This window comes from Pseudomonas entomophila, assembly GCF_023277925.1.
Lineage (GTDB): Bacteria > Pseudomonadota > Gammaproteobacteria > Pseudomonadales > Pseudomonadaceae > Aquipseudomonas > Aquipseudomonas entomophila_D.
Window position 1 is genome coordinate 4,742,348 of sequence record NZ_CP063832.1, and the last position, 56,803, is coordinate 4,799,150.

The window sequence follows — 56,803 nt, forward strand, 5'->3', positions numbered from 1 at the left end:
CCAGACGGCGTTGGCCAGCACCTTGGCCAGGCTCGGGGTCTGGGCCACGAAGTGCTTGAGGCAGGCGTCCAGGTCGGTTGGTGCCTCGGCGAAGCGCTCGGCGGCGGCGACCACGCCGAGGGAGGTACGGCCATTGCTGAACGGGATGGTCCAGAACCAGATGTCACGGTGTTCGGGGTGGGTGGTGATGAGGATTTTTTCGCGGTCGAAGCCGGGGTGGTCGATGCGGTCCTCGATGTGGGTGAACACTGCCTGGCGCACCGGGAAGTTCGACGGTGCTTCCAGTTCCAGCAGACGTGGCAGCACGCGGCCGTAGCCGCTGGCGTCGAGCACGAAGGCGCATTCCACTTCGTATTCGTCACCCTGGGGGCGGCGGGCCCGCACGCGCGGGCAGTCACCGGCCATGTCGACGCTGACGATCTCGTGCTCGTAGCGGATCTCCACACCTTGGGCTTGCGCCTGGTCGGCGAGCAACTGGTCGAACTGCGCACGCTGCACCTGGAAGGTGCTCGGTTTGCCCTGGGAGAAGGTCAGGCCGAAGTCGAACGCGCTGTATTCCTCGCCCCAGGCGAAGGCGGCGCCGTTCTTGTGCTGGAAGCCGGCGGCCTGCACCGCTTCGAGCATCCCGGCCTCTTCGATGAAGTCCAGGCAGTGGGACAGCAGGCTCTCGCCGATGGAGAAGCGCGGAAAGCGCTGGCGCTCCAACACCAGGACGTCGTGGCCCTTGCGCTTGAGCAGGGCGGCGGCGATGGCGCCGGAAGGCCCGGCGCCGATCACCAGTACCTGGCGTTGTTGCAGTTCACAGTTCGGCATGAGGGCTCCTTGCCGTCGGGGCGGTATTCAGGGGAATCCGGTGCAGGCCGGCCAATGCCGGCATCAGGGTGGCAACCAGGCTCATCAGCATCAGGGCGAAGTACAGCGCCGGGCCGATCAGCCCTTGTTGCAGCAGCAGGTTGAGGAAGACGATTTCGCTCAGGCCACGGATGTTCAGCAGCAGGCTTTCGCGCCACTTGCTCGCGCCGCTGAACGACGGGGTGGCCCAGCACAGGCCCAGCCAGTTGCCCAGCAGCTTGCTGGCGATCGGCAGGGCCAGCAGGGCGGCCAGTTGCAGCGCATCGAAGCCTTGCAGGGCGTGGTGCACGTCGATCTGCACCACGCCGTAGGTGAGGATCAACGGCACCGCCACGCCCTGTTGCAGGCGGCGGTTCCAGGCGGCCGACAGCGGCAGGCGCACGGAGACCTTGAGCCAGGCCAGGCAGGCCAGGTAGCCGATGCCGAAGACCAAGGCGTTGAGCCGGTAGTGTTCGGCGGCGAACAGCAATACCAGGAACAAGGCGCCGTACACTTTGGGCGCCCGCAGGCCGGCGAAGTGCAACGGCACGGGCAGGGCCGCGGCCAGCAGCGGCCAGGCCAGGCTGCCCGGTTGCAGGCTGCCCTGGCCAAGGCCCAGCAGCAGCCAGCAGGCCAGGTCGATGAGGATCGCAGCCTGCAGCAGGCGCCGGCTGGCTGCGGGAGGATAGGCTATGGCGCGCAGGTACAGGTACAGCACCGGGATCGCGGTGATGGCGAACACCAGGCCCAGGGCCAGCGCGGTGAGGCCGCCCTGGTCCAGCAGCCACAGCGCGCAGGCCAGGCCGCAGGCGAAGGGCACCAGGAAGCTGGGCAAGGCAAGTTTCAGCGCCTGGCGGTCGACGCGCAGCTCGGCGACGTCGGCGAGGATGTGCCCCAGCAGCAGGGCGAAGCTGCAACCGTAGAGCGTCTTCAACCAACTTGGCGCGACCAGCGCGGCACCCTCGAGCTGCCAGTGCGGCTCGACCCACAGCAGCATCAGCAGTGGCAGCCCCAGGGTCGCCAGCAGCAGCTGGCTGACGATCGGGATCAGCCCCACGCGCTTGCCAAGCGCGCAGGCCAGCGCGAACAGCAGCAGGGCCAGGGCCCAGAACAACACGGTCATGATCAGTTGTGCGCTCCTTCGCGCGACGCGGCCCAAGGGGCCAGGATGAAGCTCATTGCCAGGCCCAGGCTCACCGCCAGGCCGAAGTTGCTCACCGCCGGGGTGCTCGACAGGGCCAGCAGCCCGAACGACAACCAGGTGGTCAGTGCCGCCAGCAGGGTGCCCAGCAGGCTTACCGCCTCGCCGCCGACGCGCTCGTGCATGAGGATCGCGTAGTCGACGCCGATGGCGGTCACCAGCAGCAGGCCGAACAGGCTGAACAATGTCAGCGGTTGGCCGAGCCAACCCAGCAGGGCCAGGCTGCACAGCGCGGCAAGCAGGGGCAGGGCGACGATGCGCAAGGCACCGCGCAGGCCGAACGGCAGCACCAGCAGCACCAGGATCAGCGCGCACGACAGCAGTTTGAGCTCGGCGGCGCTGACCTGGGTGGCGGCGAACAGCTGGTTCAACTCACCCAGCCGGTCCACCAGTTGCACGCCGGGCAGGCCATCGGCCTGCAGGCGCAGCAAGGCGGTGTCGTTGAGCCCCTGAAGGCTGACGGCGGCGGCCACGCCCTGGTCCACCTGGCCCAGCCACAAGGGGCGCCAGGGTTCGCCCAAGGGGCCGGCGAGGACATCGTCGATGGACTGGATCGGCAGTTGGTGCAATTGCTTGAGCTCGGCCTGCAGCGCGGCTTCCGGCACGCCCTGGGCCAGCAGTGGTTGCCAGTGTTCGGGCAGCCGCTCCAGGGCCTGGAGCGTGCGCGCTTGCTCGGTTGGGCTGGCAACCAGGCGGTCGAGGGACAGGTAGCCCTTGAGCTTGCCCAGGTCGACCAGCTCGTCGAGCTTTTCCGACAGCGCCTGCAGGCGCTCCAGCAGTTGCTGCGGGTCGGCGCCGCGCACCAGGTAGAACTGGCTGGTGGGCTGGTAACCGGTGATGCGGGCCACGGCCTGGGCCTCTTCCAGCAGGTGGGGCGGGCTGCCGACCCACTGGCGCACGTCGTTGCGGCTGTCCAGGCGCCACAGCCCGGCGGCGCAGAACAGCACCAGCAGGGCCAGCAGCGCGGCGCTGGGGACACGGCGCAGCAGGCCGGCGCGCAGTTCGGTCAGCCATTGCGCGACCCGCAGCGGCCACTGGGCCGGGCGCAGCTCGACGCCACCCAGCAAGGCCGGCAGCAGGCACACGGCGCTGAGGTAGGCGCCGACCAGGCCTGCGGCCGAGAACGCGGCGATCTGGGTCAGCGCCGGGAACGGCGTGAAGGCCAGGGCCAGGTAGCCGATGCAACTGGTCGCCAGGCTCAGGCTCAACCCCGGCAGCGTGAGGCGCACGGCCGGCCAGCTGCGCCAGGGTTGCAGGCTCCAGCTCTTGGACAGGTAGTGCAGCGGGTAGTCCACGGCCACACCGATCAGGCTGGAGCCGAGCACCAGGGTCATCACGTGCATCTGCCCGAACAGCGCCACGCACACCACCGAGCCGAACAGCATGCCCACCAGCACCGGCACGAAGGCCAGCAGCACGCGCCAGCGGCGGAAGGCCAGCAGCAACAGCAGCAGGATGCCCACGGTGGCGCCGCCGCCGACCCAGGTGATCTCGCGGCTGGCCTGTTGCTGGCCGGCCGCGGCGTACAGCAGGCCGCTGGCCGCCAGCAGCTGGGCACCCTGCTGGCCGGCTTCGTTGCGGGCGCGGGCCAGCAGGTCGGCCACCTGCAAGGGCAGGTGCATGTCGAAGGCGTTGCCCAGGGTGCGGGCGCGCAGCAGCACCCACTGCTGGCCGTCGGCCTCGGCCACCAGCGCACCGCTGGCGGTGTCCAGTTGCACGTTGACCGGCTTGGGTTGGCTCTGCTGGATACGGCCGGTCAGGCCAAGCCAGTCATCCTGGCTTGCCACCAGGCTGAAGCCGGCAAAGGGGTCGAACAGGCTTTGCAGGCGTTGTTCGACAAAGGCGTCGGGTTGCTCGGCCAGCCATTGGCGGTCGTGGCCCGAGAGCATTGCCAGGCGACCTTGCAGCAGTTGGTTGCGCAGGGCTTGCAGGTCGGTCTGCACACTCCACTGCACTTTCTCGAACAGGCCGCTGGCCTGCCACTGCCCGGCCAGGCGCTCGGCCAGGGCGACGGCCTGTTCGCGCTGGGGATGGCCGACCAGCACCAGCAGCTCGCGGTTGAGCGGCTCCTGCATGCGCTGCTCGGCTTGCTTGACCAGCGGGTCCTGGGTGGCGCCGGGCACCAGGGTCATCAGGTCGGCCGACAGCGGCGCGCCCCGATGCCATTGCCAGCCAGCCACGGCGAGCATGATCAGCAGCAGGCCCGCGAACAGGCGCGGCAACAGGCGTTCAGTTGGCAAAATCGCTGCGCTCCGCGTCGCTGAGGGCGCTGGCGCCTTGGCTCTCGGGCATGCGCAGCACGGTGCTGTCGCCTTGGGTCTCGCTCAGTTCGATGCGCTCGACGTAACGCCCGCCGGCGATGTCGATGCGGGTGAACACTTGCTTGAGCAGCAGCGAACGCGGGGTCAGGCGCAGTTGCCAGTGCGTGGCGTCGCCCGACAGCGCCAGGTCGAAGTCGCGTTGCAGGCCGCTGCTGTCGCCTTGCAGCACGGCGAAGAACAGGCGGTTCTGCTCGGCGCCGGCACTGCGTGCGGGGAGCGTCTGCCAGCCGCTGGGGTCGCGGCGGGCGATGCCCTGGGCGTCGATGCGGTAGTCCTGGCGCAGCGGGGTTTGCAGCAACCAGAGCAGGCCGTGGTCGCGGGCCAGGACGAAACGGCCCTTGCTGGTCAGTGGCTGGGGCAAGGCGCGCAGGTGTTTTTCCTGGATGAACGGGCCGCTGACCACGGTAGGTTCGCTGAGCTGCTTTTGCAGATCGTCGAGGGTGAAGGCGAGGGCCAGGGGGCTGGCGAGCAGCAGGGCGATAGTTATCAGCGCCCTGAGGGACCGTGCGGCGCTCATGGCAGCACCTTGGCGACGGCGTCGAGCATCGCCTGGGGGGAGGCCAGCTGCATTTCTCCGCTTTCGATGTGCACGGCAACCTGCACGGTGCTGGCGCGGGTCATGCGCTCGCCGGTGGTGGCATCACTGATCAGGTAGTGGATCTTCAAGCGGTTCTCCCACTCCACCAGGCTGGCACGCACAGTCAGGCGCTGGCCGAAGGTGGCGCCGCGGATGTAGCGCAGCTGCAGGTCGATTACCGGCCAGGCATAGCCGCTGGCCTGCATCCGCAGGTAGTCGTGCTCCAGGCGGTCTAGCAGCGCGCAGCGGGCGACTTCCAGGTACTTCACATAGTGGCCGTGCCAGACGATGTGCATGCTGTCGACGTCGAAGAACGGCACGACGATCTCGCTGTCGACGTGGAACACCCCGGGGTTACGCATGTAGCCTCCAGTGGCGCTGGCCGATACGGGCCAGGCACAGGCGCAGGTCGTGCTCGAGGGCTCGATCCTCGGTGACCGGCGCGAAGTCCTCCAGCAGCGCCGCGTGCATCTGTGCCAGGGCTGGCGGCAGGGCGTGCGCGTCGGCCAGGCGCTGGCGCAGCCAGACGCCCTGGTTGGCGGCCAGCAGGGTGGCGGCGGCGACTTGCTCGGTCAGCTCCAGCACGCGCAGGGCGTCGCGGGCGGCGATGGTGCCCATGCTCACCTTGTCCTGGTTGTGGCACTCGGTGGAGCGGGAGAACACGCTGGCCGGCATGGTCTGCTTGAGCGCCTCGGCGGTCCAGGCGCTGGCGCCGATCTGCACGGCCTTGAAGCCGTGGTTGAGCATGGCGCGCTCAGCCTCGGCGCCCGAGAGATTGCTCGGCAGGCCATGGTTGTAGCGCACGTCCACCAGCAGCGCGAGCTGGCGGTCGAGCAAGTCGGCGACGTTGGCCACCAGGTTCTTCAGGCTGTCCATGGCGAAGGCGATGTGCCCGCCATAGAAGTGCCCGCCATGCAGCACGCGCTCGGCGTCGCCGTCGATGATCGGGTTGTCGTTGGCGCTGTTGAGTTCGGTTTCGATGAACCCGCGTAGCCAGCCCAGGCTGTCGGCCAGCACGCCCAGCACGTGGGGCGCGCAACGCAGTGAGTAGCGGTCCTGCAGGCGGTGCAGCGGTGGCAGTGGGGCGTCGATGGCCAGGTCCTGGCGCAGCCAGGCAGCGACTTGGGTCTGGCCGGGGTGCGGCTTGGCGGCGAACAGGCGCTCGTCGAAGTGCTCGGGGTTGCCCTGCAGGGCGATGACATTGAGCGCGGTGATGCGCGTGGCCAGCTTGAGCAGGTAGTCGGCGCGGGCGAAGGCCAGGCAGGCCAGGCCGGTCATCACCGCGGTGCCGTTCATCAGCGCCAGGGCTTCCTTGGGGCGCAGCACCAGGGGCTGCCAGCCCAGTTCGCGATGCACGTCGGCGCTGGTGCGCCGCTCGCCGTTGTACATGACCTCGCGCTCGCCCGACAACGCCGCCGCCACGTACGACAGCGGCGTCAGGTCGCCGCTGGCGCCGACCGAGCCCTCCTCGGGGATCAGCGGCAGGATGTCGTGCTCGATGAAGGCCTGCAGGCGTTCCAGCAGTTCCAGGCGCACGCCGGACACACCATGGCTCAGCGAGCGCAGGCGTGCCGCCAGCACGGCGCGGGTGGCCGGGGCGTCGAGCAACCTGCCCAGGCCGCAGCCGTGGAAGGTGTAGAGGTGGCGCGGCAGGGCCTCGACGTGCTCCAGCGGCACGGCCACCACGCAGGAGTCGCCGTAGCCGGTGGTCACGCCATAGATCACCCCTTCCTTGTCCAGCAAGGTGTCGAGGAAGCGCGCGCCACGGGCGATGCGCTCGCGGTAGGCGGCGTCGGCCTGCAGGCGCGACGGGGCGCGGCGCTCGGCCACGGCCAGGACGTCTTCGATCGCCAGCGGCGCTTCGCCGAAGGTTACAGGCTCATGCGGATGCATCGTCATCGGTCTTCCAGAAGGGGTAGAAATTGAACCATTGCAGCGGTGCCTGGGCGCAGTAGTGGCCCAGGCGTTCGGCGTAGCGGGCGGCCCACTCGGCGATCACCGCCTCACGCTGGCCACGGCGCCATTGCAGGCGTTCGACGAACGGCTCGAGGGTGACTTGGTAACGGCCCTGTTGCTTGAGGCAGAACAGCAGGTTGAGCGGGCAGCCCAGCAGCCCGGCCAGCAGCCACGGCCCCTGAGGGAATGCAGCCGGGTGGCCGAGAAAATCCACCTCTACGGTGCGCCCGCCGTGCAGCGGCACGCGGTCGCCGGCAATTGCCAGCCACTCGCCGCGCTCCAAGCGCTCGGACAGTTGCAGCATCACTGCCGGGTCCAGCTCGCTGACCTGGATCAGCCGCAGGTGGCTGGCCCCGGCTTCGCCCAGCAAGCGGTTGAAGTGTTCGGCATGGCGGGTATGCACCAGCACGTTCATGGTCACTTTTTCGCCGATCTCGGCCAGGGCCCGGCACACTTCCAGGTTGCCCAGGTGAGCGCCCACCAGCATCTGGCCGCGCTCGCCACGCAACTGCTGGCGCAGGTTGGCCGGGTCGACGATGTCGATCTGCGAAAGCGCCAGCCGGCCGTTCCACACGTCGAGCTTGTCCAGCAGGGCTTCGGCGAAGGCCATGAACTGGCGGAACACACGCCACTGGCCGGGGGCCTGGACCTGGCCGTTGCTCCAGCGGTGCAGGCGCTGCTGGTACTGCCAGGCGCTGCGCCGGGCGCAGCCACCGAAGATGAAGAAGTAGGCGACGATCAGGTGGATCAGCGGGCTGAGCACGCGTCGCCCGAGCAGTCGGGCGAGCGTGGCGGTGAGCTTCATCAGCCAGAAGCTGCCGCGCTCCTGGTGCTCGGCCCAGTGTGGCGGGCGCTCGTTCATCCGCGCCACCTGCGCCAGAGTATCAGCGGGGCGCGCAGGAGCATGCCGAAGAACAGCTTGGCGTGCATCTTCGAGATCAGCGCGTTGTCGTGGAACAGACGGAAATGCGACAGGCCGTCCTGGGGGTAGTGGACCTTGGTCGGCAGCCAGCGCATCGGCTGATTGCGCCACGACAGGCGCACCAGGATCTCCGGGTCGAAATCCATGCGCCGGCCGAGGTCGACGCTGTCGATCATCGCCAGGGTCGCAGGCAGCGGGTAGACGCGAAAGCCGCACATCGAATCCGGGATACGCAGCGACAGGCTGTTGATCCACACCCACACGTGGGTCAGGTAGCGGGCATACAGCCGGCCCTTGGGCACGCTGGCGTCGTACTGTGGATAACCACACACCAGGGCCTGCGGATAAGCCTGCGACTGCTCCAGGAAACGACTGACATCGGCCAGGTCGTGCTGGCCGTCGGCGTCCACCTGCAGGGCGTGGCTGAAGCCCAGCCGCGCGGCTTCGCGCAGGCCGGCCATCACCGCGCCGCCCTTGCCCTGGTTGACCGCCAGGGTGACCAGGTGAACGTCGTCGCGTTCGGCCAGTTGGCCTAGCACCTGGGCGCAAGGGGCATGGCTGGCGTCATCGACCAGCACACAGGGCAGGCCGGCGCGCAGCAGGTCGTCGACCACCTGGGGCACCGCCTGCTCGTGGTTGTACACCGGGATCACCGCGCAGGGCTTATGCATGGGCGGCCTCCAGCACGATGCGGCCGCTGGAGCAGGGCTGCCCGGCGCAGGTGTAGGCGAAGTAGAGCTTGCCGCGTGTTGCGTCGAAGCGCAGGGTCAGCAGCAGTTCGTCGCCGGGGCGCACCAGTTGCTGGAACTTGAGCACTTCCATGCCGGCGAAGCGTTGGGCCCGTTGCAGGTGCGAGGCCGCCAGGGCGATCGCCCAGTCGAGCTGGACCACGCCCGGCAGCACCGGTGTTTGCGGGAAGTGCCCGGAGAAGCAGGCCAGGTCCAGGGGGACGGCCAGACGCAGGTGCAGTTCCTCGCCCTCTTGCCGGTGCTCAAGCACGTCCGGCGCCATGCTGCGTGGGGCCAGCAGCAACCCCTGCAGCTCGGCTTGGGGCAGCTTGCCTTGGGTGTTGAGCGGCAACTGGCGCACCAGGCGCCAGCGCCGTGGCAGGGCCAGCGCCTCGCAGTGGCCGGCCAGGTGCTGGCGCAGCCCATCGATCACGGCGCGGCGGCCCTGGTTGCGCAGGGCGTGCAAGCCAGCCGGGGTCAGGGCTACCAGGGCGCCGAGGTAGGCGCGGCCTTCCTCGATCATCCCCAGGCGCGCTTCGGCGACCCAGGCATGGGCGCACAGGGCCTGTTCGAGCATGGGCAGCGAGATGCGTTTTTCTTCGAGCTTGACGATGCGGTCCAGCCGGCCAAGCAGGCGCAAGCGTCCGTCGGCGCTGAACTCGGCGGCATCGGCGCTCTGCTCGACGTGCCCGGCGGGCAGGTAGGGCGAAGCGATGCGCAGGGCGCCGTGTTCATCCTGGCTCAAGCGCACGTCGGCGAACGGTTGCCACAGGGGTTGGCCCTGGCGCCAGGCGATGCCACCGGTCTCCGAACTGCCGAGAATCTCGGTCGGCCATTGGCCCAGACGCTGATGCAGGCGTTCGGCGGCGATAGACGGCAGTTCGCCGCCTGAGGAAAACACCCGACGTACCGGGCGCAGGGCCGGCCAGTCGAGGTTGTCGCCCATGCGCTTGAGCAGCGCTGGGCTGGCCACCCAGGCGAACGCCGCGTGCTCGCGGCTGGCGCGCTGCAGGTCCTCGGGGAACGGCAGTTGGCGGCGCTCGAAGCCGCGCCCGGCGCACAGTGGCCAGAGCACGCGGAACAGCAGGCCGTAGATGTGCTGGGTGGCGACGCTACCGATGATCCAGGCGTTGCCCAGGTCCTGGCCCCAGAGCTGTTCCAGGGCATTCACTTCGTTAGCCAGCTGGCGCAGTTGCTTGTCGATGCGCTTGGGCTCGCCGCTGGAACCGGAGGTGCACAGGCTGATGCGGCAGGTGTCGAGGTCGAGGTCGGCGGGGGCGAGCGCTTCGCCCTGCAGGCCGTCGAGCTGCTCGTCAGTGGTCAGCCACAGGTCGACCTGGGTATGCCAACGCTCACGGGTGGCGGGCTGCAGGTCGGCGGGCAGCAGGGCTTCGACACCGGCGCGCCAGGCGCCCAGCAAGGCGATGGCCAGCGACGCGGCATCTTCGAGGTGCACGGCCAGGCGGCGTACCCCGCGCTGGCGCAGGCCGCCGGCCAGGCGCAAGGCCTGCCGGCACAGCTCGGCGTGGTCCAGGGCCGGCGCGTGGGTCACCTGGCGCGGCGCGTCCAGCGGGCGCAGCAGGTGTTCGAGGTTGATCCAGTTCATGAGCGTCCTCGCACACGTTGTCTAATCAGCCATTCGATGGCGAACAGCAGGCCCATCGCGGCATAGGCGATCAGGCCGTTGTACAGGGTCCACCAGGCCAGCGGCGCCCACAGGGTGAGGCTCGCGGCGATCACGCCGTTGCCCAGGAAGAACAGGCACCACACCTGGGTCACGCGGCGGGTGTAACGCACGGCGTGGGGCGGCAGCTCGGGGTCGCGCAGGCGCGCCAGGCGTTCGGCCACCGGCATGCCACGCAGCAGGCTGGCGCCGAACAGGGCCAGCATGAAGGTGCTGATCAGCACCGGGTACCAGCGCAGCAGCTGCGGGCTGTCGGACAGCCCCAGCAGGGCGCAGAACGCCAGGGCCGCCAGCGCCATCCACAGATTACCCGGGCGGCGCGGCGTGCTCAGGGCGCGGGCCAGCCACAGGCCACCGAGCAGCAGGCCGAATTGCCAGGGGGCGAAATGGGCCATGCCGAAATGCACCGCGAAGGGGTACAGCAGCCCGGCCAGCAACAGGCCGAGGCCGATCAGGCGCTTCATGCCGCCGGGTTGACCAGGCGGTGCACCGCCTCAACCACGTCATTGACGGTGCGTACCGACTTGAAGTCGTCGGCGGCGATCTTCTTGCCGGTCTGGCGCTTGATGTGGTCGATCAGGTCGACGGCGTCGATGCTGTCGATTTCCAGGTCCTGGTACAGGTTGGCGTCCAGGGTCACGCGCTCGGGTGCCAGTTCGAACAGCTCGACCAGGGCGTCGCGCAGGATGTTGAAGATGTCTTCACGGGTTTGCATGGTGCGGTCTCAGGCTGCCTGACGTGCGGTGACGAACGCCGCCAGGGTGGCGACGTTGGCGAAATGGTTGCGGGTGTCCTTGGCGTCGGCGTCGATCTTGATGCCGTAGCGCTTCTGGATCGCCAGGCCGAGCTCGAGGGCGTCTACCGAGTCCAGGCCCAGGCCTTCGCCGAACAGGGTCTGCTGGTCGTCGATGTCCTGCACGCTGATGTCTTCCAGACCCAGGGCGTCGATGATCAGTTGCTTGAGGTCATGGTGCAGGTGTTGCTGTGCATCGCTCATCGGCGGCGAGCTCCTTTATGTAGTGCTGGTGCAGAAAATCGTTGAGGCGGCGCGACGCGATCGGCGCCGGGCCCATGGCGGCGTAGGCCTGGGGGTCGATATCGGCACCGACGCGCAGGCTGAAGTGCACGCGGCGGCAGGGTATGCGGTACCAGGGCTCGTGCTTGGTCAGGGTGGTAGGGCTGACGCGGATGGTCACCGGTGTGATGATCTTCGCACCCCGCAGGGCGATGGCCGCGGCGCCGCGATGAAAGGCGGGGGCCTGGCCGGGCGCGGTGCGCGTGCCCTCGGGGAAGATGATCAGTGGCTGGCCTTGCTGCAGCGCGGCGACGGCGTTGTCGAGCATGTCCATGCTGCCGTCGTTGCCGATGTACTGGGCCTCGTTCACCGGGCCGCGGGTGAACGGGTTGGTGAACAGGCTGTGCTTGACCACACAGTTGGCCTGGCGCACCAGGCCGATGAGGAACACCACGTCGATCAGCGACGGATGGTTGGCGATGATCATCTGCCCAGGCCGGCCCAGGCGCTCGGCGCCTTCGACTTCGTAGGTGAGCACGCCGGCAGCGTGCATGAAGCGAATGAAGCGCCAGAACAGCCAACCGATGGTGCGCCGGGCGCGCTGGCGGTGGCGCGCGACGTCACCCGGCAGGCAGGCGAGCAGGGGGAACACCAGTAGACGCAGGCACAGGCCGCCCAGGCCGAACAGGCCGAAGCTCAGGGCGGTGGCCAGCAGGCGCCAGTGATAGGCGTCCCGGGGGCGCTCTATGGCTGTCGTTGCCAGTTCCATGTGCGACGGTTCCAGGTGTGGGTAAAGGAGGGGGTGTTGCCCAGCGAGGCTTTCAACCAGTTCAGGGCGTGAGGCAGCGGGGGGCGCGGCGCGTCCGGTGGGCAGTGGTGGCTTAGTGCTATCCCCCATTGTCGCCCAGCCGTGAGGCGTAAAGCCAGCGCATAGGCGAAGGGCACGTCGTCGATCCAGGGGCCGTACACCGGTGGCGGCAGTTCCTCGGCGATGATCAGCAGCACTGCCGGGGCGCCTTCGTGCAACAGGCCAGCGGCTTCGAGCAGGCCTTGCTCGAAACCGTCGCCGGCCGCGGCCAGGGCGGTCGCCTCGCAGGTTTCGCCGCGCAGGATCGACCACAGGCCGATCACGGCGTTATGCACCGACAGGCTGAACTGGGTGGGCGAAAGTGGCTGCTGGTCGGCCAGGTCGCTGAGGATCGAGAAGGTGCGGGGTGTTTCACCGTGGCGCGAGACGAACACCAGCGGCATCGGTGCGCAGCCCTCGGCCAGCGGCCAGCCCACGGCGAACGCCATGCGCGCCAGCTGGCTGAGGCGACGACGCTGCATGGCGGGCAGGAACGACACGTCCGGCACCTGCGCTTCGGCAGCGGGGCGTGCGCCGGTGGCGGCCCAGGATTGCCAGTCGGCGGGCGTCTGCAGGCCGGGGGCCCAGGCGCGCCATTGGCTGATATCAAAGGTGATCACGGTGCTTGTTACTTCCCGCTCTGTGGGACTTCCTTGCCTTGGGAATGACTCGGAACACAGACCTTGCAGGGTGGCGCTTTGCCGAGTGGCGCGCATTATCCCGGTGACGGAGGTGTGTAGCAATTAGTCGTTACATTCTTGCCAGTAAGACATTGCAATCTCGAAGAAGTATCGAGTTGGATGTTCCGGGTAGGCAAATTCCGACAGCTGGTCAGGCACAGGTTGTCGGTCGCACGTGCTGCAACTTGAGCGAAGAGTGCTGGCCATTACCGGTGCAGCGCCACATACTCGGGCATTCGTTGGTACACGGAGGTCTGTCATGCGGCGCGTGGTGTTCAATCAGAAAGGTGGCGTGGGCAAGTCGAGCATTGCCTGCAATCTGGCGGCGGTGAGTGCCAGCGAAGGCTACCGAACCCTACTGATCGACCTGGATGCCCAGGCCAACTCGACCCAGTACCTGACCGGCCTGACCGGCGACGACATTCCCATGGGCATCGCCGACTTCTTCAAACAGTCGCTGTCCAGCGGGCCGTTCGCCAAGAAGAACAAGGTCGATATCTATGAAACCCCCTTCGACAACCTGCATGTGGTCACCGCCACGGCGGAGCTGGCCGACCTGCAGCCCAAGCTCGAGGCCAAACACAAGATCAACAAGCTGCGCAAACTACTGGACGAACTGGACGAGGACTACGATCGTATCTACATCGACACGCCGCCGGCCCTGAATTTTTATGCAGTTTCCGCGTTGATCGCCGCTGATCGCGTGTTGATTCCCTTTGATTGCGACAGTTTCTCGCGCCAGGCGCTGTACGGCCTGCTGGCCGAGATCGACGAGCTGAAGGACGATCACAACGAAGAGCTGGTGGTCGAGGGCATCGTGGTCAACCAGTTCCAGTCACGCGCCAGCCTGCCGCAGCAGATGCTCGATGAGCTGCTGGCCGAAGGGTTGCCGGTGCTGCCGGTGTACCTCGGCAGCTCGGTGAAGATGCGCGAGTCCCACCACGCCAGCCTGCCGCTGATCCATCTTGAGCCACGGCACAAGCTGACCCAGCAGTTCGTCGAATTGCATGACCTGCTCGAGCGCAGCGCCTAGACGCCCTGGGCGCGCAACCATTCCAACAGCGACTGGAGCGGGAAGGCGCCGGCCTGGCGTGCCACTTCGCGGCCATTTCTGAACAGGATCAGGCTGGGGATCGAGCGGATGCCCAACTGCCCGGCGAGGTTGCGATTGGCCTCGCTGTCGAGCTTGGCCAGGCGGCAGCGGCCGGCCAGCTGGCGCGCAGCCTGTTCGAAGGTCGGGGCGAAGCTCTTGCAAGGGCCGCACCACTCGGCCCAGACATCCAGCAGCAACGGCAGGTCGCCCTTGATCTGGGCGGCGTAGGTGTTTTCGGTCAGTTCGAAGGGGCGGGCGAGCAGCACTGCCTGCTTGCAGCGGCCGCATTTCGGATCGTCGCCCAAGCGCTCGGCGGGCAGACGGTTGAGGCCGTTGCAGTGGGGGCAGGGGATTACCAGGGGTTCGGACATGAGGGCTCCAGTTGATTTGGGCGTGTGGCCCGTTCGCCGGCAAGCCGGCTCCTACGGGGAATTGTAGGAGCCGGCTTGCCGGCGAACCGGGGTTGCAAATTCATGAAGAGCAACTGATCTCCAGATGCTTGCCCCACTCCGGCGGTCGCTCGGCATAGGCCTGCATCCCAGGCTGTTCCTCGAACGGTTTGCTCAGCACCTGGTGCAGGCGCCGTACCTCACTGTAATCACCCGCTTCGGCCGCCTCGATGGCTTTCTGCGCTAGATAGTTGCGCAGCACATACAGCGGGTTGACCGCCTGCATTCGCTCGCGCCGGCCCTCGGCATTGCCGGGCTCGCGTTCGCAACGGGCCAGGTACTCGGCGCCCCAGGCGTCGAAACCGGCCAGGTCGATGAAATCATCGCGCACCACCTTCAGTGCCTCAGCCACCGGTCGCTCACCCAGCTTGCGGAAGAACAGCGTGTAGTCCACGCCGCCGCTCTGCATGCGCTGCAGCAGGCGCTCCACCAGCACCATGTCGTCGTCTTCGGCCGTGGTCAGGCCCAGGCGACGGCGCATCAGGTCCAGGTAGTGCGCCTGGTACAGCGGTAGGAACAAGCCCAGCGCTTCTTTCAGTGGCTCGACCTCGATCACCGTGGTCAGGGCCTGGGCCAGGGCGCTCAGGTTCCAGTGGGCGATCGGCACTTGGTTGGCGTAGCTGTAGCGGCCCCGGTCGTCGGAGTGGTTGCAGATGAAGTTGGCGTCGAAATCGTCGAGGAAGGCGTACGGGCCGAAGTCGAAGGTGATGCCGAGGATCGACATGTTGTCGGTGTTCATCACCCCATGGCAGAAGCCATAGGCCTGCCAGCGGGCGATCAGTTCGGCGTTGCGCTCGACGATGGTGCGGAACATCGCCAGGTAGGGCTGTTCGGCTTCTCGGCACTGGGGGAAGTGCTGTTCGAGCACATGGTCGATCAGCACGCGCTGCTGTTCCGGCTGCTGGGTGTAGTAGAAGTACTCGAAGTGGCCGAAGCGTACATGGCTGTGGGCCAGGCGCAGCAGCATGGCGGCGGTTTCGCGGGTTTCGCGCCACACCGTGGCGCTGGAGCCGATCACGCACAGCGCGCGGCTGCTGGGGATGCCCAGGGCGTGCAGGGCTTCGGAGGCGAGAAATTCGCGGATCGACGAACGCAGCACGGCGCGGCCGTCACCCATGCGCGAGTACGGGGTCTGGCCGGCGCCCTTGAGGTGCAGGTCCCAGTGCTCGCCGGCGTCGTTGCGCACCTCGCCCAGCAGCAGGCCGCGGCCGTCGCCCAGGCGCGGGTTGTAGGAGCCGAACTGGTGGCCGGAGTAGACCATGGCGCGCGGGTCGGCCTGCTCCCAGAGCTTGTGGCCGCTGAACAGCTCGGCGAACACCGGCAGGTCGGCCTGGGCCGGGTCGAGGTCGAGCAGGGCCATGGCCGCTTCGCTGGCCACGACCAGGCGCGGGTCGGCGATCGGGTCGGGCAGGACCTGGGTGGAGAAGGCGTCGCCGAGGCGGGCGAAGCGGTTGTCGAAGACGAGTTGGTCGAGGGACTTCACGGGGCCTGCTCCTGGGTGGCGTTGCCATGGGGGCCGCTGTGCGGCCCTTCGCCGGCAAGCCGGCTCCTACAGGTGGGCGGTGTAGGAGCCGGCTTGCCGGCGAACGAGGGCAAAGCCCTCGCAGCGAATGTGCACAGGATAAAGTATTCGGGCGTTCTCAGGCCGACGCCGTGCCATCTGGCTTGGGTTGTTCCATCGGGATCAGCTGTTGCTTGCCGCCCTTCTGGTCCATCAGGAACACCTCCACCTGGCGTACCGAGATCTTGATGTCGTGCACCTTGAACTCGCGGTTGATGTAGCGGTTCAACTCGTCCAGGGTCGGGTTGCGGTCGCCCAGGTCGCGCACGTGCATGCGCAACTCGTGGTCCAGCGAGCTCTCGCCGAAGTTGAGGAAGTACACGATCGGCTCGGGGTCCTTCAGCACCCGTGGGTTCTCGTGGGCACCCTTGAGCAGGATGTCGCGCACCAGGTCCAGGTCCGAGCCGTAGTCGATCCCCAGCTTGAGCGTCACCCGGGTGACCGTGTCGGTCAGCGACCAGTTGATCAGTTGGCCGGTGATGAAGGTCTTGTTGGGGACGATGATGTCCTTGCGGTCGAAGTCGGTGATGGTGGTGGCGCGAATGCGGATCTTGCTCACCGTGCCGGACAGGTTGCCGATGGTGATGGTGTCGCCGATGCGCACCGGGCGCTCGAACAGGATCATGATGCCGGAGATGAAGTTGGCGAAGATCTCCTGCATGCCGAAGCCCAGGCCCACCGACAGTGCCGCCACCAGCCACTGCAGCTTGTCCCAGCTCACCCCGAGGGTCGACAGGGTGCTGACGATACCAACGCCGACAATGGTGTACGACAGCAGCGTGGTGGTGGCGTAGGCGCTGCCCTGGGCCAGGTTCAGGCGCGACAGCACCAGCACCTCCAGCAGGCCCGGCAGGTTGCCGGCCAGGGCGAAGGTAATACCGACGATCACCAGCGCGCCAAGCAGGTCGCCGAGGCTGATCGGCACCATGCTGGCGGCGGCGCCGGTGCCACTGGTGTATTCGTAAAGGGTGAAGTTGTTGAGGTAGGAGAACACGCTGATCAGGTCCGCCCACACCCAGTACAGGCCGGCAATGAAGCCACCCAGCAGGGCCAGGCGGATCAGGCGCAGGGACTGTTGGTTGACCTGCTCGATGTCCAGGGTCGGTTCTTCGGTCACCACTTCGCCGTCCAGCCCTTCCTTGGCCGCCTGCCGCTTGCTCAGGGCGCGCTGGTAGGCCAGGCGCCGCGCCGCCACTGACAGGCCGCGCACGAACGCGGCCTCGATCACCAGCCAGAACAGCAGCAGGTAGAGGGTGTAGATCAGCCGGTCGGTGAGCTTGAGGGCGGTGTAGTAGTAGCCGAAGCACACCGCCACGAACAGGGCGATGGGCAGGGCGGTGAAGGCCACCCCGACCGCCTTGCGGAACAGCGAGGTGTTGCGGTGCGCGGGGCTGCTCAACAGCAGGCGGCTGAGCAGCCAGGCCATCAGCGCATAGCAGGTCAGCACCACGCCGATGCCCAGCACGTCGTCGGCCAGTGCCGATGGCTGGTGCTCGGCTACCGCCACCACGCCCACCAGGGCCAGCACCACGGTGCCCAGCCGGCGCACCCAGCCGCGCAGGAACTCGACCTGGGGCTTGTGCCAGCGGAAGTGGATCTCCGCCACGCCGCCGGGGGCGAGGATGCGGTAGGCGGTGTAGAACACCAGCCAGGCTTGGGCGATCTGCCACAGCGCGGCGCCCAGGTTGGCGTTCTGGCCGCGGGCGTCGATTTGCAGCGCATAGCTGCCCAGGGCCAGGGCCAGGGCCACCGGCATGGCCAGGAGGATGTTGATCAGGATTGCCTGGGGCGTGTGCCACTGGCTGTCGCGCTTGAAGTGGCCGATGTCCTGGTGAACCTTGCCCAGGCGCTGGTACAGGTACTTGCGCTTCCACAGCAGCGCGCCGATCACCAGCAGCAGCGGCAGGAACAGCAACGGGCGCTGGCTCAGGCCATCGCCCAGCTCCTTGACCCCCGAGCCCCAGGGCAGGCTGGCGACCTGCTCGGTCAGGCGCTCGGGCACGTAGCGCAGCCACTCCCAGTCCAGCGGCTTGTTGCTGGGGATCCAGAACATCTGCTCTTCGAGGGTGGTGCGCAGGTTCTGCGCGGTGCCCAGCAGCTGCTTCTGGTTCAGTTGCAGGGTGATCGATTCGTTGAGCAGCGCCGAGAGCTCGCGGTTCAGGCGTTCGAGCAGGTCCGCGCGGGTGATCGCCACTTCCAGCAAGGCCTTGCGCAGCTGCGGGGTGACGTCCTCCTGGGGCTGGCTGGCCAGCAGCCGGTCCACGTAACTGGAGGGGCTGCTCATCTGCTCGCGCTGCTGGTTGATCTCGAACTGGTACAGGCGGATGTCGGCGATCTGGTCGGCCAGGTCGCGGTCGACCTTCAGGTGCGGCAGGGCCTGCTTTTGCTTGTAGAGGATCTTCGACAGCAGCAGGCTGCCCTTGAGTACGTTGATTTGCTCGTCGAGGGCCTGGTCGGCCTGGGTGAGGCTGTCGAGTTGCTGCTTGGTGCGCAGGTTCTGTTGCGTGAGTTCGTTGAGACGGTCGGTGCTCTTGAGCAGGTAGTCGGACAGCTTGAGGTTGGCCGAGCTTTCGTTGGCCAGCAGTGTGCTGCCACCGGCTTTCTGCGCTTCGATCGACTGCTGGGTGACGGCCTGCTGGGACTGGGCCAGGCGCTTGTCGTTGATCAACGTCTGCAGGTCCTGGATTTCCTGCTCCAGGCGGGCGGCACGTTCGATCAGCAGGTCATGCTGGGCGTTGCCCAGGTCTTGCAGCAGGCTGTTGCCGGCCAGTTCCTGGCGGCGCAGCAGGGTGAGGGCGTTGAGCGAGGCGAGCTCGGCGTTGAGCTGGTTGCGCTGGTCGGTGTTGAGGGGCTTGCCGTTGTCCTTGCCGGCCTTGAGCGCATTGTTGATCTGCTGGGCGCGGGTCTGGTTGTTGCTGATTTCGGCCTGGGCCCGCTCGGGCCGCGTCTGCGAGTTGATGATCAGGCTGTTGGCTTCGGACAGCGCCTTCTGCAACTCGCCTTGTTGCGTGCTGCGCTCGCTGAGCATCTGCTCCAGTTGCGGCACACCAAGGTTGGCGTAGCGCTGGGCCACGGGCGGCGCCTTGCTATCCTTGAGCTTGGTCAGTTCGCGCTGGCTGTCGCGGGTCTGCTGCGGAGCATCGGCCAGTTGCTGCTTGAGAGCGGCCAGCTTCTTGTCGCTGTCGTCCTTGCTGGCGAGCAGGGCGAGGGTTTGCTCCAGCACCTGCTGCAAGGCCTTCTGCTCCGCTTCGGGCAGCTTGCGCTCGGCGATCTTGTCGAGGCTGTTCTGGATGCTGGCGGTGGTCGGGGTCTCGGCGGCCGTGGCGGCGAACGAGAGGGCGAAGCACAACCCGATCAGGGCTGTGCGCAAATACACGCGCAGGGACATAGGCAGACTACTTGCACACCAAGGCAGAGAACGGAGTTTAGAGGAACAACCCAGGGCCGGGTCGAGTACCTTCGGGGAATCTGACGCCGACTTTCTGGATCTTGTTCCCATCCATGACCGCGACGGTCCAGATCGTGCCGTGCCATTCGATCTGGTCGCCTACTACTGGCGCGCCTCCGACCTTCTGTCGGATGAACTGCGCCAGCGGCATTTTCGCGTCCAGGCCGTCGAGTTTCAGACCATAAAGTGCGGCCACTGCACCCAGCTCGGCGTCGCCTTCGAGGACGAAGTCGCCAAAGAAACGCAGGTCCAGGCCACGCTGTGGCGCCTGGCTGAACAGCTTGCCCAGGGCCGGCAGGTTGTGTTCGTGGCCAATCACGCAAAGCATGTCGCCGACTTCCAGCACGGTGCTGCCGGAGGGGTGCAGCAGTTGCTCTTTGCGGAACAGTGCGGCGATACGCGTGCCCTCGGGCATCTTCAGTTCGCGCAGGGCCGCGCCGATGCACCATTTCTCGGCGCCCAGGCGGTAGACGAACAGCTCCCACTCGCTGGTGACATGCACTTCGAGCGCGGAGCGGGATATCGGTGCCGGATCCGGTGGCACGGTGACCTTCAGCAGCTTGGCCATCCACGGCAGGCTGGTGCCTTGCACCAGCAGCGACACCAGCACGATGAAGAACGCCAGGTTGAAGAACAGCTGGGCATCCGGCAGGCCGGCCATCAGCGGGAACACCGCCAGGATGATCGGTACCGCGCCGCGCAGGCCGACCCAGCTGATGAAGCCCTTTTCGCGGCCATGGAAGGCCTTGAACGGCAGCAGGGCGGCGATCACCGACAGCGGTCGGGCGAACAGGATCATCCACAGCGCCAGGCCCAGCGCCGGCAGGGCGATGGGCAGCAGGTCGTGGGGCGTGACCAGCAGGCCCAGCACCAGGAACATGCCGATCTGCGCCAGCCAGGCCATGCCGTCGAGCATGTGCAGGATGCCGTGGCGGCTGCGGATCGGCTTGTTGCCCAGCACCAGGCCGCACAGGTAGACGGCCAGGAAGCCGCTGCCGTGCAGGGCGTTGGTCAGGGAGAACACCACCAGGCCGCCAGCCACCACCAGGATCGGATACAGGCCGCCGGCCAGGTTGATGCGGTTGACCAGTTGCAGCATCAGCCAGCCGCCGCCCAGGCCCAGCAAGCCGCCGATACCGAACTCGCGCAGCAGGTGGGTGAGCAGGCTCCAGTGCAGGCCGGTCTGGCCGCTGGCGATCATGTCGATCAGGGTGACGGTGAGGAACACCGCCATGGGGTCGTTGCTGCCCGACTCGATCTCCAGCGTGGCGGTGACCCGCTCGTTCAGGCCCTTGCCGCCGAGCAGCGAGAACACTGCCGCGGCGTCGGTGGAGCCGACGATGGCGCCAATCAGCAGGCCCTGGATAAGGCTCAGGTCGAACAGCCAGGCGGCGACCATACCGGTCAGCCCGGTGGTGATCAGCACGCCCACGGTGGCCAGCGACAACGCCGGCCACAGGGCCACGCGGAAACTCGCCACCCGCGTGCGCAAGCCACCGTCAAGCAGGATCACCGCCAGTGCCAGGTTGCCCACCAGGTAGGCGGTCGGGTAGTTGTTGAAGATGATGCCGCCACCGTCGACCCCGGCCAGCATGCCGACAGCGAGGATGATGACCAGAATGGGGATGCCCAGGCGCGATGACAGCGAGCTGACCAGAATACTTGCCCCCACCAGCAAGGCGCCGATCAGGAACAGGCTGTTGATGGTGCTCGCATCCAAATGGCAGTACTCCGGTACATCGCGGGAAAAGGACCTGAAGCGTGAACTAGCAGGTCGCGTGCCAATCGATTCTAACCTGATGAATTGGCAGGCTGTAAAGCGTTTCCGCATATGAAAAAAGGCACCTCGAGAGGTGCCTTTTCTTGTGCTGGTCAGTGCTGGCCCTTCGCGGATGAATCCGCTCCTACAAGGTGCTACTCGTCTGTAGGAGGGGATTTATCCGCGATTGAGCCGGCGCAGGTTCAACCCTGCTTCACTTCACGCAGCGCCTTGCCCTTCACCGGTGCATCGCCCGCCACATAGTACTTGGCGGTGCTGCGCGGCAGCGGCTTGCGGCCACGGATCTTGTCCGAGATTTTCTCGGCGATCATGATCGTGGTGGCGTTCAGGTTGCCGGTGATGATCAGCGGCATGATCGACGCGTCGACCACACGCAGGCCCTGCATGCCGTGCACGCGGCCTTCGCCGTCTACCACTGCCATGTCGTCGGTGCCCATCTTGCACGAGCAGGACGGGTGGAAGGCGGTTTCGGCGTGCTCGCGGATGAACTTGTCGAGCTCTTCATCGGTTTGCACGTGGGCGCCCGGGCTGATCTCACGACCACGGAACGCGTCCAGCGCAGGCTGGGCCATGATTTCACGGGTCAGGCGGATGCCATCGCGGAATTCCTGCCAGTCCTGCTCGGTGGACATGTAGTTGAACAGGATGCTTGGGTGCTGGCGCGGGTCTTTCGACTTGGCCTGGATGCGACCGCGAGCAGGCGAGCGCATGGAGCCCATGTGCGCCTGGAAGCCATGCTCTTTCACACCGTTCGAGCCGTTGTAGTTAATCGCCACCGGCAGGAAGTGGTACTGGATGTTCGGCCACTTGAATTCAGGGCGGGTGCGGATGAAGCCACCGGCCTCGAATTGGTTGCTGGCGCCGATGCCGGTGCCGTTGAACAGCCATTCGGCACCGATTTTCGGCTGGTTCCACCACAGCAGCGATGGGTACAGCGACACCGGCTGGGTGCAGGCGTACTGCAGGTACAGTTCCAGGTGGTCCTGCAGGTTCTCACCGACGCCCGGCAGGTCGTGGACCACCGGGATGTCGAGGCTTTCCAGCAGGGCGCGCGGGCCGACGCCGGAACGCTGCAGCAACTGCGGCGAGGCGATGGCGCCGGAGGAAACGATGACTTCCTTGCGCGCGCGGGCTTCGACGCGCTCTTCGCTGTCACCTACCAGGTAGCTCACGCCAATGGCGCGCTTGCCGTCGAACAGCACGCGGTCGCTCAGGGCGTGGGTGACGATGGTCAGGTTCGGGCGCTTCTTGGCCTGGTCCAGGTAGCCGCGGGCGGTACTGGAGCGGCGGCCGTTCTTGGTGACCGAACGGTCCATCGGGCCGAAGCCTTCCTGCTGGTAGCCGTTGAGGTCTTCGGTGCGCGGGTAGCCAGCCTGCACGCCGGCTTCGACCATGGCGTGGAACAGCGGGTTGTTGCCGGCTTTCGGCGTGGCCACGCTGACCGGGCCTTCGCCACCGTGGTAGTCGTTCGGGCCGATGTCGCGTGTTTCGGCTTTACGGAAATACGGCAGGCAGTCCAGGTAGGTCCAGTCTTCCAGGCCTGGCAGTTCCGCCCAGCCGTCGAAGTCCATGGCGTTACCACGGATGTAGCACATGCCATTGATCAGCGAGGAGCCACCCAGGCCCTTGCCGCGGCCGCATTCCATGCGGCGGCCGTCCATGAACGGCTCCGGGTCGGTCTCGTAGGCCCAGTTGTAGCGGCGGCCTTGCAGTGGGAAGGCCAGGGCGGCCGGCATCTGGGTGCGGAAGTCGAAGCGGTAGTCGGGGCCACCGGCTTCCAGCAGCAACACGGAGACGCTGGCGTCTTCGGTCAGGCGGGTGGCCAGGGTGTTACCGGCCGAGCCGGCACCGACGATGATGTAGTCGAATTCTTGGGACATGAAAAGTACCCTCGTTGGCGGTGGTCAGGGAGCGGAAACGCCCGTGCGCGAAGGCACGGGCGTGGCTAGACAGGGCTTAGAAAACCGAGTTGTAGCCGCCCAGCTCGACCTGGACCGACTTGATGCGAGTGTATTGAGCCAGCGAGCTGACGCCGTTCTCACGGCCGACGCCCGACTGCTTGTAGCCGCCAACCGGCATCTCTGCCGGCGACTCGCCCCAGGCGTTGATCCAGCAGATACCCGCCTCGAGCTTGTGGATGATGCGGTGGGCGCGGCTGATGTCGTTGGTGCACACGCCGGCGGCCAGGCCGTACTCGGTGTCGTTGGCGCGGCGGATGACTTCTTCTTCGGTCTCGTAGGTGAGGATGCTCATCACCGGGCCGAAGATCTCTTCCTTGACGATGGTCATGTCGTCGGTGCAGTCGGTGAACACGGTCGGGGCCACGAAGGCGCCCTTGGCGAAGTCACCGGCAGTCAGACGCTCACCGCCGCACAGTACGCGGGCGCCTTCTTCTTTACCCTTGGCGATGTAGCCCAGCACGCTTTCCATGTGCTGGAAGCTGACCAGCGGGCCGAAGTTGGTGTTCTCGTCTTCCGGGTTGCCGGCACGGATGCGGGCGACGCGCTCGGCGATCTTGGCTTCGAAGGCGGCCTTCATCGCGGCAGGCACGAACACGCGGGTGCCGTTGGTGCAGACCTGGCCGGAGCTGTAGAAGTTGGCCATCATGGCGATGTCGGCGGCCTTGTCCAGGTCGGCGTCGTCGCAGATGATCAGCGGCGACTTGCCGCCCAGTTCCATGGTCACTTCCTTCAGCGAGGAGCTGGAGGCGCTGGCCATGACTTTCTTGCCGGTGGTGGTGCCGCCGGTGAAGGAGACTTTCTCGATGCGCGGGTGCTCGGTCAGCCAGGTGCCGACTTCACGGCCGCTGCCGGTCAGGACGTTGAACACACCGTTCGGCAGGCCGGCTTCGGTGAAGATCTCGGCCAGTTTCAGGGTGGTCAGCGAGGTGACTTCCGACGGCTTGAAGATCATCGCGTTGCCGGCGGCCAGGGCCGGGGCGGATTTCCACAGGGCGATCTGGATCGGGTAGTTCCAGGCGCCGATACCGGCGGTCACGCCCAGCGGTTCGCGGCGGGTGTAGACGAAGGACGATTCGCGCAGCGGGATCTGCTCACCTTCGATGGCCGGTACCAGGCCAGCGTAGTACTCCAGCACGTCGGCGCCGGTGACGATGTCGACGTAGCGGGTTTCCGAATACGACTTGCCGGTGTCCAGGGTTTCCAGCATGGCCAGCTCGTCGTTGCGCTCGCGCAGGATGTCGACGGCGCGACGCAGGATGCGCGAACGCTGCATGGCGGTCATCGCGGCCCAGACTTTCTGGCCACGCTCGGCGCTTTCGACGGCTTTTTCGACGTCGGCTTGGGTCGCGCGCTGCACATGGGCGAGGACTTCGCCGGTGGCCGGGTTGATGGCTTCGAAGGTGGCGTCGCTGCCAGCGTCGACGTAAGCGCCATCAATGTAGAGTTTTTGCGTTCCGAAACGGGCCATAGTGTCCTCGCAAGTGCAGTGTGTGGTTGGCTGCCGCGTCACGCTCCTGCCGGTTGGCTGGTCGCTGCGCGCGGCTGTTCAGAGGCCTGGTCGGTTGTGCCCAGGGACTGCTGTTTAGCCAGTTGTAGATCCATGTATTCGTAAGCAATTCGTATCGCCTGGTCGGTGTCGAATGCATCCCCCGACAGGGCGCCACGCAGCCACAGGCCGTCGATCAGGGCCGCCAGCCCGCGGGCAGCCTTGCGCGCATGGTAGAGCGGCAGGACGCGGCGGAACTGGCAGCACAGGTTGGAATACAGGCGGTGATCGTTGATCCGCTGCAACCTGTGCAAAGACGGCTGGTGCATGCTGGAGGCCCAGAAGGCCAGCCAGGTTTTCATTGCCGGGCCATTCACCTGGCTCGCATCGAAGTTGCCTTCGATGATCACCTTCAGGTGGGCACGCGGGCTGTCGTCCGTGAGTGCCTGACGACGGGCGATCACACCCTCGTTGAGCATGTTCATTATGTAGCGCATCGTCGCTGCGATCAGGCCGTTCTTGTCCTGAAAGTAGTGACTGATGATGCCGTTCGACACCCCGGCCAAACGGGCAATCAGCGCAATGCTGGCATCGCCCAGTCCGACCTGATCGACCGCCTGTAGCGTGGCTTCGATCAACTGCTGGCGGCGGATGGGTTGCATACCGACCTTGGGCATCTTGCTATCTCCTCAGGCCTGCGGGCAGACGACAAGCGGCTACCTCGGCGAAGGCCAGTCTATTTTGTTTTGATTGAACGTTCAATCAATAAAGAATAAGCTCTGCGACAATTTGTGCCATTGACAGTTTTCAGGACGGTCAAGAGGACACGAATCGACACCCCAGGAAATCGTGTAACCCCCGGAATACAAGGCGTTGACGGGCATGAGCGATGCAAAGGACAGATTCTGCCGAGCGGTCATGGACTGCGCGGTCGGCCCTTGGAGCGGGCCAGGTGGTCTGTGGCGAATGCGCGCACCTTCTGCTGAGTGCGCGGCAAGGCGACAGGCGGCCGGTCTGTTTTTTTTGCAGCGTTTCGATTCGGGATCACGGTTTCCAGGGTGCTTTTATAACACCTTGCGCAGTAGGGCTATTGCACCAATTGCGTGGGAAATAACTGTTTAGCCTCCACTGCCGCACTGCCCGGAGCATTCGTGCAATGAGTTCTGCCTCCCTGACAAAGCCTCCCGCCGAGCGGGTACGGGTCAATCGCGTGGTGTTCTTCACCTCGGCGATGATGATCCTCGTTCTGACTGCCTTGCTGATCGCTGTACCCGAAACCGCCGGCCAGGTGCTGGGCGTCGCCCAGAAATGGCTGACCCGTACCTTCGGCTGGTACTACATGCTGGTGATCTGTGGTTACCTGCTGTTCGTCGTCTACCTGGCCTTCTCCGACTTCGGCAAGCTCAAGCTGGGCGGCAAGGACGACACCCCCGACTTCAGCTACGGCGCCTGGGCCGGCATGCTGTTCTCCTCCGGTATCGGTATTTCGCTGCTGTACTTCGGCGCCTCCGAGCCGCTGGACCACTACTTCAACCCACCGCAAGGCACCCCTGCCAGCCTCGAGGCCGCGCGCCAGGGCCTGCAACTGACCTTCCTGCACTGGGGCCTGCATGGCTGGGCGATCTACGCCCTGGTCGGCCTGGCCGTGGGTTACTTCGCCTACCGTCACAACCAGCCGCTGGCACTGCGCTCGGCGCTGTACCCGCTGGTCGGTGAGCGTTGGGTCAAGGGTGGCGCGGGCCATGCCGTGGACATCTTCGGCATGTTCGTCACCCTGCTGGGCCTGGTGACCAATCTGGGCATCGGCTCGATGCAGGTGGCCTCGGGGCTGGAATACCTGTTTGGCATGGACCACAGCAAGACCAACCTGCTGGTGGTGATCCTGGTCATGGCCGGCGTTGCCACCGTGGCCGCGGTGTCCGGCGTGGAGAACGGCATCCGCCGCCTGTCCAACCTGAACATCCTGCTGTTCAGCGGCCTGCTGATCTTCGTGCTGCTGGCCGGCAACACCCTGCACCTGCTCAACGGCTTCGTGCAGAACATCGGCGACTACCTCAACGGTGTCGTGCTGAAGACCTTTGACCTCTATGTCTACGAAGGCGACAACGACAAGTCCGAGCGCTGGCTGGGCCTGTGGACCGTGTTCTACTGGGCTTGGTGGATCTCCTGGGGCCCGTTCGTCGGCATGTTCATCGCCCGTATCTCCAAGGGCCGCACCGTGCGCCAACTGGTCAGCGGCGTGCTGCTGATCCCGCTGGGCTTCACCCTGGCCTGGCTGTCGATCTTCGGCAACACCGCGCTGGACCTGGTGATCAACCAGGGCGCGGTGGAGCTGGGCAAGACCGCGCTCGAACAGCCGTCGATGTCGATCTACCAGCTGCTGGAATTCTTCCCGGCCGCCAAGATCGTCATCGGTGTGGCGGTGTTCGTCGGCTTCGTGCTGTTCCTCACCCCTGCCGACTCCGGCGCGGTGATGATGGCCAACCTGTCGTGCAAAGGCGGCAAGGTCGACGAAGACGCCCCGCACTGGATGGTGGTGTTCTGGTCGGTGGTCATCACCCTGGTCACCATCGGCTTGCTGTTCGCCGGTAACTTCGAAGCCATGCAGACCATGGTGGTACTGGCCGGCCTGCCGTTCTCGGTGGTCCTGGTGCTGTTCATGTTTGGTCTGATGAAGGCCATGAAGCAGGACGTCGCGGTGGAGAGCGAGCGTGCCGAGCTGGCTGCCCGCGGCCGCCGTGGCTTCAGCGAGCGCCTCAGCCAGTTGGACCTGCAACCCACCCAGGCCGTGGTGCAGCGCTTCATGGACAAGCAGGTCAGCCCGGCGCTGAAAGAAGCCGCCGAGCAGCTGCGCACGCTGGGCTTCGAGGTCGAGACCCGTGTTGGCCAGTCGCGCAACATGATGGGCCTGCGGGTGATGATGGAAGAGGGCAACCCCTTCGTCTACGAAGCCAGCCTGGACGGTTACATGGCCGCGCCAAGCGAAGCGCCGGTCGAGGGCGAGCCGGAAGTGCGCCAGCGCTTCTACCGTGCCGAGGTGTACCTGCACGATGGCAGCCAGGAGTACGACCTGATGGGCTTCACCCGCGAGCAGATCGTGCGTGACGTGCTGGACCAGTTCGAAAGCCACCGCCAGCTGCTGGGGCGTGTGTACAGCTGATAACGGCTGATGTCAGGCAAAGGCCCGGTTCGCGAGAACCGGGCCTTTTCGTTTCAGTCGGCCGTGGCCTCGAGCAGGTCATCCCGAGGTGGGCTTGCGCAAGGCGGTGCTCAAGACGTTCCGTCGTCAGGGTGAGGACTGGGTCGAGGACGTTACCCCAAGCGATCCACAACCTGCGCCAGCTATCGACTCCGGCAGGTTGGTGGGGCAGGGGCGCAAACTGGTAGGGCAGATCGAGTCGGTGCTCAGGTTGGCCAGGCAATACGTCAAGACTGATACCGTTCGACTGACGATTCAGTGATTGCTGTAGACCCCATGCCTGCCATGGGCGGGCATGGCCTGGTTGCCACGTTCGGCGATCATCTGCCGCAGGTTGACCAGCTCGATCCCCTGGCCCTCGAGCCGGGGGATTTCGCGTTCCAGCACTTCCAGAGTCTGTGGGTAGGGGTGGCCGATCAGCACCGCCGAGCCTTGCTTGCGCGCCAGCTCGATGCCTTGGCGCAACTGGCCGGTGATGGCTTCGGTGGTACGTTCGTCATCCAGGAAGACATCCCGCGACACATGAGCCAGGCCGACGGCCTGTGCTTCGGCCGCCGCCACAGTGGCGGCGCTGGTGCGACTGTCGACGAAGAACAGGTGGCGGCGCTGCAATTCACCCATCAACCAGGTCATGGGCTCGCGTTGGGCAGTCATGCGGCTGCCCATGTGGTTGTTGATACCGGCAGCGTAGGGCACCTTGGCCAGGGCGGCATCCAGGCGCCTGGCCAGCTCGTCGAGGGCAATGCCGGGGTGCCAGGCGTAGGGCCCGGTGGCCGGGTCCATGGGCATGTGCAGGATCACCGTGCGCCCGGCCTTGTGCGCCTGGCGGGCGAAGCGGGTGGCATGCGGGGTGTCGGGCATGATCGCCATCGTGACAGGGCCGGGCAGGGCGAGGGTGCGGTTGTCGCGCTCGTCGCTCTGGCCCAGGTCGTCGATGATGATGCTCATGTAGGCCTTGCCCGGCGCCGACTGGGCGGCACCGAGCATGAGGCAGAACAGCGTGCACAGCAGATAACGCATGGGAAGCGGTCAGTTGCCCTTGGTGATGTTCAGGCCCTTGAGCAGGCTGAGGGCCTGGCTGAGCTGGAAGTCGTTGTCCTGCGGGCGATCCTTGCGCTTGCTGCTGCCGGTCGGGCGATCGGCGCCACCGTTACCGTTGCCCAGGTGACCCTGCAGGTCGGCTTCCTTGAAATTGTCGTTGTCGGCCTCTGTGGTGAGCTTGGCCGGGCGCACTTCGATGTCGGGCACGATGCCCTGGGCCTGGATCGAGCGGCCATTGGGGGTGAAGTACAGCGCGGTGGTGAGTTTGAGCGCACGGTCGTTGGCCAGCGGCAGCACGGTCTGCACCGAACCTTTGCCGAAGCTGTCGGTGCCCATCAGCACGGCGCGTTTCTGATCTTGCAGGGCACCAGCAACGATCTCCGAGGCCGAGGCGCTGCCGCCGTTGATCAGCACTACCAATGGCACGCCTTCGCTGGCGTCGGCCGGGTCGGCGGAGAAGCGCAGCTCGGAGTTGGCGATGCGCCCTTTGGTGTAGACGATCAGGCCCTTGGTGAGGAAGTGGTCGGCCACCTCCACCGCGGCCTGCAGCACGCCGCCGGGGTTGTTGCGCAGGTCGAGCACCACGCCGCGTAGCTTCTTGCCGTTATCCTTGCGCAGCTTGGCCAGGGCCTTGCCCACCTCGTCGCCCGTCTTGACCTGGAACTGGGTGATGCGGATGTAGCCGTAGTCGTTCTCCAGCAGCTGGCTCTTCACGCTCTTGACCTGGATCACCGCGCGGGCCAGGGTCACGTCGAAGGGCGTGCCGCCGTCGCGCACCAGCGTGAGGGTGATCTTCTCGCCGACCTTGCCGCGCATCTTGTCGACCGCTTCGGTCATGGTCTGACCGCGGGTCGGGGCGCCGTTGATCTTGACGATCAGGTCGCCAGCCTGCACGCCGGCGCGGGAGGCCGGGGTGTCGTCGATGGGCGAGACCACCTTGATGAAGCCGTCTTCCTGGCCGACTTCGATACCCAGCCCGCCGAACTCGCCGCTGGTGCTTTCCTGCAGTTCCTGGAAGTCCTCGGGGCCGAGGTAGGCAGAATGTGGGTCGAGGTTGCTGAGCATGCCCTTGATGGCGTTCTCCAGCAGCGTCTTGTCATCCACGGGTTCGACATAGGCGGCCTTGATGCGGTCCATGACCTCGGCGAAGGTACGCAGCTCCTCCAGGGGCAGGGGTGCCTTGGCGGTCACCTCGGTGGCCGGCACCGTGGCCGGCTTGGCCGCGGGCTTGACCGGCTCGGCGGCGGTGGCCAGGGGCGCGCCGACGACCAGGGCGATGGTCAGGGCCAGTTGAGAGAGGCGAGGCGAGTGCAGCATGTCGAACGAACTCCTGATCCTGTTGGCGCTCCCGTGGGAGCATCGGCGCAGCGCACGTGGCTGCGCCGTAAAAGTAGTTGGCATCTAGCCTCGGCACCATTGCGCGGGATCGCTGGGCCGGCCCTGCTGGCGAATCGCGAAATACAGCCCGGCGCTGTCTTGGCCGCCGCTGTCGCCGACGGTGGAGATCGCCTCGCCGGCCTTGACGATGTCACCGGCGCTCTTGAGCAGGCTCTGATTGTGGCCGTACAGGCTCAGGTAACCATTGCCATGGTCGAGGATGACCAGAAGTCCGGCGCCACGCAACCAGTCGGCGAACACCACGCGCCCGCCATGCACGGCGCGCACCTGGGTGCCCGCGCTGGCGCCGATCATCACGCCGTCCCACTTGGCCCGGGCGTCGCCACCACGGGTATCGCCGAAGCGTGCCAACAGTCGACCATTGACCGGCCACGGAAGTTTTCCCCGGGCCGCGGAAAATGCCCCGCCATAGCTGGCACCGTCACTGGAAACCACCGGCCCCAGCGTGGTGCGGGCCTTTTTCGGGGCCTCCTCGGGGGGGTTGTCGCGGGCGGCGGCCAGCGCTTGCTCCTTGCGCCGCTTTTCTTCTTCCTGCTTGGCCAGCAGGGCACGCTGGCGAGCTTCTTCAGCCTCGCGGGCCTGGCGGGCGAGGGTTTCCTCGATAGTTTTGAGCACCTTGCCCAGGTCTGCCTGGTCCTGCTCGCGGGCCTGGAGCTTCTGGTCGCGTTCCTTCATGTCGCTGTTGAGCTTGGCCAGCACCTGCTGGCGCTTGCCGCGCTCGCTTTCGAGGGCCTGGCGGCGGCTGTCGAGGTCGGCGCGCTGCGCCAGCAACTGCTCCTGCTGGCGGCCGATGTCCTGTTCGACGTTGGCCAGTTGGCGCAGGGTTTCGTTGAAGGTGCGCAACTGCTCGGTGCGCGCCTTGCTCAGGTAGTCGTAATAAGACAGTGTGCGGGCGAACTTTTCCGGGTTCTGCTGGTTGAGCAGCAGCTTGAGGTATTCCTCGCGGCCGTTGTTCTGGTAGGCGGAACGGGCCTGGATGGCAATCAGTCGCTGTTGTTCACTGCGCGCGCTCTGGAGTTTTTTTTTCTCGTGATCAAGGCGCTCCAGCTCGCCCTCGGTCTTTTTTAGTTCTTGTTGCAGTGCCTCCACCTGCTTTTCAAGGTTGCCGATGTCGGTTTCGGTGGCCTTGAGGTCTTTCTGCACGCCGGATTTCTCCTCCTGGAGCTTGCCCAACATTTTTTTCAGCTCGGCGATGTCCTGGCGGGTGGCGTCCAGCTGTTGCTGGGTCTGCGCGCGCTCGTCGGCAGCGAAGGCCGGGGCGAGCAGGCATGACAGGGCTAGTAAGAAGAGGGCGCGGAGCATGAGGTTTGGCGTACCAGGGATGGAGACTGGCCTAGTATGCCCGCGTGGGCCTGCAAAAAAAACGCCCCGCGGCGTGTGCGGCGGGGCGTTGGTCTGGAACTCGTATGTTTTACCGGTCCCGTTCGCCGGCAAGCCGGCGCCTACGAGTCATTTGTAGGGGCAGGCTTGCCGGCGAACGGGCTCCGATCAGGCATCGACCAGAATAGAGGTACCGGTCATTTCCGCAGGCTTTTCCAGCCCCAGCAGCTTGAGCATGGTCGGTGCGACATCGGCCAGCACGCCGCCTTCGCGGACTGTGACACTGCGCTTACCGACATAGATGAACGGCACAGGCTCGGTGGTGTGGGCGGTGTGCGCCTGGCCGGTGCACTCGTCTTCCATCTGCTCGACGTTGCCGTGGTCGGCGGTGATCAGCGCTTCGCCACCCACCTTGTCCAGGGCCTCGACGATTCGACCGACGCAGCCGTCCAGCGCTTCTACCGCCTTGACCGCCGCCTCGAACACGCCGGTGTGGCCAACCATGTCGCCGTTGGCGTAGTTGACCACGATCACGTCGTAGCGCTGCTGCTCGATGGCCTCGACGATGCGGTCGGTGACCTCGGGGGCGCTCATTTCTGGCTGCAGGTCGTAGGTGGCGACCTTCGGCGACGGGATCAGGATGCGTTCTTCGCCCTCGAACGGCTCTTCTCGGCCTCCGGAGAAGAAGAAGGTGACGTGGGCGTACTTCTCGGTCTCGGCGATGCGCAGTTGCGTCTTGCCGTGCTTGGCCAGGTACTCGCCGAGCACGTTGTTCAGGCTGGCCGGGGCGAACGCCGCCGGGGCCGGGATCTTCGCCGAGTACTGGGTGAGGCCGATGTAGGCGGCCAGTTTCGGTAGGCGCGCGCGGGGGAACTCGTTGAAGTCCGCCTCGACGAACACGCGCGACAGCTCGCGGGCGCGGTCGGCGCGGAAGTTCATGAAGATCACGGCGTCGCCGTCTTCGACCTTGACCGCTTCGCCAATGCGCGTGGCCTTGACGAACTCGTCGCTTTCATCGCGCGCATAGGCGGCTTCAAGCCCTGCCACGGCGCTGTCGGCGGTGTATTCAGCGGCGCTGTCGACGATCAGGTTGTAGGCGGCGCTGACGCGGTCCCAGCGGTTGTCGCGGTCCATGGCGTAGTAGCGGCCGATCAGGCTGGCGATGCGGCCCTTGCCCAACTTGGCGAAGGTGGCGTCGAGCAGTTCGATCGACGACTGGGCGCTGCGTGGCGGCGTGTCGCGGCCGTCGAGGAAGGCGTGCAGGTAGATCTTCTCGGCGCCACGCTGGGCGGCCAGCTCGGCCATGGCGACCAGGTGGTCCTGGTGGCTGTGCACGCCGCCGTCGGAGAGCAGGCCGAGGATGTGCACGGCCTTGCCAGCGGTGACCGCCTTGTCCACCGCGCCAGTGAGCACGGGGTTTTCGAAGAATTCGCCGTCACGGATGGCCTTGGTCACCCGGGTGAAGTCCTGATACACCACGCGGCCGGCGCCGAGGTTCATGTGACCGACTTCGGAGTTGCCCATCTGCCCGTCGGGCAGGCCCACGTCCATGCCGGAACCGGAGATCAAACCGTGCGGCTGGGTGGCGCGCAGGCGGTCGTAGACCGGTGTGTTGGCGGCGAAGATGGCGTTGTATTCGGGGCTTTCGCTGTGACCGAAGCCATCCAGGATGATCAGGACCAGGGGTTTAGGCGTACTCGTCATCAATCAAACTCACGGTTGTTCAAAGATGATAAAGACACGCATTTTAGGGCAAATCCGCCAGTGGCGGCGAATATTCCTCCCCTTGCCCGACCAGCGCGGTCGGATATGGAGCGTGAAGGTGGTTTTCCGGCCGGCCCGGTGGGCTTTGGTGGTCATGGGGGGCTGTGTATACTGGCCGCCATTTTCAATCGCCTGGAACACCCCTGATGGTTGCTCACCTGATTCAATTCGCGACAGATCACTTCATCCTGGTGGCGATCTTCGTCGTCCTGCTGATCCTGCTGTTGATCAACGAAGTCCGCCGCGGCGGCCAGAGCCTGAGCAACGGCCAGCTGACCGCCCTGGTCAATGCTGAAAAGGCCGTGGTGATCGATATCCGCCCATCGAAGGAGTACTCGGCCGGGCATATCGTCGGTGCGCTGAACATTCCGCAGGACAAAGTCGCCGGCCGCATGACCGAGCTGGAAAAACACAAAGACAAGACCCTGATCGTCGTCGACGCGATGGGCCAGCAGTCCGGCACCCTTTGCCGCGAGCTGCTCAAGGCTGGTTTCACCGCCGCCAAGCTCAGCGGTGGCGTTTCCAGCTGGAAAGCCGATAACCTGCCCCTGGTGAAGTGATATGAAGCCCGTCATCGTTTATTCCAGCGACTACTGCCCCTACTGCATGCGCGCCAAGTACCTGCTCGAGAGCAAGGGCGTGGCGTTCGAGGAGATCAAGGTCGACGGCAAACCCCAGGTTCGCGCCGAGATGAGCCAGAAGGCCGGCCGCACCTCGGTGCCACAGATCTGGATCGGCAGCACGCACGTCGGTGGATGCGATGACCTCTATGCCCTGGAGCGCGCGGGCAAGCTCGACGCGCTGCTGGCGGCCTGATTCGCACTGCATTCAAGAACATTAGGAAAAGGATCTGCCATGACCGAGCAACAGACCAATGGCGCCACTGACGCCAACGCCCCACAATTCTCCCTGCAACGCATCTACGTGCGCGATCTGTCGTTCGAGGCCCCGAAAAGCCCGCAGATCTTCCGCCAGCAGTGGGAACCCAGCGTCTCGCTGGACCTGAACACCCGCCAGAAAGCCCTGGAAGGCGACTTCCACGAAGTGGTGCTGACGCTTTCGGTGACCGTCAAGAACGGTGACGAAGTGGCCTTCATTGCCGAAGTGCAGCAGGCAGGCATCTTCCTGATCGCCAACCTCGACGCTGCTTCCATGAGTCACACCCTCGGTGCGTTCTGCCCGAACATCCTGTTCCCGTACGCCCGTGAAACCCTCGACAGCCTGGTGACCCGCGGTTCGTTCCCGGCCCTGATGCTGTCGCCGGTCAACTTCGACGCCCTGTACGCGCAAGAGATGCAGCGCATGCAGGAAGCGGGTGAAGTGCCGACTGTGCAGTAAGGCCGCAAGCCATGAAAAAGCGCCTCAAGGGGCGCTTTTTTCTTGCCTGTCGGGACTGTTCGCCGGCAAGCCGGCGATCCCGCTCAACTCCCGGCAAAGCCCTGCTGGCGCCACGCCTCGTAGACCGTCACCGCCACGGTATTGGACAGGTTCAGGCTGCGGCAGCCCGGCCGCATCGGCAGGCGCAGGCGCTGCTCCGCCGGCAGGCTGTCCAGCACCTCGGCTGGCAGGCCGCGGCTCTCGGGGCCGAACAGGAAGGCATCACCGGGTTGGTAGGCGACCTCGTGGAACGGGTGCGAGCCCTTGGTGGTAAAGGCAAACAGCCGCGGATTGCCCAGGCTTTCCAGGCATCCGGCCAGGCTCTCGTGGCGCTTCAGCGTGGCATACTCATGGTAATCCAGCCCCGCCCGGCGCAGGCGCTTGTCGTCCAGTTCGAAGCTGATGGGCTCGATCAGGTGCAGGGCGCAGCCGCTGTTGGCGCAGAGGCGGATGATGTTGCCGGTGTTCGGCGGAATTTCTGGTTGAAAAAGGATGACGTGAAACATGCACGGCTCCAGGCGTGAAGATGACGAGCATTCTACCCTCGAACCGGATCTGCGTTCGAAGGCGTTCCCACGGGTGATCCTGTCCCTGGCCATCGTCGGGCTGATGGTTGGGCTGATGATCGGCCGCCTGACCACGCCCGAGGAACGGGTGCTGGAGCAGGTGACGGTGGTGCAGGATGGCCTCGACCTGTGGTTCAACGAGGAGCCCAAGCTGCACGGCGAGAATGTCGAAGGCACCGTGGCGGTGGTGTTCGAGGCCCAGGGCAAGGCCCAGCGTGGCCAGTTGACGATGCAGGGCAAGCCGGTGGGCTGGCGCCTGCAGAAAAGCGAAGAAGGGCTGGTGCTGAGCGTGGTGGCCGCCCGTCCCCTGCACGGTGAGTGGACCGGTGCAGAGGACGATGGGCGTTGGCGGGTGCAGGTGAGGCTGCACGAATAAAAGAGGGGATGTCCCGGCCTGCCTGTACCAGGGTCCCCGAAACTTGCGGGATGGCGAAGTAAAGAGGGGGTATCCCGGCCTGCCTGTACCGAGGCCCCCGAAACTGGAGATACGGTATCCATTGCAGGGGGCGTGCCAGGTTTTCGTTGCCCGGAAATGCTGGCGTTGAGGGCTGTCTAGCCAGGTTTTGATGGGGTTTGTGCCTGCACACGGTGCAAGCGGCACAGGATCGGTGCATGGGCCTGGAAACGACTGGGGCCGCCTTGCGGCCCTTCGCCGACAAGGCTGGCTCCTACACGCGCGATCCCTGTAGGAGCCGGCTTGCCGGCGAAGGGCTGCGCAGCAGCCCCGGGATGGATGCTTCGGCTCGGCTTAGTGATCCTCGCCCTCGTCATCATCCCCGCCATCGACCTTCATCCCCAACTCCTTGATCTTGCGCGTCAGGGTGTTACGCCCCCAGCCCAGCAGCACCGCCGCGTCACGGCGGCGCCCAGCGGTATGCTTGAGCGCGGTCTCGATCATGATCCGCTCAAAGTTGGGCACGGCGCTGTCCAGCAGGCTCGACTGGCCGCGGGCCAGAGCCTGGTCGGCCCACTGACGCAAGGCCTGCTCCCAGTTGGTCACCGGCGCGGCGTCCTGAGGCAGGTTGAGCAGTTCCGGCGGCAGGTCGCCGACCAGGACTTCGCGGCTGGACGCCATCACGGTGATCCAGCGGCAGGTGTTCTCCAGCTGGCGCACGTTGCCCGGCCATGGCAGGTTGCGGATGAATTCCTCGGTTTCCGGCTTGAGCAGCTTAGGCTCGACCGCCAGCTCCTGGGCGGCGCGGCCGAGGAAGTGGCGGGCCAGGGCCGGGATGTCTTCGCGCCGGTCAGCCAGGCGCGGGATATGGATGCGGATCACGTTGAGGCGGTGGAACAGGTCTTCCCGGAATTTGCCGGCCTGCACCAGCGACTCAAGGTTCTGGTGGGTGGCGGCGATGATGCGCACGTCCACCTTCACCGGCACATGGCCGCCGACCCGGTAGAACTCGCCATCGGCCAGCACCCGCAGCAGGCGGGTCTGGGTGTCGGCGGGCATGTCGCCGATTTCGTCGAGGAACAACGTGCCGCCGTCGGCCTGCTCGAAACGGCCACGGCGCAGGTTGGCGGCGCCAGTGAAGGCGCCTTTCTCGTGGCCGAACAACTCGGACTCCATCAGGTCCTTGGGGATGGCCGCCATGTTCAGGGCGATGAACGGCGCTGCCGCGCGCGGGCTGTGGCGGTGCAGGGCGTGGGCCACCAGTTCTTTGCCGGTGCCGGACTCGCCATTGATCAGCACGGTGATGTTGGAGTGGCTGAGGCGGCCGATGGCGCGGAACACCTCCTGCATTGCCGGTGCCTCGCCGATGATCTCGGGGGTGCGGGCCAGCGCTTGCGGCACGTCCAGCGCCTGCTGTTCCTGGGCATGCTGGTTGGCGCGCTTGACCAGCGACACCGCCTCGTCGACGTCGAACGGCTTGGGCAGGTACTCGAAGGCGCCGCCCTGGTACGACGCCACGGCGCTGTCCAGGTCGGAGTGGGCGGTCATGATGATCACCGGCAGGCGCGGATGCTGCTCGCGGATCTGCGCCAGCAGGTCGAGGCCGCTGGCCCCCGGCATGCGGATGTCGGAAATGATCACATCCGGTTGCTGACGGGCCAGGCGGCCCATGACACCGTCGGCGCTGTCGAAGCTCTGGGTGGTCATCCCCTCCTGCTGCAGGGCCTTCTCCAGGACCCAGCGGATGGAGCGATCATCATCGACGATCCAGACGGTTTCACTTCGGCTCATGGGGCGGTGGCTCCTTGTTCCAGGGGCAGGTAGATCGAGAACGCGGTATGGCCGGGGTGGCTTTCACACTCGATCAGGCCCTGGTGCTGGCTGATGATGTTCTGGGTTATGGCCAGGCCCAGCCCGGTACCGTCCGGGCGGCCGCTGACCATGGGGTAGAAGAGGGTGTCCTGCAGCTCCGGGGGGATGCCCGGGCCGTTGTCGACGATCTCGACCCGGGCCACGAGGCGGTGGCGCACATGGCCGATGGTGAACTGGCGCACCGCGCGGCTGCGCAGGGCGATGCGCCCCAGGCGCAGCTCGTTCTGGCCGCCGATGGCCTGCATGGCGTTGCGCACGATGTTGAGCACGGCCTGGATCATTTGCTCGCGGTCGATCAACACGTCCGGCAGGCTCGGGTCGTAGTCGCGCACCAATGTGATGCAGCCCTGGCTTTCGGCCTCGACCAGGCTGCACACGCGCTCGAGCACTTCGTGGATGTTGGTCATGGCCAGCGACGGCAGTTTGTTGGAGCCGAGCATGCGGTCGACCAGGTTACGCAGACGGTCGGCTTCTTCGATGATCACGTTGGTGTAGTCGCGCAGGCCGTCCTCGGGAAGCTCCCGGGCCAGCAACTGCGCCGCGCCACGTATTCCGCCCAGCGGGTTCTTGATCTCGTGGGCCAGGCCGCGCACCAGCATCTTGGTGGTTTCCTGCTTGCTCAGCTGGGCTTCTTCCTTGGTGATGCGCAGCAGACGATCACGTGGGTGCACTTCGAGCAGCAGCAGGGTCTGGCCCTGGTGCAGGATCGGGGTGACGGCGTAGTCGACAGTGATGGTCTGGCCGGTCAGCGAAGTGAGCTGGGCTTCGCGCTTGGTGAACGGATGCGCCTGCTCGACCGCCTGGCGTAGCGAGTTGAGCGCCTCGGTCGACTCGGTGAACAGCTCGCTGATGAACTGCCCGTGGCTGCGCTGGCCGCTGACGGCCAGAAGCATTTCCGCGGCCGGGTTCATGTACTCAAGGCGCAGCTCGGCGTTGAGCAGGAGCGTGGCCGTGGTCAGATTGTCCAGGAGCAGACGGTGCTGTGCATCGCTGATGGTCATAAGGCGTCGTTGACCTCTTTTGGCACATTGGCGCCCCGAGGCAGGCCAGGGGCGCGCACGGATAACGTGCTGGATGCTGTGAAAATGCAAGAACCAAACCAAGGCTCCGAAAAGAAGCGGAATATCCGGATTAAGCCCTGGCTATGCGCAAATACAGGCCAGAAAACCCTGGTTTATCGATTCTTGTGACCCATATTGGGGTGCATGATGGGGCGTTCAATCTGGTTGTGCACCAATATGGAGCATAGGGCGGTCACGGCGTTTTGCACAGCTGGCCGCTGGCGCGGACCAAGGCAAGGTGACGAGCCGGGTTGTGCGTGCGCTGTTGCAGGGCGTCGGCCAGCTGAGTGGCGCAATCGCCTGGCATCGCCTGGTCGAAGCGGGCGAGGGCGGCGAGCAGTTGCTCTTGCAGTCGGTCCAGTTCGGGGCGCACCTCCTTGCCAAGGTCCCGTCGGGCGAGGCCGGGCGCTTGCCGTGCAAGGTGCCAGCTGTCGAGCAGCTGATACTGCAGCAGTTTATTGGCCTCCATCTGGTCGGCGAAGAACGCTGCCGCGCGCGCCGGATCAAGCTGATGGGCAGGTGCAGCCTGGCGTGCACTGGCCAGCACTTGTTCTTCGCGGGCGCTGGCCTGAACCGCCTGGCGTTGGTCCCACTTGTGCAGGGCGACTCCCTCGGCGAGGTCCAGGCGCTGATCGATGGTGTCGAGCAGGTGGCCGAGGGCAGGGGAGGAAGGCGGTGGAGAGGCGCAGCCGGACAAGGCAAGGCAGCAGGTCAGGGCGAGGGGGATACGCATGGCGGTCTCCTGAGAGGTATGGAGACTTGAGTCTCTATGTATGTTTGAAGGCGGCTATAGGTTTAGTCCGAACCTGCTGTCGCGCAAATAGAAACGGCCTCCCGAGGGAGGCCGTTTCAGCACTGCGGCGTTACATCAAACGCTGTAGTACAGGTCGTATTCCAACGGGTGAACGAAGGTACGGACCTTGATCTCTTCTTCCGACTTCAGCTCGATGTAGGCATCGATGAAGTCGTCGGAGAACACGCCGCCCTTGGTCAGGAACGCACGGCCCTTGTCCAGCTCTTCCAGGGCTTCTTTCAGGCTGCCGCAAACCTGCGGGATTTCTTTCGCCTCTTCAGGCGGCAGGTCGTACAGGTTCTTGTCGGCGGCATCGCCTGGGTGAATCTTGTTCTGGATACCGTCCAGGCCGGCCATCAGCAGGGCGGCGAAGCACAGGTAAGGGTTGGCCGCCGGGTCCGGGAAGCGCGCCTCGATGCGGCGGGCTTTCGGGCTGGAAACGTAAGGGATGCGGATCGAGGCCGAACGGTTGCGGGCCGAGTAGGCCAGCATCACAGGGGCTTCGAAGCCTGGCACCAGACGCTTGTAGGAGTTGGTGGCCGGGTTGGTGAAGCCGTTCAGGGCCTTGCCGTGCTTGATGATGCCGCCGATGAAGTACAGGGCGGTATCGGACAGGCCGGCATAGCCTTCGCCCGAGAAGGTGTTCTTGCCGTCTTTGGAAATCGACATGTGCACGTGCATGCCCGAGCCGTTGTCGCCGTACAGCGGCTTCGGCATGAAGGTGGCGGTCTTGCCGTAGGCGTCGGCCACGTTGTGCACGCAGTACTTCAGGGTCTGGACTTCGTCAGCCTTGGTGACCAGGGTGTTGAACTTCACACCGATCTCGTTCTGGCCGGCAGTCGCCACTTCGTGGTGGTGAACTTCGATGACCAGGCCCATCTCTTCCATGGCGTTGCACATGGCGGTACGGATTTCGTGGTCGTGGTCGCACGGCGGAACCGGGAAGTAGCCGCCTTTGACGGCAGGGCGGTGGCCCTTGTTGCCGCCTTCGACGTCCTGGTCGGTCATCCAGGAGCCTTGCTCGGAGTAGATCTTGAACATCGAGCCGGAGATGTCCGACTTGAACTTGACCTGGTCGAAGATGAAGAACTCAGGCTCCGGGCCGACGAAGACGGTGTCACCGATACCGGTGGTCTTCAGGTACTCTTCGGCGCGCTTGGCGATGGCGCGTGGGTCGCGGTCGTAGCCTTGCATGGTGGACGGCTCGATCACGTCGCAGACCAGGATCAGGGTCGGCTCTTCGGTGAACGGGTCCAGCACGGCGGAGGCGTCATCCGGCAGCAGGATCATGTCGGAGGCTTCGATGCCTTTCCAGCCTTCGATCGACGAGCCGTCGAACATCTTGCCGATTTCGAAGAAGTCGTCTTCCAGCGCATCGCGAGCCGGCATGGTGACGTGGTGCTGCTTGCCTTTGGTGTCCGTGAAACGCAGATCAATCCACTTGACGTCATGATCTTTGATGAGTTGAACCGACTTCGACATGTTGTCCTCCGGATGGTCTAGAGCGCGGTTGGCCGCTGCCCTGGAAAAAGGGTGTCGCCGGGCGCGGATAGTCGGCCAAGCTTACCTGCCTCACAAGGGAGCAAATTGCATGCCAGTGCCCAAAAATGGCGAGGCCGGGATAAAACCCGGCGTTGACGGGCATTTAGCGTAGCCGCAGAAGGGAAGCGTGCACGCATTGAGGGCGTAATCAAATTGACGTGCACTATATTGGTGCGCCCAGTGCCTGGCTAACGCCTCCCCACTGTAGGAGCCGGCTTTGCCGGCGAATGCGGCCACATGGGCAGCCCAGGACTTAACGCCCTGCATCGATCCTGGCGATCACCTTGCAGTGCCTGGGCTGGCCCATTCGCCGGCAAAGCCGGCTCCTACAGGTGCAGCGCATGGTTTGGGCTCGGCAAATCAAACCTTCTGTACAAAAGTTGCTCAAACCTTGAGCAATTTCCGCTATAATTCGCGCCCCTCATTTTCGGCAGGCCCTGCGCGCGCTGTTAAACCAATGAAACTTATCGTCAAAGTCTTCCCAGAGATCACCATCAAGAGCCGGCCGGTGCGCAAGCGCTTCATCCGCCAGCTCGCCAAGAACATCCGCAACGTGCTCAAGGACCTGGATCCCGAGCTCGCGGTTGATGGTGTCTGGGACAACCTCGAGGTGGTCACCCGCGTCGAGGACGAGAAAGTCCAGCGTGAAATGATCGAGCGCCTCACCTGCACCCCGGGTATCACCCACTTCCTGCAGGTCGAGGAGTACCCACTGGGCGACTTCGACGACATCGTCGCCAAATGCAAGCACCATTTCGGTCACCTGCTGGCCGGCAAGCACTTCGCCGTGCGCTGCAAGCGCGGCGGCCATCACGACTTCACCTCGATGGACGTCGACTGCTACGTCGGCAGCCAGCTGCGCCAGCAGTGCGGCGCCGCCGGTATCGAGCTGAAGAAGCCGGAAGTGCTGGTGCGCATCGAGATCCGCGACCAGCGCCTCTACGTGATCCATAACCAGCACAACGGCATCGGCGGCTACCCGCTGGGCGCCCTGGAGCAAACGCTGGTGCTGATGTCCGGTGGCTTCGACTCCACCGTGGCGGCCTACCAGATGATGCGTCGCGGCCTGATGACCCATTTCTGCTTCTTCAACCTCGGTGGCCGCGCCCACGAACTGGGCGTGATGGAAGTGGCCCACTTCCTGTGGAAGAAGTACGGCAGCAGCCAGCGCGTGCTGTTCATCAGCGTGCCGTTCGAGGAAGTGGTCGGCGAGATTCTCAACAAGGTCGACAACAGCTACATGGGCGTGACGCTCAAGCGCATGATGCTGCGCGCGGCCGCGCGCATGGCCGACCGCCTGGAAATCGACGCCCTGGTCACCGGCGAGGCGATCTCCCAGGTTTCCAGCCAGACCCTGCCCAACCTGTCGATCATCGACTCGGCCACCGACAAGCTGGTGCTGCGCCCACTGCTGGCCAGCCACAAGCAGGACATCATCGACCAGGCCACCGAAATCGGCACCGCCGACTTCGCCAAGCACATGCCTGAGTACTGCGGCGTGATCTCGGTGAACCCGACCACCCATGCCAAGCGTCACCGCATGGAGCATGAAGAAAAGCAATTCGACATGGCCGTGCTCGAGCGCGCCCTGGAGCGCGCCAAGTTCATCTCCATCGACCACGTGATCGACGAGCTGGGCAAGGATATCGAGATCGAGGAAGTGACCGAGGCCTTGCCCGGCCAGATCGTCATCGACATTCGTCACCCCGATGCCCAGGAAGACGAACCCCTGGTGCTCGAAGGCGTCGAAGTCCAGGCACTGCCGTTCTACGCGATCAACAGCAAGTTCAAGCATCTCGATGAGACGCGCCAGTACCTGCTGTATTGCGACAAGGGTGTGATGAGCCGTCTGCACGCACACCACCTGCTCAGTGAGGGACATGCCAATGTGCGTGTTTATCGTCCGACATAAGACGCCAGGGCTGTATGGCGGCAGTATCCGCCATCGCCCTCCCGACCACCGGGCCCGCTGAGCCTCAAACCGTACATATTGGCCACCTACACTGGGTGGCAACCGAATCCTCTGATCGAGATACAGTTGTGATCGAAAATCTGCGTAACATCGCCATCATCGCCCACGTTGACCATGGTAAAACCACCCTGGTCGACAAACTCCTGCGCCAGTCCGGCACCCTGGAGCGTAACGAGCTCAACGACGAGCGCGTCATGGACTCCAACGACCAGGAAAAAGAGCGCGGCATTACCATCCTGGCGAAAAACACCGCCATCAACTGGAACGGCTACCACATCAACATCGTCGACACCCCCGGCCACGCCGACTTCGGTGGCGAGGTCGAGCGTGTAATGTCGATGGTCGACTCCGTGCTGCTGCTGGTCGACGCACAAGACGGCCCGATGCCGCAAACCCGCTTCGTGACGAAGAAGGCTTTCGAAGCTGGCCTGAAGCCAATCGTCGTGATCAACAAGGTCGACCGTCCGGGCGCGCGTCCTGACTGGGTTCTGGACCAGATCTTCGACCTGTTCGACAACCTCGGCGCCACCGACGACCAACTGGACTTCCAGGTTGTCTACGCTTCCGCACTGAACGGTATTGCCGGTCTCGACCACACCGCCATGGCCGAAGACATGACCCCGCTGTACCAGTCGATCGTCGACAACGTACCTGCGCCGGCTGTTGACCGTGACGGCCCGTTCCAGATGCAGATCTCCGCACTGGACTACAACAGCTTCCTCGGTGTTATCGGCGTTGGCCGTATCGCCCGTGGTCGCATCAAACCGAACACGCCGGTTGTCGCCATCGATGTCGACGGCAAGAAGCGTAACGGCCGTATCCTGAAGCTGATGGGCCACCACGGCCTGCACCGTGTCGACGTCGAAGAAGCCCAGGCTGGCGACATCGTCTGCATCAGCGGTTTCGACGAGCTGTTCATCTCCGACACCCTGTGCGACATGAACAACGTCGAGGCGATGAAGCCGCTGACCGTTGACGAGCCGACCGTTTCGATGACCTTCCAGGTCAACGATTCGCCGTTCTGCGGCAAGGAAGGCAAGTTCGTGACCTCCCGCAACATCAAGGAGCGTCTGGACAAAGAGCTGCTGTACAACGTTGCACTGCGCGTTGAAGAAGGCGACTCGGCTGATAAATTCAAGGTTTCCGGCCGTGGTGAGCTGCACCTGTCGGTACTGATCGAAACCATGCGTCGCGAAGGCTTCGAGATGGCCGTTGGCCGTCCTGAAGTGATCATCCGCGAAGTGAATGGCGTCAAGCAGGAGCCGTTCGAGAACGTCACCATCGACATCCCTGAAGAGTCGCAAGGCAAGGTCATGGAAGAGATGGGCCTGCGTAAGGGCGACCTGACCAACATGGCGCCGGATGGCAAGGGCCGTGTCCGCCTGGAGTACAACGTACCGGCTCGCGGTCTGATCGGTTTCCGTAACCAGTTCCTGACCCTGACCAACGGTGCCGGCATCCTGACCTCGATCTTCGATCGCTACGACACCATGAAGCCAGGCACCATGTCCGGCCGCCTGAACGGCGTTCTGGTTTCGATCGAGACCGGCAAGGCGCTGACCTACTCGCTGGAGACTCTCCAGGCGCGCGGCAAGCTGTTCATCGAGCACGGCCAGGACATCTACAACGGTCAGATCATCGGCCTGAACAGCCGTGACAACGACCTGGGCGTGAACCCGACCAAAGGCAAGAAGCTCGACAACATGCGTGCTTCGGGCAAGGACGAAGTCATCGCCCTGGTTCCGCCGGTTCGCCACACCCTCGAGCAGGCCCTGGAATTCATCCAGGATGACGAGCTGTGCGAAGTCACCCCTAAGTCGATCCGTCTGCGCAAGAAGATCCTCGACGAAGGCGAGCGTACCCGCGCTGCCAAGAAAGCCAAGAACTGATTGAGTTCAGGCTGAACTGAAAACGCCCCCGGTCGAAAGGCCGGGGGCGTTTTTGTTTATGGGGTGTAGGAACCGGTTTGCCGGTGAGCACCGCGTCGACAGGTTCGCCAGCAAGGCTGGCTCCTACGGGCCGTGCGAATGCTTACGCGCCGGGCTCGGTGCCATGCTCCGCGTGCCTGTTTCGCCGGCAACTACCCTACCGGCCAAGCACCCGGCAATAGAACTTCCACTCCTCTTCCAGCGCATGCGCCAGGTTCGCCGCCTGACGGAACCCATGCCGCTCGCCCGCATAGAAATGCCCCTCGGCCTCGATCCCGTTGGCCTTCAGCGCCGCCAGCATGCTGCGCGTCTGCTCCGGTACCACCACAGCATCCAGCTCGCCCTGGAAGAAGATCACCGGCACCCGGATGCGTTCGGCGTGCAGCAATGGCGTGCGCTGGCGATAGCGTTCGGCATCCTGCTCCGGGTCGCCGATCAGCCAGTCGAGGTAGTCGCCCTCGAACTTGTGGGTGGCCCGCCCCAGCGCAACCGGATCACTGACGCCATACAGGCTGGCTCCGGCGCGGAAGACTTTGTGGAAGGCGAGGGCGCACAATGTGGTGTAGCCGCCGGCACTGCCGCCGCGAATGAATGCCTGGCCAGCGTCCACCAGCCCCTGCCCGGCGAGATGAGCGACCGCGGCACAGGCATCCTCCACATCACTTACCCCCCAACGCAGGTGCAAGGCCTGGCGGTAGGCGCGCCCATAGCAGCTGCTGCCCCGGTAATTGAGGTCGGCGACGGCGAAGCCGCGCTGGGTCCAGTATTGGATGCGGGTGTCCAGCACCGGGTAGCAGGCCGAGGTCGGCCCGCCGTGGATGAACACCACCAGCGGTGGTGGGTTGCTGCTGCCAATGGCGGGGTAGAAGAAACCATGGGCCTGCCCATCGCCGCTGTTGTAGCGGATGGGCTGGGGAAGGCTGATCGACCCGCTGGGCAGTACCTCTGCGCCGCCAGCCAAGAGACGAACCTCGTGGTTGTGACGATTGATGGCAATCACTGCCGGAGGGCTGATCGGCGAAGCTGCAATGGCGTAGACATGCGCGCTGTCCATCGCCAGGCTGCGGAACCGGGTATAGGCACTGGCGAAGCGTTCCATTTCTCCGTTGGGGTTGCGCAAGCCCAACTGCCCGAAGCCATCTTCGAACCAACTGGCCAGGTAATGCCCAGGACCAAGTGCCAACCAAGTGCTGGCGCCCATTTGCCAGGGGGCTCCGGCATGGTCGGCGGGGGCGGCGGGCAGGGCTTGCCAGTGCTGCTCCACTTCGCCCCAGGGCTGCCAGAAACCGCCACGGTCGGAGAGGCAATACAGGTGGCCATCGGCATCGAATCGAGGTTGCTGCAACGACTCGTCGAGCCCGGCGATACACCGCGCCGCACCCCATGCGCCACTGGCTTGTCGCTCACGACACATCAAGCGGGTGAGTGTCCAGGGCTGCGCCGGCCGGTCCCACTCGATCCAGGCCAGGCGCAGGCCATCGTTGCTCAATGTGGGAGAGGCGTAGAAGTCCGCACCTTCGGCGAGAACCGCACGTCGGCCCTGCTCAAAGGCAACCAGGCGGTGCTCGACGCGTTCAGCGTGACGCTCCTCGACCGCCAGCAGCACCCCGTCCTGCCACTGCACATCGCCGTAGCGACACTGCTCGTCATGGGTGATCGGATGCGGCATCGAGCCATCGGACGCCTGGCGGTAGACCTGCTGGTCCTTTTCGTTGACGAACACCACGGCGTCGCCGGCGAGGCAGAAGCTGCCGCCGCCATATTCGTAGACCCGGCTGCGCACGCTGAACCCGTCCGGCGTGATGCAGCGTGCCTGTTGATCGCGCCAGTGCCAGATTCGACAGGCGCCATCGGCAGGGCGGAACTCATTCCAGAACAGCCCGTGCTCGTTGACCTTGAGCTCGGCGAAGTCGGTGCCGGCGGCCACCGCCTGGGCGGCGCTGAACTCAGCCACGGGCGATGACATGGGAGTTGCGCTCATTGCGGAAGGTCATCTGTTCGATCTCCAGTGTCGCTTGCTCGGCCTCTTCGCGTGCCTTGAGGATGATGCCGTGGTCGGGTGACTTGCCGCACACCGGGTCGGCCTTGCTGGCGTCGCCGGTGAGCATGAAGGCCTGGCAGCGGCAGCCGCCGAAGTCCTTCTCTTTCTCGTCGCACGAGCGGCACGGCTCGGGCATCCATTCATAGCCGCGGAAGCGGTTGAAGCCGAACGAGTCGTACCAGATGTGCCGCAGGTCGTGGTCGCGCACATTGGGGAACTGCACCGGCAACTGCCGTGCACCATGGCAGGGCAACGCGGTGCCGTCCGGGGTGATGGTCAGGAACAGGCTGCCCCAGCCGTTCATGCAGGCCTTGGGGCGTTCTTCGTAGTAGTCCGGGGTGACGAAGATCAGCTTGCACGGGCTACCCTCGGCCTTGAGCTTGGCGCGGTACTCGTTGGTGATGCGCTCGGCCCGCTCCAGCTGCGCGCGGGTAGGTAGCAGGCCCAGGCGGTTGAGGTGCGCCCAGCCATAGAACTGGCAGGTGGCGAGCTCGACGAAGTCGGCTTCCAGAGCAATGCACAGCTCGATGATGCGGTCGATCCTGTCGATGTTGTGCCGGTGGGTGACGAAGTTCAGCACCATCGGATAACCATGGGCTTTCACTGCGCGGGCCATCTCCAGCTTCTGCGCGAATGCCTTCTTCGACCCGGCCAGCAGGTTGTTCACCTGCTCGTCGCTGGCCTGGAAGCTGATCTGGATATGGTCCAGCCCGGCCTGCTTGAACGCGGCGATCTTCTGCTCGGTCAGGCCGATGCCGGAGGTGATCAGGTTGGTGTAGTAACCCAGGCGGCGGGCTTCGCCGATCAGCTCGGCGAGGTCCTGGCGCACCAGCGGTTCGCCGCCGGAGAAGCCGATCTGCGCGGCGCCCATCTCCCGGGCCTCGGCCATCACCTTGAACCACTGCGCGGTGCTCAGCTCCTTGCCCTGCTCGGCGAAGTCCAGCGGGTTGGAGCAGTACGGGCACTGTAGCGGGCAGCGGTAGGTGAGTTCGGCCAGCAACCACAGCGGCAGGCCGACCGGCACCTCAGGCGAGGGTGATCCAGTGTTCGGCACGGGCCACCTCCATGAATTGCTCGATGTCGTCGGCGACTTCGGGCACACCGGGGAATTGCTGCTGCAGCTCATCGATGATCGTCGCGACACTGCGCTGGCCGTCGATCAGCCCGCCGATCAGGCCGGCGCTGTCGTTGAGCTTGATCATGCCTTCGGGGTATAGCAGTACATGGCCCTTTTGCGCCGGCTCGTACTGGAAGCGGTAACCGGGGCGCCAGGCGGGCACCTGTTGACGGTCGAAACTCATAGGGCGATCCCCTTGTGCCAGACCCGCTCGTTGGTGACGCTGTGATAGGGCGGGCGGTTCAGTTCATAGGCCATGCTCATGGCGTCGAGCATGCTCCAGAGGATATCCAGCTTGAACTGCAGGATCTCCAGCATGCGCGCCTGACCCTCGCGGGTGGTGTAGTGCGCCAGAGTGATCGCCAGGCCATGCTCGACATCGCGACGGGCTTGGCCCAGGCGTGTGCGAAAGTACTCGTAGCCGGCCGGGTCGATCCACGGATAGTGCTGTGGCCAGCTGTCCAGGCGTGACTGGTGGATCTGCGGCGCGAACAGTTCGGTTAGCGAGCTGCTGGCGGCCTCCTGCCAACTGGCGCGGCGGGCGAAGTTGACGTAGGCGTCGACGGCGAAGCGTACGCCTGGCAGCACCAGCTCCTGGCTGCGCAGCTGGTCCGGGTCCAGGCCCACGGCCTGGCCGAGGCGCAGCCAGGCTTCGATACCGCCGTCCTCGCCTGGCGCGCCGTCATGGTCGAGCAGGCGCTGGACCCATTCGCGGCGTACCTCGCGGTCCGGGCAGTTGGCCAGGATCGCGGCATCCTTCATGGGGATGTTCACCTGGTAGTAGAAGCGGTTGGCCACCCAGCCCTGGATCTGCTCGCGGGTGGCGCGGCCTTCATACATCGCCACGTGATAGGGGTGGTGGATGTGGTAGAAGGCGCCCTTGGCGCGCAGGGCCTGCTCGAACTCAGCAGGGGACATTGGCGTGGTGTCATTCATCAAGCGGACTCCTGTGCTCAGCACTCACAGCTCGATGCTCATGCCATCGAAGGCGACTTCCACCCCGCGGCGGACCACTTCGGCGCGCTCGGGGGAGTCCTCATCGAGAATCGGGTTGGTGTTGTTGATATGGATGAGCACCTTGCGCTGGCGCGGGAAACCATCCAGCACCTCGAGCATGCCACCCGGCCCATTCTGTGCCAGGTGGCCCATCTCACGGCCGGTGCGGGTGCCGACACCGCGGCGTTGCATCTCATCATCCTCCCACAAGGTGCCGTCGACCAGCAGGCAGTCGGCGCCGCCCATCATCTCCAGCAGCTTGTCATCGACCTGGCCCAGGCCCGGGGCATAGAACAGCTTGCCGCCGGTGCGGGTGTCCTCCACCAGCAGCCCCAGGTTGTCGCCTGGGTGTGGGTCGAAGCGATGCGGCGAGTAGGGCGGTGCGGCGCTGCGCAAGGGGAAGGGCGTGAAACGCAGGTTCGGGCAGGCTTCGATGACAAAGCTGCCTTCAAGCCCGATGCGGTTCCACACCAGGCCACCGTTCCAGTGGCTGAGCATATTGAACAGCGGGAAGCCCGTGGTCAGGTCCTGGTGGACCATGTCGGTGCACCATACCTGGTGCGGGCAGCCTTCGCGCAGGCTGAGCAGGCCGGTGGTGTGGTCGATCTGGCTGTCGAGCAGGACGATAGCGTTGATGCCGGTGTCACGCAGGGCGCGGGCTGGTTGCATCGGCGCGAATGCCTGCAACTGGGCGCGGATGTCCGGTGAGGCGTTGCACAGGATCCAGTGCTCGCCGTCGTCGGACAGGGCGATGGACGACTGGGTGCGCGCGCTGGCACGCAAGGTGCCGTCGCGATAGCCCTTGCAGTTGACGCAGTTGCAGTTCCACTGGGGGAACCCGCCACCAGCGGCGGAACCGAGAATCTGGATGTACATGGCGACCCTTTTCAAACCGTATCCGAAAAACGACAACGCCCCGGCAGGCCGAGGCGTTTGACCGCGCGACTGCTTAGCGGTTGGCGAAGTACATGGTCACTTCGAAGCCGATACGCAGGTCGGTGTATGCAGGTTTGGTCCACATGGGATGACTCCTTCCGGATGGGTTTGAGTTGAACGATGGCGGCCGGATATCGCCTGCAATTGGCGATTCCATTGACCGAGATTGCGCTATCTTACAAGAAAAATTTGTACCGAAAGGTTAATTCTTCGAAAAGCGCCATTGCATTCTCAGTAACAATCCAATGCTGTTGCCTGCCACTGGTCGTCGGGGGCGCTGGCATTGGCCAGGCACAGCCAACCGTGCTCGGCGGCAAGCAATTGCTGCAACAAAGCATCCAGTTGCGACTGCTCGACAGAGAGAATAGACCGCTTCATTTCGGAAAGATCCGGATTTTGTGTCGCCATATGTGCTTGCCAGGCCCATTCGGCGACTTCCGCGTTTGGCATGGCGGCCTCGTCGAACTGCTCGGCAAGCCGTTGTCGGGCACCGATGTCGAGGTTCACCCCTTCGTGCAGCAGCGAGCGCAGGTGCCCGAGAATCTGCGTGTGGCTGGCATGGGGCGATTGCACGCCGAACAGCAGCCCGCAGCGGCCTTCGACCTGGTGAAACGCACTGAACACCGCATACCCCAGTTGCAATTCGACACGTAGGCGTTGGTAGAAAGGGCCCTGCAACAAGTGCGCGAGCAGGCGGCCGCAGGCTTGCAGTGCCGCAGGGAGCGGGCAGAACAGCAGCACGGCGGGTTCGCTGCCTTGGGTGGGAATTTGCCGCCACTGGCGTCCGTGAACACCTGCTGGAGGTTGTTCTGCGCCGGGCAACCCCATGACCCCCACCAAGGCCGCGCCTAGAGCGCCGAGGTGCGGGTCGTCGAAACCAACCGCCAGGCCGCGCCAGCGGGCCTCTTGCCAGAGTGCGTCGAGCAGTGGCGAATCGAGGAGGCAGGAGGGCTGCGCTTGCGCCTCCGCAGGCAGCAAGGCATCCGGCAGCGCCTTGAGCAGAGTGCGTATCGGGATCAGCGCCGGTTGCACGGTTGCTGGCGCATGCCAGTACCTTGTGGCCGGGGCACGCAGGATACCGAGGGCTTCCTCGACGCACCTGATCACCGCCATGGGTTGTCCGGCGACACGCAACTGCCAGCACTCGCCGCTCGCGCTGAAAACGAACTGCAGCGAGACCCGCTCGGCGCGCTCCCGCAGCGGTTGCAGGGCGCGCTCAAGGATTGCCTGGAAGCGCCTGCGCAGGGGGGAAGGGATGTGCCAACGCAGGTGCAGGGCAGCGAATTGTCGAGTGGATGGCAGGTTGTTGTCGATGAACAGGCCAAGGGGCAATTGGGCGGTGCCTGCTGGTAGCGATGCATCCAGCAAGGGTTCTGCGGGCGGAAGCTGCCAGCGGCCCGAACGCTGGTGTGGCAGGGCGTCCAGGAGCTTGCCAAGCGCCACCAGGCCCTGTTCGTCGAGCCCTCGGAATGGCGAGCCGGTGCTATCGCGTCGGGCAAGGTCGAGGGCACTGCCAGCCTGTTCACGGCGTTGCTGCAGATCGCTGTAGGTACTGTTCAACTGTTGCAGCACCTGTTGCCGGACGAAGCCCAGCCAGCCATGCAGCAGTGCCTCTGCGGCGCCAGATGAAGCGTTGGGCGCCAGCTGCAACTGGATATGCCAGAGCATCTGCCCTGCGTAGGCGTGCAGCAACTGGGTTCGACACCCTTGCAGCCAACCGCGTTGACGCAGCTCGGCCAGCCAGCCACCGGGGCGGCTGTCATTCAGAAGGGCCAGGAGCAGATCCAGCGCCTGCTCCGCGGCGGGCGGCAGGCCCTCATGGGCGAACAGCAGGTCGTGGCATGATCCGCGGGCCATGGGCGGGCGCAGGGGCCCGTCGAGCAAGGCCGGTGGTACTTGCAGCTCGCGTCGAGCCCCCGCCGCAAACAGCCCACCGAATTGCCGGCCCAGTTGCTCCAGTGCGTCCAGCGACTGTGGCCCGGCCAGGCTCAGGGTGATCTGCCCCCCCTGGTAAAACTGCCGGTGAAAATGTTCGAGTGCGCGTTGGAAGGCACTGTCCAGCAAAGGCAGACTGTGCCGGTTGCCGGCGTGGAAGCCATAGAGGGGGTGGCGCGGCGATACCGACTGGAGCAGGGCGAATTGGTGCTGGGCTTCACGGTTGCGCGACCACGCGACGAACTCGGCATGGATCACCTCACGCTCGCGACGCTGGCGGTCCAGGCCCAGGTTGGGCTCGGCGAGCATCTGGCACAGGCGCTCGAGCGCACCGGCCAGGGCCTGGGGCGGCACCTCGAAGAAGAAGTCGGTGGTGCGTTCGCGGGTGCTGGCATTGACCTGGCCACCCAACCCCTGGACATGGCGCATCAGGCCGTCTTCCAGCGGGAAGCGTGCTGTACCGAGGAAAAACAGGTGCTCAAGGAAGTGGGCCAGGCCAGGCCATTTCGCCGGAGCATCGTGACTGCCGGCGTGCACTCGCAGTGCCGCGGCCGCACGCTTGAGGCGCGGGGCGTGGCGCAGGGTCAGTTGCAGGCCGTTGGCGAGGGTGAGGTGTCGGAGGGTGTCGGGCATGGCGCCATGCTAGCGCGCCAAGGCGAGGCTGTCTGTGTCGGCGCTGTGCGCTGGCTGAACAAAACCACCCCATCGATCTGACAGGCTCTTTGTAGAAGCGGCTTCAGCCGCGATCACCCGCGCCGCGGGTGCCAGGCACCACGATCCCTGCATCGCGGCTAAAGCCGCCCCCACGTGGTATGGGGGTCAGCCCTTGCGTCCGTGCAGCTCTTGGCGCAGGTCGGTGAGATACGGAAACGCCTCACGTCCGTTCAGGACAGTTTCACGCTCCAGATTCGCGAGCAACTGGCATTCCTCATGCCCCGCCATTGCCAGCATATCGCCATCCGGCCCGACGATGCTGCTCTGCCCGCAATACTGGATCTCGCCTTCGCTACCGCAATAGTTCGCATACACCAGGTAGCACTGGTTCTCCTGTGCCCGTGAGCGCACGGTTACCTGGCAGACGAAATCGTAAGGCGCCATGTTCGCCGTCGGCACCAGGATCAGCTCGGCGCCCTCAAGTGCCAAGCGCCGGGCGTTTTCCGGGAACTCGATGTCGTAGCAGATCAGCATCCCGACTTTCCAGCCGTTCAGCTCGACCACCGGAAAGTGGTTGGCGCCAGGGCTGAACATCGAACGATCAAGTTCACCGAACAGATGGGTCTTGCGGTAGTTGCACAAGCTGCTGCCGTGAGCATCGATCAGCTGCACGCTGTTGTAGATCGCACCCTCATCGCCCCGCTCTGGATAGCCATAGACAATAGCGATCCGGTACGTCTGGGCGATCTCCACCACGGTCATTGCCGATGGCCCATCAACGGCCTCGGCCAGGCGTTCCACTTGGTCCAGGCCGATGTTGTAGCCGCTGAGAAACATCTCCGGGCACACCAGCAACTGCGCGCCCTGGGCGGCGGCCTGCTGGGCCTGGTGTTGCAGGCGGTCGAGATTGCCGGGCACATCCAGCGGGCCGGGCGTACCCTGGAACAGGGCGATGCGCATGGCGCTACTCCTTCGCTCAGTCGGCCAGGGCGATCGGTCCGATTTCATGGAACACATCGCCTGGGCCGGGGTTGTCCGGGTGGGTCTGGCCACCGAAGTGGTTCATGATACCCCACACGGCATTTAGCGAAGTCTGTACCGCGCCTTCCACCCAGGCCGGGGTCCACGACACGTCGTCGCCGGCGATGAAGATGCCGCGCTGTTCAGCAGGCATGTCCTCCTGCATGAAGTGCGCGTACATGCGCTGGTTGTAGCGGTAGTGGCCCGGCAGCGCGCCCTTGAAGGCGCCGAGGAAGTGCGGGTCGGCCTCCCACGAGATGGTGATCGGGTCGCCGATGATGTGCCCGGCGATATCGGTCTTCGGGTAGATCTTCTTCAGCGCGTCGAGGGCCAGTTGCACGCGCTTTTCCGTCGGATGCGGCAGCATCTTCAGGGCATCGCTCATCCAGGCGTAGGACAGGCAGATCACCCCCGGCTTGTCGTCGCCGTTGTCGAACAGGTAGGTGCCGCGGGTCAGCCGATCAGTGAGGGTCATGCTCATCAGGTCGCGACCGGTTTCCGGGTCCTTGTCCTTCCAGAATGGCCGGTCGACCATCACGAAGGTCTTCGACGATTGCATGTAGCGGGTGCGGTCAAGGGCCATCCACATTTTCTGCGAGAACAGCGATTCCTCGCAGTCGATCTGGGTGGTCAGCAGCCAGCTCTGGCAGGTGGTGAGTACCGCCGCGTAGTGGCGGGTGTCGCCATAGTTGTCGGTGACCGCCAGGCGGCCATCGCCAGCACGGGCGATCCGCTTGACCCCGGCGCGCGGCGCGCCGCCGTGCAGGGTCTTGAGGCTGGTACCGGCCGGCCAGTGGGCGCAGCGCTCCGGTACATGGCGCCAGATGCCTTGTGGCACCTGCTCGACACCGCCCACCACCAGGTGCTGGTGGTCATCGCAGTTGGTCATCACCACGCGGAAGATTTCCAGCATCGAGTTGGGGAAGTCGGAGTCCCAGCCACCGGTGCCGAAGCCCACCTGGCCGAACACTTCACGGTGCTGGAAGCTCAGCTTGGCGAAGGAGCGCGAGGTGGCGACGAAGTCGTAGAAGGTGCGGTCGTCCCACAGCGGCACGAGTTTGTTCCAAAGGTCTTTCAGGCGCGGCACATCGCGGTCGCGGATGGCCTGCTGGATATCGCCGAACTGCGCGCCGCTCTCCAGGGCGTCGGCCCAGGCGTCCGCCACTTCGTGGAATAGCTGCGGCAGGTCGGCGGATTTTTCGGCGTAGTAGGTCTGGCCTTCCAGGTCGATCACCGTGCTGCCCGATGCCGGGGTGAGCGGGTTAGGGAAGGGCTTGGTTTCCAGGCCCAGCTTGTCGACGTAGTGGTAGAACGCCGTGGACGAGACCGGGAAGCGCATGCCGCCCAGTTCGGCGACGATGCCGTCGGTGCCGTTGAAGGCCTGGGAGCGCAGCCGGCCGCCCAGTTTGGAGGCTTCGTACACCACGGGCTTGAGACCCAGTTTCATCAGTTCGTAGGCCGCCACCAGCCCGGCGATGCCGCCACCGACGATCGCCACCTCCTCGCCATGCCGTTCTTTGGGGATGCTGCCCAGGCCGGCCGGGTGTTCCAGCCAGTCATCGAAGGCGAACGGGAAGTCCGGGCCGAAGATGGTGATGGGCTTCTTGCCGTCGGCGGGGTGGCGGTTTTTCTTGTTCATTGGATGACCTTGCCAGGGAGGCTGCGCAGGGGGCGGAGCCTGAGTATAGGAAATGACTGGTGGCCATTTTATGAAGCGGGGCGGTCGTAATTAAGATGCAGAGTGGTGTCGTTATGCAGTTTGTTTCGTCTGAATGACTTGCTGGCTAACTATATTGACGATCGGCTTCTGCGGCACCTTGTTGCCTGGCGATAGCCTTTTGGCGCTCTTGAGATCGAGCGCCGCCCGCGCGGCGCTCGATCTCAAATGCGCTGCAATACCCTCGTCGTATATCTTGAAAAGGTGGCGCCCGGCCATGGATCGAAGGGGCGGTGCCGAGGAGGAATGCCGGATGTGCGAATGGCGCATGGGTTGATCGCTGTTTGTCAGGCCATTTCCTACATACGGGAAATTTATCAGGACCTATCCTACAGGCCTTGTCGTTCCAGTCTGGCTGCATGGGAATCTCTTCACCGCTAACTTTTGCCGGTCGCCGTACATCTGGCGACCGGGCGTGAGAACCCGGCGATCTACTTGGAGGCATGCTGTTATGGCAGCTGTGCACGGGCAGGCTTTGCCTGGCCGGAATGTAGCCTCCAACTTCGCCGGTTCTCACCCCGTGCATGGCTGCCACCCATTCCCGTGAGAAGGTTGTGTGGTGGCCTCCTTGAGCCGGTAATGGAGGCAATACCCATGAAAAAGATCGTCCCAGACCCACCCCTGAAGCTGAACCCCACCACCGAGCAGTCCTTCTGCACCTGCCAGTCCAGCCACCCGCCGATCTTCACCGTGCGCCCCGGTGTCGACGCCGCCGATGCCTTGGTTCACGCCAGCATGCTGGCCCGCGCCATCCAGGAGATCGCCGACAACTACGCCCTGCATCACGCCCCCGAAGCGAACCGGGCGCTGATCTGGTCGATCCTGCATTCGGCGGAAACGCTCAGGGCATTGCTGGAGGGATTGCTCGACGCCATGGAGGCCTGACGGCAAGGCGCGGGGTGGTCAGCCCGGCTGCCCCCGGTCCACCTTGCTGCTGAGGATGATCGACGTGGTGGTCTTCTCCACCCCGTCGAGGCTGCCGATCTGGTCGAGCAACTGGTCCAGTTGCTCGGGCGAATCGCTGTGCAGCCAGGCGACATAGTCGAACTCGCCGCTCACCGCGCACAATTGTTGCACCTGCCCCATGGCCGATAGTCGCCGCACCACTTCCTTGCCTGAGCGTGGCTGCACCTTGATCCCCACATAGGCCTGCAAGCCCCCACCAATCAGGCGCTGGCCCAGGCGCACGCCGTAGCCAGTGATCACCTTGCTCTTCTCCAGCCGCGCCAGGCGCGAGTTCACCGTGGTGCGGGCGATGCCCAGTTGGCGGGCGAGGGTGGCGACGCTTTCACGGGCGTTGATCTGCAACAGGGCGATCAGTTGGCGGTCGATTTCGTCGAGAGCGATGGGGCGGGTGTCTTGCATTCTGAGGTCCTTGCTCGGTGGCAAGCCAGCCTAGCCATGCTGGGCGTGGTTGTGAAGCATGCGGTTAGGATGAGCCTGTCGGCCATTCCACCCATTTGAAGTGGAATCAGACGGGCAATGGGCTTTATGCGATTGAGAATCGCTGTACTATACCGCTTGTCGGATTTCATCTAAATGTGTGCTTTGGCTGTTGAGATTTAATTTTTCATGATTCGTTTTGATGTAGATGCCGTTTACTGCATTTCGCTGGATGCA

General features: G+C 65.0%; 52 protein-coding genes (2 of these 52 cut by a window edge). 11 read left to right on the plus strand and 41 right to left on the minus strand.

Going from position 1 to position 56,803, the window contains the following annotated elements:
• The 14 genes in view from IM733_RS21035 to IM733_RS21100 are tightly spaced (at most 9 nt apart) and all read right to left on the minus strand, a layout consistent with a single transcriptional unit that may run on beyond the window.
• Positions 1–813, minus strand: the 5' portion of a protein-coding gene (locus tag IM733_RS21035) for an NAD(P)/FAD-dependent oxidoreductase (protein ID WP_248918333.1). 435 nt of this gene lie to the left of the window's left edge; only the first 813 of its 1,248 coding nucleotides appear in the window; its start codon is at positions 811–813; the stop codon falls past the left edge of the window.
• Positions 800–1,954 carry a sodium:proton antiporter gene (locus tag IM733_RS21040; protein WP_432760380.1) on the minus strand — a complete coding sequence of 385 codons (1,155 nt, stop codon included), beginning with the start codon at positions 1,952–1,954 and terminating at the stop codon, positions 800–802. Before IM733_RS21040 ends, IM733_RS21035 begins: the two co-directional genes overlap by 14 nt.
• A 2-nt stretch (positions 1,955–1,956) precedes the next feature.
• Positions 1,957–4,272, minus strand: coding sequence for an MMPL family transporter (locus tag IM733_RS21045; protein WP_248918334.1), 2,316 nt, complete (start codon positions 4,270–4,272; stop codon positions 1,957–1,959).
• The gene (locus IM733_RS21050; protein WP_248918335.1) at positions 4,262–4,870 is read right to left on the minus strand and encodes an outer membrane lipoprotein carrier protein LolA; all 609 of its coding nucleotides are present in this window, start codon (positions 4,868–4,870) and stop codon (positions 4,262–4,264) included. Before IM733_RS21050 ends, IM733_RS21045 begins: the two co-directional genes overlap by 11 nt.
• Positions 4,867–5,292 (minus strand): acyl-CoA thioesterase, encoded by a 426-nt coding sequence (locus tag IM733_RS21055; protein ID WP_213659243.1) that lies wholly within the window; start codon positions 5,290–5,292, stop codon positions 4,867–4,869. Before IM733_RS21055 ends, IM733_RS21050 begins: the two co-directional genes overlap by 4 nt.
• Positions 5,285–6,829, minus strand: coding sequence for an HAL/PAL/TAL family ammonia-lyase (locus tag IM733_RS21060; RefSeq protein WP_248918336.1), 1,545 nt, complete (start codon positions 6,827–6,829; stop codon positions 5,285–5,287). The genes IM733_RS21055 and IM733_RS21060 overlap by 8 nt, the downstream gene beginning before the upstream one ends.
• Positions 6,810–7,748, minus strand: coding sequence for a glycosyl transferase (locus IM733_RS21065; RefSeq protein WP_248918337.1), 939 nt, complete (start codon positions 7,746–7,748; stop codon positions 6,810–6,812). Before IM733_RS21065 ends, IM733_RS21060 begins: the two co-directional genes overlap by 20 nt.
• Positions 7,745–8,479, minus strand: coding sequence for a glycosyltransferase family 2 protein (locus IM733_RS21070; RefSeq protein WP_248918338.1), 735 nt, complete (start codon positions 8,477–8,479; stop codon positions 7,745–7,747). The genes IM733_RS21065 and IM733_RS21070 overlap by 4 nt, the downstream gene beginning before the upstream one ends.
• Positions 8,472–10,142: an AMP-binding protein gene (locus tag IM733_RS21075; protein ID WP_248918339.1), complete on the minus strand. Its 1,671-nt coding sequence runs from the start codon at positions 10,140–10,142 to the stop codon at positions 8,472–8,474. The genes IM733_RS21070 and IM733_RS21075 overlap by 8 nt, the downstream gene beginning before the upstream one ends.
• On the minus strand, positions 10,139–10,684 hold the full coding sequence (locus IM733_RS21080) for a hypothetical protein (protein WP_248918340.1): 546 nt from the start codon (positions 10,682–10,684) through the stop codon (positions 10,139–10,141). The genes IM733_RS21075 and IM733_RS21080 overlap by 4 nt, the downstream gene beginning before the upstream one ends.
• Positions 10,681–10,935, minus strand: a complete 255-nt coding sequence (locus IM733_RS21085) for an acyl carrier protein (protein WP_248918341.1) — start codon at positions 10,933–10,935, stop codon at positions 10,681–10,683. Before IM733_RS21085 ends, IM733_RS21080 begins: the two co-directional genes overlap by 4 nt.
• A 9-nt stretch (positions 10,936–10,944) precedes the next feature.
• Complete coding sequence (locus IM733_RS21090) at positions 10,945–11,217, minus strand: phosphopantetheine-binding protein (protein ID WP_011531782.1); 273 nt, start codon at positions 11,215–11,217, stop codon at positions 10,945–10,947.
• Entirely contained in the window at positions 11,186–12,004 is an 819-nt protein-coding gene (locus tag IM733_RS21095; RefSeq protein WP_248918342.1) for a lysophospholipid acyltransferase family protein, read from the minus strand. Before IM733_RS21095 ends, IM733_RS21090 begins: the two co-directional genes overlap by 32 nt.
• Positions 11,980–12,702: a beta-ketoacyl synthase chain length factor gene (locus tag IM733_RS21100; RefSeq protein WP_248918343.1), complete on the minus strand. Its 723-nt coding sequence runs from the start codon at positions 12,700–12,702 to the stop codon at positions 11,980–11,982. The genes IM733_RS21095 and IM733_RS21100 overlap by 25 nt, the downstream gene beginning before the upstream one ends.
• 319 nt (positions 12,703–13,021) lie before the next feature.
• On the opposite strand from IM733_RS21100, the gene IM733_RS21105 reads away from it, so the two are divergent.
• Positions 13,022–13,795, plus strand: a complete 774-nt coding sequence (locus tag IM733_RS21105) for a ParA family protein (RefSeq protein ID WP_248918344.1) — start codon at positions 13,022–13,024, stop codon at positions 13,793–13,795.
• Here the strand turns inward: IM733_RS21105 and trxC are convergent.
• The 7 genes from trxC to betI all read right to left on the minus strand — a co-directional run bounded on the left by trxC (position 13,792) and on the right by betI (position 25,217).
• Positions 13,792–14,226 carry a thioredoxin TrxC gene (gene trxC / locus IM733_RS21110; RefSeq protein WP_248918345.1) on the minus strand — a complete coding sequence of 145 codons (435 nt, stop codon included), beginning with the start codon at positions 14,224–14,226 and terminating at the stop codon, positions 13,792–13,794. The two genes, IM733_RS21105 and trxC, sit on opposite strands and share 4 nt — an antisense overlap.
• Before the next feature lie 100 nt (positions 14,227–14,326).
• On the minus strand, positions 14,327–15,787 hold the full coding sequence (gene selO, locus IM733_RS21115; protein WP_248918346.1) for a protein adenylyltransferase SelO: 1,461 nt from the start codon (positions 15,785–15,787) through the stop codon (positions 14,327–14,329).
• 157 nt (positions 15,788–15,944) lie between these two features.
• Entirely contained in the window at positions 15,945–19,253 is a 3,309-nt protein-coding gene (gene mscK, locus IM733_RS21120; RefSeq protein ID WP_248918347.1) for a mechanosensitive channel MscK, read from the minus strand.
• 37 nt (positions 19,254–19,290) lie between these two features.
• Complete coding sequence (locus IM733_RS21125; RefSeq protein ID WP_248918348.1) at positions 19,291–21,033, minus strand: potassium/proton antiporter; 1,743 nt, start codon at positions 21,031–21,033, stop codon at positions 19,291–19,293.
• Between the two features lie 242 nt (positions 21,034–21,275).
• Positions 21,276–22,973: a choline dehydrogenase gene (betA, locus tag IM733_RS21130; protein ID WP_248918349.1), complete on the minus strand. Its 1,698-nt coding sequence runs from the start codon at positions 22,971–22,973 to the stop codon at positions 21,276–21,278.
• A 76-nt stretch (positions 22,974–23,049) separates the two neighbouring features.
• Positions 23,050–24,522, minus strand: coding sequence for a betaine-aldehyde dehydrogenase (gene betB / locus IM733_RS21135; RefSeq protein WP_213659259.1), 1,473 nt, complete (start codon positions 24,520–24,522; stop codon positions 23,050–23,052).
• Positions 24,523–24,560: 38 nt separating this feature from the next.
• A complete protein-coding gene (gene betI / locus IM733_RS21140; RefSeq protein WP_110735256.1) occupies positions 24,561–25,217 on the minus strand; it encodes a transcriptional regulator BetI in 657 nt (218 codons plus the stop codon).
• 536 nt (positions 25,218–25,753) lie between these two features.
• Here betI and IM733_RS21145 point away from each other — a divergent pair.
• On the plus strand, positions 25,754–27,700 hold the full coding sequence (locus tag IM733_RS21145) for a BCCT family transporter (protein WP_248921217.1): 1,947 nt from the start codon (positions 25,754–25,756) through the stop codon (positions 27,698–27,700).
• An 88-nt stretch (positions 27,701–27,788) separates the two neighbouring features.
• On the plus strand, positions 27,789–28,001 hold the full coding sequence (locus IM733_RS21150; RefSeq protein WP_248918350.1) for a hypothetical protein: 213 nt from the start codon (positions 27,789–27,791) through the stop codon (positions 27,999–28,001).
• Here the strand turns inward: IM733_RS21150 and IM733_RS21155 are convergent.
• The 4 genes from IM733_RS21155 to gpmI form a co-directional block, all read right to left on the minus strand.
• The gene (locus IM733_RS21155) at positions 27,995–28,759 is read right to left on the minus strand and encodes a divergent polysaccharide deacetylase family protein (protein WP_248918351.1); all 765 of its coding nucleotides are present in this window, start codon (positions 28,757–28,759) and stop codon (positions 27,995–27,997) included. The two genes, IM733_RS21150 and IM733_RS21155, sit on opposite strands and share 7 nt — an antisense overlap.
• 9 nt (positions 28,760–28,768) lie before the next feature.
• Entirely contained in the window at positions 28,769–30,097 is a 1,329-nt protein-coding gene (locus IM733_RS21160) for a S41 family peptidase (protein ID WP_240063923.1), read from the minus strand.
• A gap of 84 nt (positions 30,098–30,181) precedes the next feature.
• The gene (locus tag IM733_RS21165; protein WP_248918352.1) at positions 30,182–31,480 is read right to left on the minus strand and encodes a murein hydrolase activator EnvC family protein; all 1,299 of its coding nucleotides are present in this window, start codon (positions 31,478–31,480) and stop codon (positions 30,182–30,184) included.
• A 186-nt stretch (positions 31,481–31,666) separates the two neighbouring features.
• A complete protein-coding gene (gene gpmI / locus IM733_RS21170) occupies positions 31,667–33,202 on the minus strand; it encodes a 2,3-bisphosphoglycerate-independent phosphoglycerate mutase (protein WP_248918353.1) in 1,536 nt (511 codons plus the stop codon).
• A gap of 206 nt (positions 33,203–33,408) precedes the next feature.
• Here gpmI and IM733_RS21175 point away from each other — a divergent pair, with 206 nt between their 5' ends.
• From IM733_RS21175 to secB, 3 genes are read left to right on the plus strand one after another with little or no spacing between them, the layout of a single operon-like run.
• Positions 33,409–33,822, plus strand: a complete 414-nt coding sequence (locus tag IM733_RS21175; protein WP_248918354.1) for a rhodanese-like domain-containing protein — start codon at positions 33,409–33,411, stop codon at positions 33,820–33,822.
• Between the two features lies 1 nt (position 33,823).
• Positions 33,824–34,078, plus strand: a complete 255-nt coding sequence (gene grxC, locus IM733_RS21180; protein WP_003249204.1) for a glutaredoxin 3 — start codon at positions 33,824–33,826, stop codon at positions 34,076–34,078.
• A 39-nt stretch (positions 34,079–34,117) separates the two neighbouring features.
• Positions 34,118–34,600, plus strand: a complete 483-nt coding sequence (secB, locus tag IM733_RS21185) for a protein-export chaperone SecB (protein ID WP_011531802.1) — start codon at positions 34,118–34,120, stop codon at positions 34,598–34,600.
• Positions 34,601–34,683: 83 nt separating this feature from the next.
• On the opposite strand, the gene trmL is transcribed toward secB, so the two are convergent.
• A complete protein-coding gene (gene trmL / locus IM733_RS21190; protein WP_011531803.1) occupies positions 34,684–35,145 on the minus strand; it encodes a tRNA (uridine(34)/cytosine(34)/5-carboxymethylaminomethyluridine(34)-2'-O)-methyltransferase TrmL in 462 nt (153 codons plus the stop codon).
• Between trmL and IM733_RS21195 the strand changes: the two genes are divergently transcribed.
• Entirely contained in the window at positions 35,144–35,581 is a 438-nt protein-coding gene (locus IM733_RS21195; RefSeq protein WP_248918355.1) for a hypothetical protein, read from the plus strand. The genes trmL and IM733_RS21195 overlap by 2 nt on opposite strands.
• A 372-nt stretch (positions 35,582–35,953) precedes the next feature.
• Here the strand turns inward: IM733_RS21195 and ntrC are convergent, their stop codons facing one another.
• The 4 genes from ntrC to glnA all read right to left on the minus strand — a co-directional run bounded on the left by ntrC (position 35,954) and on the right by glnA (position 40,807).
• A complete protein-coding gene (gene ntrC, locus IM733_RS21200; protein ID WP_248918356.1) occupies positions 35,954–37,390 on the minus strand; it encodes a nitrogen regulation protein NR(I) in 1,437 nt (478 codons plus the stop codon).
• Positions 37,387–38,472 carry a nitrogen regulation protein NR(II) gene (glnL, locus tag IM733_RS21205; protein WP_248918357.1) on the minus strand — a complete coding sequence of 362 codons (1,086 nt, stop codon included), beginning with the start codon at positions 38,470–38,472 and terminating at the stop codon, positions 37,387–37,389. The genes ntrC and glnL overlap by 4 nt, the downstream gene beginning before the upstream one ends.
• A gap of 253 nt (positions 38,473–38,725) precedes the next feature.
• Positions 38,726–39,265 carry a chorismate mutase gene (locus IM733_RS21210; RefSeq protein ID WP_248918358.1) on the minus strand — a complete coding sequence of 180 codons (540 nt, stop codon included), beginning with the start codon at positions 39,263–39,265 and terminating at the stop codon, positions 38,726–38,728.
• A gap of 135 nt (positions 39,266–39,400) precedes the next feature.
• Positions 39,401–40,807: a glutamate--ammonia ligase gene (gene glnA, locus IM733_RS21215; RefSeq protein WP_011531808.1), complete on the minus strand. Its 1,407-nt coding sequence runs from the start codon at positions 40,805–40,807 to the stop codon at positions 39,401–39,403.
• 517 nt (positions 40,808–41,324) lie between these two features.
• Between glnA and thiI the strand changes: the two genes are divergently transcribed.
• Together thiI and typA are read left to right on the plus strand one after the other, a co-directional pair.
• Complete coding sequence (thiI, locus tag IM733_RS21220; RefSeq protein ID WP_248918359.1) at positions 41,325–42,779, plus strand: tRNA uracil 4-sulfurtransferase ThiI; 1,455 nt, start codon at positions 41,325–41,327, stop codon at positions 42,777–42,779.
• A 128-nt stretch (positions 42,780–42,907) separates the two neighbouring features.
• Complete coding sequence (gene typA / locus IM733_RS21225; RefSeq protein ID WP_248918360.1) at positions 42,908–44,728, plus strand: translational GTPase TypA; 1,821 nt, start codon at positions 42,908–42,910, stop codon at positions 44,726–44,728.
• Between the two features lie 196 nt (positions 44,729–44,924).
• On the opposite strand, the gene IM733_RS21230 is transcribed toward typA, so the two are convergent.
• The 10 genes from IM733_RS21230 to IM733_RS21275 form a co-directional block, all read right to left on the minus strand.
• The gene (locus IM733_RS21230; RefSeq protein WP_248918361.1) at positions 44,925–46,748 is read right to left on the minus strand and encodes a S9 family peptidase; all 1,824 of its coding nucleotides are present in this window, start codon (positions 46,746–46,748) and stop codon (positions 44,925–44,927) included.
• Positions 46,714–47,862, minus strand: a complete 1,149-nt coding sequence (gene pqqE / locus IM733_RS21235; RefSeq protein ID WP_248918362.1) for a pyrroloquinoline quinone biosynthesis protein PqqE — start codon at positions 47,860–47,862, stop codon at positions 46,714–46,716. The genes IM733_RS21230 and pqqE overlap by 35 nt, the downstream gene beginning before the upstream one ends.
• Positions 47,834–48,109 carry a pyrroloquinoline quinone biosynthesis peptide chaperone PqqD gene (gene pqqD, locus IM733_RS21240; RefSeq protein ID WP_248918363.1) on the minus strand — a complete coding sequence of 92 codons (276 nt, stop codon included), beginning with the start codon at positions 48,107–48,109 and terminating at the stop codon, positions 47,834–47,836. Before pqqD ends, pqqE begins: the two co-directional genes overlap by 29 nt.
• Positions 48,106–48,861 carry a pyrroloquinoline-quinone synthase PqqC gene (pqqC, locus tag IM733_RS21245; protein WP_248918364.1) on the minus strand — a complete coding sequence of 252 codons (756 nt, stop codon included), beginning with the start codon at positions 48,859–48,861 and terminating at the stop codon, positions 48,106–48,108. The genes pqqD and pqqC overlap by 4 nt, the downstream gene beginning before the upstream one ends.
• 24 nt (positions 48,862–48,885) lie before the next feature.
• Entirely contained in the window at positions 48,886–49,797 is a 912-nt protein-coding gene (gene pqqB, locus IM733_RS21250; protein ID WP_248918365.1) for a pyrroloquinoline quinone biosynthesis protein PqqB, read from the minus strand.
• A gap of 73 nt (positions 49,798–49,870) precedes the next feature.
• Entirely contained in the window at positions 49,871–49,942 is a 72-nt protein-coding gene (gene pqqA, locus IM733_RS21255) for a pyrroloquinoline quinone precursor peptide PqqA (protein WP_003243383.1), read from the minus strand.
• A gap of 146 nt (positions 49,943–50,088) precedes the next feature.
• A complete protein-coding gene (gene pqqF / locus IM733_RS21260; RefSeq protein WP_248918366.1) occupies positions 50,089–52,425 on the minus strand; it encodes a pyrroloquinoline quinone biosynthesis protein PqqF in 2,337 nt (778 codons plus the stop codon).
• 186 nt (positions 52,426–52,611) lie between these two features.
• The gene (locus tag IM733_RS21265) at positions 52,612–53,406 is read right to left on the minus strand and encodes a carbon-nitrogen hydrolase family protein (RefSeq protein WP_248918367.1); all 795 of its coding nucleotides are present in this window, start codon (positions 53,404–53,406) and stop codon (positions 52,612–52,614) included.
• 16 nt (positions 53,407–53,422) lie between these two features.
• On the minus strand, positions 53,423–55,105 hold the full coding sequence (locus IM733_RS21270; protein WP_248918368.1) for a flavin monoamine oxidase family protein: 1,683 nt from the start codon (positions 55,103–55,105) through the stop codon (positions 53,423–53,425).
• 111 nt (positions 55,106–55,216) lie between these two features.
• Positions 55,217–55,453 carry a hypothetical protein gene (locus IM733_RS21275; RefSeq protein ID WP_248918369.1) on the minus strand — a complete coding sequence of 79 codons (237 nt, stop codon included), beginning with the start codon at positions 55,451–55,453 and terminating at the stop codon, positions 55,217–55,219.
• Positions 55,454–55,777: 324 nt separating this feature from the next.
• Here IM733_RS21275 and IM733_RS21280 point away from each other — a divergent pair, with 324 nt between their 5' ends.
• Positions 55,778–56,068 (plus strand): DUF3077 domain-containing protein, encoded by a 291-nt coding sequence (locus IM733_RS21280; protein WP_248918370.1) that lies wholly within the window; start codon positions 55,778–55,780, stop codon positions 56,066–56,068.
• Between the two features lie 18 nt (positions 56,069–56,086).
• Here the strand turns inward: IM733_RS21280 and IM733_RS21285 are convergent, their stop codons facing one another.
• The gene (locus tag IM733_RS21285; RefSeq protein ID WP_011531821.1) at positions 56,087–56,548 is read right to left on the minus strand and encodes an Lrp/AsnC family transcriptional regulator; all 462 of its coding nucleotides are present in this window, start codon (positions 56,546–56,548) and stop codon (positions 56,087–56,089) included.
• Positions 56,549–56,755: 207 nt separating this feature from the next.
• Between IM733_RS21285 and IM733_RS21290 the strand changes: the two genes are divergently transcribed.
• Positions 56,756–56,803, plus strand: partial view of a glycosyltransferase family 25 protein gene (locus IM733_RS21290; RefSeq protein WP_248918371.1) — the beginning only. The gene runs 600 nt beyond the window's last position; 48 of the gene's 648 nt are visible here — the first part of the coding sequence; its start codon is at positions 56,756–56,758; its stop codon lies beyond the right edge, outside the window.

Coding starts and splice junctions, on each gene's coding strand:
- IM733_RS21040 (WP_432760380.1), bottom strand. CDS start 1,954: ATGACCGTGTTGTTCTGGGCCCTGGCCCTGCTGCTGTTCGCGCTGGCC.
- IM733_RS21050 (WP_248918335.1), bottom strand. CDS start 4,870: ATGAGCGCCGCACGGTCCCTCAGGGCGCTGATAACTATCGCCCTGCTG.
- IM733_RS21055 (WP_213659243.1), bottom strand. CDS start 5,292: ATGCGTAACCCCGGGGTGTTCCACGTCGACAGCGAGATCGTCGTGCCG.
- IM733_RS21060 (WP_248918336.1), bottom strand. CDS start 6,829: ATGACGATGCATCCGCATGAGCCTGTAACCTTCGGCGAAGCGCCGCTG.
- IM733_RS21065 (WP_248918337.1), bottom strand. CDS start 7,748: ATGAACGAGCGCCCGCCACACTGGGCCGAGCACCAGGAGCGCGGCAGC.
- IM733_RS21070 (WP_248918338.1), bottom strand. CDS start 8,479: ATGCATAAGCCCTGCGCGGTGATCCCGGTGTACAACCACGAGCAGGCG.
- IM733_RS21075 (WP_248918339.1), bottom strand. CDS start 10,142: ATGAACTGGATCAACCTCGAACACCTGCTGCGCCCGCTGGACGCGCCG.
- IM733_RS21080 (WP_248918340.1), bottom strand. CDS start 10,684: ATGAAGCGCCTGATCGGCCTCGGCCTGTTGCTGGCCGGGCTGCTGTAC.
- IM733_RS21085 (WP_248918341.1), bottom strand. CDS start 10,935: ATGCAAACCCGTGAAGACATCTTCAACATCCTGCGCGACGCCCTGGTC.
- IM733_RS21090 (WP_011531782.1), bottom strand. CDS start 11,217: ATGAGCGATGCACAGCAACACCTGCACCATGACCTCAAGCAACTGATC.
- IM733_RS21095 (WP_248918342.1), bottom strand. CDS start 12,004: ATGGAACTGGCAACGACAGCCATAGAGCGCCCCCGGGACGCCTATCAC.
- IM733_RS21105 (WP_248918344.1), top strand. CDS start 13,022: ATGCGGCGCGTGGTGTTCAATCAGAAAGGTGGCGTGGGCAAGTCGAGC.
- trxC (WP_248918345.1), bottom strand. CDS start 14,226: ATGTCCGAACCCCTGGTAATCCCCTGCCCCCACTGCAACGGCCTCAAC.
- mscK (WP_248918347.1), bottom strand. CDS start 19,253: ATGTCCCTGCGCGTGTATTTGCGCACAGCCCTGATCGGGTTGTGCTTC.
- betA (WP_248918349.1), bottom strand. CDS start 22,973: ATGTCCCAAGAATTCGACTACATCATCGTCGGTGCCGGCTCGGCCGGT.
- betB (WP_213659259.1), bottom strand. CDS start 24,522: ATGGCCCGTTTCGGAACGCAAAAACTCTACATTGATGGCGCTTACGTC.
- betI (WP_110735256.1), bottom strand. CDS start 25,217: ATGCCCAAGGTCGGTATGCAACCCATCCGCCGCCAGCAGTTGATCGAA.
- IM733_RS21155 (WP_248918351.1), bottom strand. CDS start 28,759: ATGCGTTATCTGCTGTGCACGCTGTTCTGCCTCATGCTCGGTGCCGCC.
- IM733_RS21160 (WP_240063923.1), bottom strand. CDS start 30,097: ATGCTGCACTCGCCTCGCCTCTCTCAACTGGCCCTGACCATCGCCCTG.
- IM733_RS21165 (WP_248918352.1), bottom strand. CDS start 31,480: ATGCTCCGCGCCCTCTTCTTACTAGCCCTGTCATGCCTGCTCGCCCCG.
- gpmI (WP_248918353.1), bottom strand. CDS start 33,202: ATGACGAGTACGCCTAAACCCCTGGTCCTGATCATCCTGGATGGCTTC.
- IM733_RS21175 (WP_248918354.1), top strand. CDS start 33,409: ATGGTTGCTCACCTGATTCAATTCGCGACAGATCACTTCATCCTGGTG.
- grxC (WP_003249204.1), top strand. CDS start 33,824: ATGAAGCCCGTCATCGTTTATTCCAGCGACTACTGCCCCTACTGCATG.
- secB (WP_011531802.1), top strand. CDS start 34,118: ATGACCGAGCAACAGACCAATGGCGCCACTGACGCCAACGCCCCACAA.
- IM733_RS21195 (WP_248918355.1), top strand. CDS start 35,144: ATGCACGGCTCCAGGCGTGAAGATGACGAGCATTCTACCCTCGAACCG.
- trmL (WP_011531803.1), bottom strand. CDS start 35,145: ATGTTTCACGTCATCCTTTTTCAACCAGAAATTCCGCCGAACACCGGC.
- ntrC (WP_248918356.1), bottom strand. CDS start 37,390: ATGAGCCGAAGTGAAACCGTCTGGATCGTCGATGATGATCGCTCCATC.
- glnL (WP_248918357.1), bottom strand. CDS start 38,472: ATGACCATCAGCGATGCACAGCACCGTCTGCTCCTGGACAATCTGACC.
- IM733_RS21210 (WP_248918358.1), bottom strand. CDS start 39,265: ATGCGTATCCCCCTCGCCCTGACCTGCTGCCTTGCCTTGTCCGGCTGC.
- glnA (WP_011531808.1), bottom strand. CDS start 40,807: ATGTCGAAGTCGGTTCAACTCATCAAAGATCATGACGTCAAGTGGATT.
- thiI (WP_248918359.1), top strand. CDS start 41,325: ATGAAACTTATCGTCAAAGTCTTCCCAGAGATCACCATCAAGAGCCGG.
- IM733_RS21230 (WP_248918361.1), bottom strand. CDS start 46,748: ATGAGCGCAACTCCCATGTCATCGCCCGTGGCTGAGTTCAGCGCCGCC.
- pqqD (WP_248918363.1), bottom strand. CDS start 48,109: ATGAGTTTCGACCGTCAACAGGTGCCCGCCTGGCGCCCCGGTTACCGC.
- pqqC (WP_248918364.1), bottom strand. CDS start 48,861: ATGAATGACACCACGCCAATGTCCCCTGCTGAGTTCGAGCAGGCCCTG.
- pqqB (WP_248918365.1), bottom strand. CDS start 49,797: ATGTACATCCAGATTCTCGGTTCCGCCGCTGGTGGCGGGTTCCCCCAG.
- pqqF (WP_248918366.1), bottom strand. CDS start 52,425: ATGCCCGACACCCTCCGACACCTCACCCTCGCCAACGGCCTGCAACTG.
- IM733_RS21265 (WP_248918367.1), bottom strand. CDS start 53,406: ATGCGCATCGCCCTGTTCCAGGGTACGCCCGGCCCGCTGGATGTGCCC.
- IM733_RS21270 (WP_248918368.1), bottom strand. CDS start 55,105: ATGAACAAGAAAAACCGCCACCCCGCCGACGGCAAGAAGCCCATCACC.
- IM733_RS21275 (WP_248918369.1), bottom strand. CDS start 55,453: ATGCGCCATTCGCACATCCGGCATTCCTCCTCGGCACCGCCCCTTCGA.
- IM733_RS21280 (WP_248918370.1), top strand. CDS start 55,778: ATGAAAAAGATCGTCCCAGACCCACCCCTGAAGCTGAACCCCACCACC.
- IM733_RS21285 (WP_011531821.1), bottom strand. CDS start 56,548: ATGCAAGACACCCGCCCCATCGCTCTCGACGAAATCGACCGCCAACTG.